The organism is Stenotrophomonas sp. GL_101 (genome assembly GCF_057835675.1).
Map to the genome: position 1 here is coordinate 3,293,698 of NZ_CM174432.1, position 57,671 is coordinate 3,351,368.

Annotated in this window: 47 protein-coding genes (2 of these 47 only partly in view); 14 read left to right on the forward strand and 33 right to left on the reverse strand. The window is 67.1% G+C overall.

Going from position 1 to position 57,671, the window contains the following annotated elements; all coding sequences use genetic code 11:
- Together AC3IR9_RS14625 and AC3IR9_RS14630 are read left to right on the forward strand one after the other, a co-directional pair.
- Positions 1–312, forward strand: partial view of a glycosyltransferase family 4 protein gene (locus AC3IR9_RS14625; protein ID WP_489291540.1) — the final stretch only. Its footprint begins 840 nt before the window's first position; 312 of the gene's 1,152 nt are visible here — the last part of the coding sequence; its start codon lies off the left edge, out of view; it ends in the stop codon at positions 310–312.
- Positions 299–1,153 carry a polysaccharide deacetylase family protein gene (locus AC3IR9_RS14630; protein ID WP_489291542.1) on the forward strand — a complete coding sequence of 285 codons (855 nt, stop codon included), beginning with the start codon at positions 299–301 and terminating at the stop codon, positions 1,151–1,153. The genes AC3IR9_RS14625 and AC3IR9_RS14630 overlap by 14 nt, the downstream gene beginning before the upstream one ends.
- Before the next feature lie 751 nt (positions 1,154–1,904).
- On the opposite strand, the gene glmM is transcribed toward AC3IR9_RS14630, so the two are convergent.
- The 5 genes from glmM to trpB form a co-directional block, all read right to left on the reverse strand.
- Positions 1,905–3,272, reverse strand: a complete 1,368-nt coding sequence (gene glmM, locus AC3IR9_RS14635; protein ID WP_489291544.1) for a phosphoglucosamine mutase — start codon at positions 3,270–3,272, stop codon at positions 1,905–1,907.
- Positions 3,272–4,156 (reverse strand): acetyl-CoA carboxylase, carboxyltransferase subunit beta, encoded by an 885-nt coding sequence (accD, locus tag AC3IR9_RS14640; RefSeq protein WP_489291546.1) that lies wholly within the window; start codon positions 4,154–4,156, stop codon positions 3,272–3,274. Before accD ends, glmM begins: the two co-directional genes overlap by 1 nt.
- 285 nt (positions 4,157–4,441) lie before the next feature.
- Positions 4,442–5,257, reverse strand: a complete 816-nt coding sequence (gene trpA, locus AC3IR9_RS14645; RefSeq protein ID WP_489291548.1) for a tryptophan synthase subunit alpha — start codon at positions 5,255–5,257, stop codon at positions 4,442–4,444.
- Position 5,258: 1 nt separating this feature from the next.
- Positions 5,259–5,951, reverse strand: coding sequence for a hypothetical protein (locus AC3IR9_RS14650; RefSeq protein WP_489291550.1), 693 nt, complete (start codon positions 5,949–5,951; stop codon positions 5,259–5,261).
- Positions 5,948–7,174 (reverse strand): tryptophan synthase subunit beta, encoded by a 1,227-nt coding sequence (gene trpB / locus AC3IR9_RS14655; protein WP_489291552.1) that lies wholly within the window; start codon positions 7,172–7,174, stop codon positions 5,948–5,950. The genes AC3IR9_RS14650 and trpB overlap by 4 nt, the downstream gene beginning before the upstream one ends.
- Positions 7,175–7,269: 95 nt before the next feature.
- Here trpB and AC3IR9_RS14660 point away from each other — a divergent pair, with 95 nt between their 5' ends.
- Positions 7,270–8,160 carry a LysR family transcriptional regulator gene (locus tag AC3IR9_RS14660; protein ID WP_489291554.1) on the forward strand — a complete coding sequence of 297 codons (891 nt, stop codon included), beginning with the start codon at positions 7,270–7,272 and terminating at the stop codon, positions 8,158–8,160.
- Positions 8,161–8,171: 11 nt separating this feature from the next.
- Here the strand turns inward: AC3IR9_RS14660 and AC3IR9_RS14665 are convergent, their stop codons facing one another.
- The 14 genes from AC3IR9_RS14665 to prmB all read right to left on the reverse strand — a co-directional run bounded on the left by AC3IR9_RS14665 (position 8,172) and on the right by prmB (position 26,821).
- Entirely contained in the window at positions 8,172–9,278 is a 1,107-nt protein-coding gene (locus tag AC3IR9_RS14665; RefSeq protein ID WP_489291556.1) for a toxic anion resistance protein, read from the reverse strand.
- A 56-nt stretch (positions 9,279–9,334) separates the two neighbouring features.
- On the reverse strand, positions 9,335–10,069 hold the full coding sequence (locus AC3IR9_RS14670; protein ID WP_489291558.1) for a hypothetical protein: 735 nt from the start codon (positions 10,067–10,069) through the stop codon (positions 9,335–9,337).
- Positions 10,066–15,417: a DNA repair ATPase gene (locus AC3IR9_RS14675; RefSeq protein WP_489291560.1), complete on the reverse strand. Its 5,352-nt coding sequence runs from the start codon at positions 15,415–15,417 to the stop codon at positions 10,066–10,068. The genes AC3IR9_RS14670 and AC3IR9_RS14675 overlap by 4 nt, the downstream gene beginning before the upstream one ends.
- A gap of 118 nt (positions 15,418–15,535) precedes the next feature.
- A complete protein-coding gene (locus AC3IR9_RS14680; RefSeq protein WP_489291561.1) occupies positions 15,536–17,554 on the reverse strand; it encodes a hypothetical protein in 2,019 nt (672 codons plus the stop codon).
- Entirely contained in the window at positions 17,551–18,231 is a 681-nt protein-coding gene (locus AC3IR9_RS14685) for a hypothetical protein (RefSeq protein WP_489291563.1), read from the reverse strand. The genes AC3IR9_RS14680 and AC3IR9_RS14685 overlap by 4 nt, the downstream gene beginning before the upstream one ends.
- A 218-nt stretch (positions 18,232–18,449) precedes the next feature.
- Complete coding sequence (locus tag AC3IR9_RS14690) at positions 18,450–19,106, reverse strand: phosphoribosylanthranilate isomerase (RefSeq protein ID WP_489291565.1); 657 nt, start codon at positions 19,104–19,106, stop codon at positions 18,450–18,452.
- Positions 19,103–19,876, reverse strand: a complete 774-nt coding sequence (gene truA, locus AC3IR9_RS14695; RefSeq protein ID WP_489291567.1) for a tRNA pseudouridine(38-40) synthase TruA — start codon at positions 19,874–19,876, stop codon at positions 19,103–19,105. Before truA ends, AC3IR9_RS14690 begins: the two co-directional genes overlap by 4 nt.
- Positions 19,877–19,924: 48 nt before the next feature.
- Positions 19,925–20,302, reverse strand: coding sequence for a VOC family protein (locus AC3IR9_RS14700; protein ID WP_489291569.1), 378 nt, complete (start codon positions 20,300–20,302; stop codon positions 19,925–19,927).
- Positions 20,299–22,317, reverse strand: a complete 2,019-nt coding sequence (locus AC3IR9_RS14705; RefSeq protein WP_489291570.1) for a motility hub landmark protein FimV — start codon at positions 22,315–22,317, stop codon at positions 20,299–20,301. The genes AC3IR9_RS14700 and AC3IR9_RS14705 overlap by 4 nt, the downstream gene beginning before the upstream one ends.
- A 43-nt stretch (positions 22,318–22,360) precedes the next feature.
- Positions 22,361–23,386: an aspartate-semialdehyde dehydrogenase gene (locus AC3IR9_RS14710; RefSeq protein ID WP_489291571.1), complete on the reverse strand. Its 1,026-nt coding sequence runs from the start codon at positions 23,384–23,386 to the stop codon at positions 22,361–22,363.
- A 132-nt stretch (positions 23,387–23,518) separates the two neighbouring features.
- Positions 23,519–24,574, reverse strand: a complete 1,056-nt coding sequence (locus AC3IR9_RS14715) for a 2-hydroxyacid dehydrogenase (protein WP_489291573.1) — start codon at positions 24,572–24,574, stop codon at positions 23,519–23,521.
- Positions 24,567–25,670 (reverse strand): chorismate synthase, encoded by a 1,104-nt coding sequence (gene aroC, locus AC3IR9_RS14720; RefSeq protein WP_489291574.1) that lies wholly within the window; start codon positions 25,668–25,670, stop codon positions 24,567–24,569. Before aroC ends, AC3IR9_RS14715 begins: the two co-directional genes overlap by 8 nt.
- Positions 25,660–25,905, reverse strand: coding sequence for a hypothetical protein (locus AC3IR9_RS14725; protein ID WP_489291576.1), 246 nt, complete (start codon positions 25,903–25,905; stop codon positions 25,660–25,662). Before AC3IR9_RS14725 ends, aroC begins: the two co-directional genes overlap by 11 nt.
- On the reverse strand, positions 25,895–26,821 hold the full coding sequence (prmB, locus tag AC3IR9_RS14730) for a 50S ribosomal protein L3 N(5)-glutamine methyltransferase (protein ID WP_489291577.1): 927 nt from the start codon (positions 26,819–26,821) through the stop codon (positions 25,895–25,897). The genes AC3IR9_RS14725 and prmB overlap by 11 nt, the downstream gene beginning before the upstream one ends.
- A gap of 707 nt (positions 26,822–27,528) precedes the next feature.
- Here prmB and AC3IR9_RS14735 point away from each other — a divergent pair.
- Positions 27,529–28,179 (forward strand): SCO family protein, encoded by a 651-nt coding sequence (locus tag AC3IR9_RS14735; RefSeq protein WP_489291578.1) that lies wholly within the window; start codon positions 27,529–27,531, stop codon positions 28,177–28,179.
- Positions 28,176–29,018, forward strand: coding sequence for an archaetidylserine decarboxylase (asd, locus tag AC3IR9_RS14740; protein WP_489291579.1), 843 nt, complete (start codon positions 28,176–28,178; stop codon positions 29,016–29,018). The genes AC3IR9_RS14735 and asd overlap by 4 nt, the downstream gene beginning before the upstream one ends.
- A gap of 98 nt (positions 29,019–29,116) precedes the next feature.
- Here asd and AC3IR9_RS14745 read toward each other — a convergent pair whose 3' ends face one another.
- Both AC3IR9_RS14745 and AC3IR9_RS14750 read right to left on the reverse strand, forming a co-directional pair.
- Positions 29,117–29,458: a ribonuclease E inhibitor RraB gene (locus AC3IR9_RS14745; RefSeq protein ID WP_489291580.1), complete on the reverse strand. Its 342-nt coding sequence runs from the start codon at positions 29,456–29,458 to the stop codon at positions 29,117–29,119.
- Positions 29,459–29,579: 121 nt separating this feature from the next.
- Positions 29,580–31,190, reverse strand: coding sequence for a transglycosylase SLT domain-containing protein (locus AC3IR9_RS14750; RefSeq protein WP_489291581.1), 1,611 nt, complete (start codon positions 31,188–31,190; stop codon positions 29,580–29,582).
- 134 nt (positions 31,191–31,324) lie between these two features.
- On the opposite strand from AC3IR9_RS14750, the gene AC3IR9_RS14755 reads away from it, so the two are divergent.
- Together AC3IR9_RS14755 and greB are read left to right on the forward strand one after the other, a co-directional pair.
- The gene (locus AC3IR9_RS14755; RefSeq protein WP_489291582.1) at positions 31,325–32,830 is read left to right on the forward strand and encodes a helicase HerA-like domain-containing protein; all 1,506 of its coding nucleotides are present in this window, start codon (positions 31,325–31,327) and stop codon (positions 32,828–32,830) included.
- Between the two features lie 9 nt (positions 32,831–32,839).
- The gene (gene greB / locus AC3IR9_RS14760) at positions 32,840–33,340 is read left to right on the forward strand and encodes a transcription elongation factor GreB (RefSeq protein ID WP_489291584.1); all 501 of its coding nucleotides are present in this window, start codon (positions 32,840–32,842) and stop codon (positions 33,338–33,340) included.
- A gap of 62 nt (positions 33,341–33,402) precedes the next feature.
- Here greB and AC3IR9_RS14765 read toward each other — a convergent pair whose 3' ends face one another.
- Both AC3IR9_RS14765 and rimO read right to left on the reverse strand, forming a co-directional pair.
- A complete protein-coding gene (locus tag AC3IR9_RS14765) occupies positions 33,403–34,227 on the reverse strand; it encodes a DUF3025 domain-containing protein (RefSeq protein WP_489291585.1) in 825 nt (274 codons plus the stop codon).
- Positions 34,224–35,588, reverse strand: coding sequence for a 30S ribosomal protein S12 methylthiotransferase RimO (rimO, locus tag AC3IR9_RS14770; protein WP_489291586.1), 1,365 nt, complete (start codon positions 35,586–35,588; stop codon positions 34,224–34,226). The genes AC3IR9_RS14765 and rimO overlap by 4 nt, the downstream gene beginning before the upstream one ends.
- A 200-nt stretch (positions 35,589–35,788) precedes the next feature.
- Here rimO and AC3IR9_RS14775 point away from each other — a divergent pair, with 200 nt between their 5' ends.
- The 3 genes from AC3IR9_RS14775 to AC3IR9_RS14785 are packed head-to-tail and all read left to right on the forward strand — an operon-like array spanning position 35,789 to position 37,061.
- Positions 35,789–36,463 (forward strand): dienelactone hydrolase family protein, encoded by a 675-nt coding sequence (locus tag AC3IR9_RS14775; RefSeq protein WP_489291587.1) that lies wholly within the window; start codon positions 35,789–35,791, stop codon positions 36,461–36,463.
- On the forward strand, positions 36,460–36,882 hold the full coding sequence (locus AC3IR9_RS14780; protein WP_489291588.1) for an HIT domain-containing protein: 423 nt from the start codon (positions 36,460–36,462) through the stop codon (positions 36,880–36,882). The genes AC3IR9_RS14775 and AC3IR9_RS14780 overlap by 4 nt, the downstream gene beginning before the upstream one ends.
- 14 nt (positions 36,883–36,896) lie before the next feature.
- Complete coding sequence (locus AC3IR9_RS14785) at positions 36,897–37,061, forward strand: LiaI-LiaF-like domain-containing protein (protein ID WP_489291589.1); 165 nt, start codon at positions 36,897–36,899, stop codon at positions 37,059–37,061.
- A 75-nt stretch (positions 37,062–37,136) separates the two neighbouring features.
- Here the strand turns inward: AC3IR9_RS14785 and dcd are convergent, their stop codons facing one another.
- The gene (dcd, locus tag AC3IR9_RS14790) at positions 37,137–37,709 is read right to left on the reverse strand and encodes a dCTP deaminase (RefSeq protein ID WP_489291590.1); all 573 of its coding nucleotides are present in this window, start codon (positions 37,707–37,709) and stop codon (positions 37,137–37,139) included.
- 158 nt (positions 37,710–37,867) lie between these two features.
- Positions 37,868–38,725, reverse strand: a complete 858-nt coding sequence (apbC, locus tag AC3IR9_RS14795) for an iron-sulfur cluster carrier protein ApbC (RefSeq protein ID WP_489291591.1) — start codon at positions 38,723–38,725, stop codon at positions 37,868–37,870.
- 275 nt (positions 38,726–39,000) lie between these two features.
- Between apbC and AC3IR9_RS14800 the strand changes: the two genes are divergently transcribed.
- Complete coding sequence (locus AC3IR9_RS14800) at positions 39,001–40,962, forward strand: alpha/beta hydrolase family protein (protein WP_489291592.1); 1,962 nt, start codon at positions 39,001–39,003, stop codon at positions 40,960–40,962.
- Between the two features lie 193 nt (positions 40,963–41,155).
- A complete protein-coding gene (locus tag AC3IR9_RS14805) occupies positions 41,156–44,026 on the forward strand; it encodes a TonB-dependent receptor plug domain-containing protein (protein WP_489291593.1) in 2,871 nt (956 codons plus the stop codon).
- 102 nt (positions 44,027–44,128) lie between these two features.
- Here the strand turns inward: AC3IR9_RS14805 and AC3IR9_RS14810 are convergent, their stop codons facing one another.
- Positions 44,129–45,727, reverse strand: a complete 1,599-nt coding sequence (locus AC3IR9_RS14810) for a phytoene desaturase family protein (RefSeq protein WP_489291594.1) — start codon at positions 45,725–45,727, stop codon at positions 44,129–44,131.
- Positions 45,728–45,957: 230 nt separating this feature from the next.
- Here AC3IR9_RS14810 and AC3IR9_RS14815 point away from each other — a divergent pair, with 230 nt between their 5' ends.
- A complete protein-coding gene (locus AC3IR9_RS14815; protein WP_489295843.1) occupies positions 45,958–48,072 on the forward strand; it encodes a M13 family metallopeptidase in 2,115 nt (704 codons plus the stop codon).
- Positions 48,073–48,621: 549 nt separating this feature from the next.
- Complete coding sequence (locus AC3IR9_RS14820; RefSeq protein ID WP_489291595.1) at positions 48,622–50,631, forward strand: M13 family metallopeptidase; 2,010 nt, start codon at positions 48,622–48,624, stop codon at positions 50,629–50,631.
- 99 nt (positions 50,632–50,730) lie between these two features.
- Here AC3IR9_RS14820 and AC3IR9_RS14825 read toward each other — a convergent pair whose 3' ends face one another.
- From AC3IR9_RS14825 to AC3IR9_RS14855, 7 genes are all read right to left on the reverse strand, one after another.
- Positions 50,731–52,404 (reverse strand): saccharopine dehydrogenase family protein, encoded by a 1,674-nt coding sequence (locus AC3IR9_RS14825; protein WP_489291596.1) that lies wholly within the window; start codon positions 52,402–52,404, stop codon positions 50,731–50,733.
- A gap of 92 nt (positions 52,405–52,496) precedes the next feature.
- On the reverse strand, positions 52,497–53,165 hold the full coding sequence (locus tag AC3IR9_RS14830; protein ID WP_489291598.1) for a rhomboid family intramembrane serine protease: 669 nt from the start codon (positions 53,163–53,165) through the stop codon (positions 52,497–52,499).
- Positions 53,166–53,253: 88 nt separating this feature from the next.
- Positions 53,254–53,709 carry an MGMT family protein gene (locus tag AC3IR9_RS14835; RefSeq protein WP_489291600.1) on the reverse strand — a complete coding sequence of 152 codons (456 nt, stop codon included), beginning with the start codon at positions 53,707–53,709 and terminating at the stop codon, positions 53,254–53,256.
- Positions 53,616–54,536 carry a DMT family transporter gene (locus tag AC3IR9_RS14840; protein ID WP_489295845.1) on the reverse strand — a complete coding sequence of 307 codons (921 nt, stop codon included), beginning with the start codon at positions 54,534–54,536 and terminating at the stop codon, positions 53,616–53,618. The genes AC3IR9_RS14835 and AC3IR9_RS14840 overlap by 94 nt, the downstream gene beginning before the upstream one ends.
- Before the next feature lie 44 nt (positions 54,537–54,580).
- Positions 54,581–55,936, reverse strand: coding sequence for a glutathione-disulfide reductase (gene gorA, locus AC3IR9_RS14845; RefSeq protein ID WP_489291601.1), 1,356 nt, complete (start codon positions 55,934–55,936; stop codon positions 54,581–54,583).
- Between the two features lie 117 nt (positions 55,937–56,053).
- Positions 56,054–57,316 (reverse strand): DUF418 domain-containing protein, encoded by a 1,263-nt coding sequence (locus tag AC3IR9_RS14850; protein ID WP_489291602.1) that lies wholly within the window; start codon positions 57,314–57,316, stop codon positions 56,054–56,056.
- A 98-nt stretch (positions 57,317–57,414) separates the two neighbouring features.
- On the reverse strand, positions 57,415–57,671 hold the 3' portion of the coding sequence (locus tag AC3IR9_RS14855) for an FKBP-type peptidyl-prolyl cis-trans isomerase (RefSeq protein ID WP_489291603.1). The gene runs 223 nt beyond the window's last position; only the last 257 of its 480 coding nucleotides appear in the window; the start codon falls outside the window, past its right edge — the gene reads right to left on this strand; its stop codon occupies positions 57,415–57,417.

Sequence of the window (57,671 nt, forward strand, 5' to 3'; positions counted from 1 at the left end):
AAAGAAGCGGCCGGCACGGTGTTCCTGGAAGCGGCGCACGTGGGCGTGCCGATCGTGGCCACGCGCGTGGGCGGGGTGCCGGAGATGCTCATCGAAGGCAGCAATGCCCTGCTCGCGCCGCTGGGCGACCGGGCCGCCCTCACCGGGGCACTGCAACGCCTGGTGGAAGATCCGCTGCGACGACGGCAGATGGGGCGCGCCGGCTGGGAATGGATGCGCAGCGCGCAACGTTTCAGCCCGAGCGGCCACACCGAAGCCACCGAACACTATTACCACCAGTGGTTGAAGGAGCTGGGCCATGGCCAACGCTAGATCCGTCCCGGTGCTGATGCACCACCATGTGTCGCCTTCGCCGGGGATGATCACGGTGTCGCCGGAGAATTTCGAGAGCCAGATCGCGTGGCTGGCCGGCAACGGCTGGACCTCGCTGCGGCTGGACCAGTACGCCGATTTCCTGGCCGGCAAGCCGGTGCCGCGCAAATCGATCGTGATCACGTTCGATGACGGCTACCTGGACAACTGGGTGTATGCGCATCCCATCCTGCAGAAGTACGGCATGCACGCGGTGGTGTTCGTGGTGACCGGGTGGATGGGCGAAGGCCCGGTGCGTCCGCACGCCGGGCAGGCCGATATGGCACTGCCGGCGACGCCGGACCACCGTGGCTGCGAGGCGGCGATCCTGCGCGACAACCGCACCGACGCGGTGATGATGCGCTGGAGCGAGGCGCGCGCGATGATCGCCGCCGGCACGTTCGAGGTGCATTGCCACACCCATACGCACACGCGCTGGATGAAGCAGGCGATCAGCGGCGAGCAGAAGCGCGAAGGCATCCGCGGCGACCTGGCGATGGCGCGCAGCGTGCTGCAGCAGCAGTTGGGCGAGGTATCCGATACGTTGTGCTGGCCTTACGGCGACTTCGACGAGGACTACCTGCCGATCGCACGCGAGCAGGGCTTCCGGTACCTGCACACCACGCACCCGTTCGGGCGCAACGTGGTGGGGGGCGATCCGGAGCACATTTACCGCTTCGCGATCCGCAACCGCCCGGCCAGCTGGCTGCGCAAGCGCATCGCGTGGAGTTACCACCCGCTGATCGCGCCGCTGTTCAACCGCTTCAAGGCGAAGCAGAAGAAGATGGTGCCGGGGCCGTAAGCGCCTCGCATGTCGCCTGCAGCCAGTCAAGGCAAGGCTTGCGCGTTTCCGGGCCGGGCGGGGATAGATGGCCGGTAGCCATCAAGAAGCCGTCGACCGCCGAGCGCCACACTTGCCGGCGCGCTTTCGTTGCGCGCCGGCACATTGCCAAAGGGCCGGCACGCGCTCGCGACAGTTGATCTGGCGTTGTGCTTCGATGCAGGTTTACTGGGGAGAAACGCAAAAAAATGGTTCTTCTCCCATCTGAGGGGAGCGTCTTGTTGCAGGCGCCGTCGCAGAGTGAGCACGACGCGACGCCACAGGCCAGGTGTGCAGGCGCCATTGGATTGACTGGCGTCTCCGATCGGGCCGGTCGCCAGCGTGAGGGCCCCGTAGCAGCCGGTAAGCCCCTGGCGCAAATGTCCCCCGGCCGCGGGCGGCCTCCTCCTTGATTTTGCCCAGGGGCCTACCGGCTGCTACGGGGCTCGGCTTGCGATGGACAAGTGGACGCCACGCTTTTTTGACGGTGGTCGTTGGGTCGGGCGCTGGGCCCCCATGCCCTTGGAGGCGAAATAAAGGGGGAGGGGGCGGCCGCAGGCCGACGCCGGAGGACATTCGCCGGAAAGGGCATGGGGGCCCAGCGCCCGACCCAACGACGGCTGCGCCTGGTAAGCGTCAAGGCACGTTTCTGTTTGCCCCGCAGATGGGCGAAGAACCAAAAAAATGCCCCGGAAAACCGGGGCGCTCTTGCTCCTGCCTTGGCTGCCGCACCTCAGGCCGCGGCGGCGGCCTTCACCGCACTGGACAGGCTGTCCAGCGTGGCCTGCATCAGGTCGGCGGTATCGGCTTCCACCGTCACCCGCACCACCGGCTCGGTGCCGGACGGACGCAGGAACGCGCGACCACGGCCCTGTACCGCCTGTTGCGCGGCGGCCAGCGCGGCCTGCACGCCGGCGGCCTGTACGATCGCCTTGGCCGAGACATCGCCCAGGCGCACGTTGACGGTCTTCTGCGGCACCCGCTGCAGGCCCTGCAGTGCATCGCGCAGTGAGCGGCCTTCGTGGCGCAGGACTTCCAGTACCTGCAGCGCACTGACGATGGCATCACCAGTGGTGGCGCGATCCAGGCACAGCAGGTGGCCGGACGCTTCGCCACCCAGCACCCCGCCCCCTTCCACCAGTGCCTGGTGCACGTAGCGGTCGCCGACATTGCTGCGCACGAACGGCAGGCCGATACGCTCCAGCGCCTGCTCCAGGCCGAAGTTGGTCATCAACGTACCGACCACCGGGCCGCGCAGGCGGCCGCTGCGCTGCCAGGACGTGGCCAGCACGAACAGCAGGTCGTCGCCATCCACCGGGTTGCCCTGGTCATCGGCCATCAACACGCGATCGCCGTCACCGTCGAAGGCGATGCCAAGAGCGGCGCCGGTTTCACGCACTTTGGCGGCGAGGTTGTCGATGTGCATCGAACCGACGCCATCGTTGATGTTGACCCCGTTGGGTTCGGCGCCGATGGCGACCACCTCCGCCCCCAGCTCGCGGAACAGCAGCGGGGCGATGTGGTAGGTGGCGCCATGCGCGCAGTCGAGCACGACCTTCAGCCCGCGCAGATCGAAGCTGCGTGGCACGCTGGCCTTGCAGAACTCGATGTAGCGGCCTACCGCATCGCGCGCGCGCATCGCTTTGCCCAGTCGGTCGGACTCGGCCGTGGTGAACTCGCTGTCCAGCGCCGCTTCCAGCGCCAGTTCGGTGGCGTCGTCGAGCTTCTCGCCGTCGGCGGAGAAGAACTTGATGCCATTGTCGTAGTGCGGGTTGTGCGAGGCACTGATCACGATGCCCGCATCCGCACCCAGGGTGCGGGTGAGGAAGGCGACCGCCGGGGTCGGCATCGGGCCGAGCAGCTGCACGTCGGCACCGGCCGCCACCAGCCCCGCTTCCAGCGCCGCTTCAAACATATAGCCGGAAATGCGCGTGTCCTTGCCGATCACCACCACCGGGCGATGCCCAGGGCGGTGCGCGTTGCGTTCGGTCAGCACGCGCCCCATGGCGTTGCCCAGGCGCAGCACGAAGTCGGCCGAGATCACGCCCTGGCCGACACGACCGCGGATACCGTCCGTGCCGAAATACCTGCGCGCCCCCATCAGGCCGCCTCGTCCGCGACCGGTGCGGGCTGGCGGCCGAGCATGGCCAGCAGGTCGGACAGGCGCTGGCGCATTTCACGACGGTCGCAGATCTGGTCGATCGCGCCGTGCTCCAGCAGGAATTCGGACCGCTGGAAGCCTTCCGGCAGCTTCTCGCGCACGGTCTGCTCGATCACGCGCGGGCCGGCAAAGCCGATCAGGGCCTGCGGTTCGGCGATGTTGATGTCGCCGAGCATCGCAAACGACGCCGACACGCCCCCGGTGGTGGGGTGGGTCAACACCGAAATGTAAGGCAGCCCAGCCGCGCGCAGCTTGCCCAGCGCGGCGGAGGTCTTGGCCATCTGCATGAGCGAGAACAGGCCTTCCTGCATGCGTGCACCGCCGCTGGCGGAGAAGCACACGTAGGGCGCGCCGAGTTCGACGGCTTTTTCCGCCGCCAACGCGAAGCGCTCACCGACCACCGAGCCCATCGACCCGCCCATGAAGGCGAAGTCGAACGCCGAGGCGACCAGCGGCCGGCCCTTCATCAGGCCCTGCATGGCAATCAGCGCGTCGTACTCGCCGGTGTTTTTCTGCGAGGCCTTGATGCGCTCGCTGTACTTCTTCTGGTCCTTGAACTTGAGCAGGTCGGTCGGTCCCAGGCGCGCGCCGATTTCGCTGGTGCTGTCCGCATCGAACAGGGCGGCCAGGCGGGCGCGGGCGCGGATGGCCATGTGATGGCCACACTTGGGGCAGACTTCCAGGTTCTCTTCCAGCTCAGGACCGTACAGCGCGCTGCCGCAATTGCTGCACTTCTCCCACAGGCCCTCCGGGACGCTGCGCTTCTTGCTGGGGACGTTGTCGGTGCGGATGCCCGACGGCATCAACTTGCTGAGCCAACTCATGCGGGATGCTACTTCCGTTCAGGGCGGCCCGAAGGCCGCAAAGGCGGACAGTCTAGCTCACCATCCGGCAGCCGGGATCCCTACGGAGGCGTGTGGAGGGGCCGTGAAAACCGGTCCATCGCCAGCTCCCGGAGGCCTGCCGCACGACCAACGGTCGTGCGCTACCGCGGCGGGCCAGGCCGGTCGTGCGCTACCGCGGAGGTCAGGCCGGTCGTGCGTCGCTACCGCGGCGGGTCAGTGGCGCAGATCCGGTAGCGCACGACCGTTGGTCGTGCGTCGCGCCGATCAGGCCACCTCGTCCAGCGCCTCCCGCAAGGGCGCCAGGAACGCGCTGGCCACCTCGGCGGCGGCATCGGGGCTGGCAGCTTCGCCCAGTGCGGCGACCAGCGCGCTGCCCACCACCACGCCGTCGGCCTCGACCGCCATGGCCGCCGCACTGGCGGCGTCCTTGATGCCGAACCCGGCCACCACCGGCACCTTGCAGCGACCGCGCAGGTCGCGCAGGCGCGCGCTGGCTGCGCTGCTGTCCAGGCGCTCGGACGCACCGGTGACCCCGGCGAAGCTGACGTAGTACAGGTAACCGCGTGCCATCGCCGACAGGGTGTCCAGGCGCGCATCGGCCGTGGTCGGCGCCGCGAGCAGGATCAGCGCCAGGCCGGCCGCGTTGAAGATCTGCCGGGTTTCGGCGGCCTCTTCGGGCGGCAGGTCGACCAGCAGCACGCCGTCCACGCCGGCGGCGATGGCCGCGTCGGCGAAGCGGGCGGTACCGTGGATCTCGACCGGGTTCAGGTAACCCATCAAGACCACCGGGGTGGTCGCATCGTCGCGACGGAACGCGGCCACGGTTTCCAGTACGTAGCGCAACCCTGCCCCGCGCGCCAGCGCGCGCTCGGAGCTGCGCTGGATGGTGGGACCGTCGGCCATCGGGTCGGAGAACGGCACGCCCAGTTCAATGACGTCGGCACCGGCGGCGGCCAGCGCGTGCATGACCGGGACGGTGGCGTCCAGGCCCGGATCACCGGCGGTGATGAAGGGAATCAACGCTTTGCGCTTGGCGGCACGCAGGCGGGCGAAACAGGCATCGATACGGTCCACGGACATTTCAGGCACATCCTTCAATCAGTTCAACGGCGCCGCTGGCGCCCCAATACATCGTCGATATCACCCCGTCGAAGATCTCCAGCCGGATCGCAAGGTCCGAACCGGGGTCCTGCCAGGTGAGGTACTCACCGTGCTGCGCGTCATGGGCGTGCGGTTGCGTCGTGGCCCCCTGCGGCAGGCGCTTGAGCGCGTCGGCGCGCGACATGCCCAGGCGCAGCCCATACGGGCCAGGCTGGGTGATCGTCTCGTCGGACCCGTCGAGCACGGTCAGGTCGAAGCGCAGCACGTGCTCGTCCTCGACCATCATCGACACGCCCTCCGGCAGGCTGCCGCGCTCGTAGTACTCGCAGCGGCCCTGCTGCCCGCCCTCGCTCAAGCCGGCCGAATGCCACTGGTCGTCGACATCGGCCAGCGGGAAGCGCTGCCCGACCACGATGTCGCCGGCATGGTCCAGCGCCACCGACACCACGGCCGGGGCCGGTTCCTCGCTGGCCGAGGGGGCCGGCGCAGGCGTCGGTTCGTCCTCGATCGGGCGGTTGGAAAGGTCGTCATCGTTGCTTGCCGGTCCCTGCGCCGGCGCGATTGCCGCCGGGCCGGCCGGGGCGGCCGGCAACAGCGGGGGGTCCGGCGGGGTACAGGCGGTCAAACCGACCACGATCAGCAGCGCACTTCCCTGGCGCAGCAGTGGATTCACAGCACCAGACCCTCGCGCGCGGCGATGGTGTGCACGTCCTTGTCGCCGCGGCCGGACAGGTTGCACAGCACCAGCTTGTCGCGGGGTAGCTCACGCGCGATCTTGATGGCCTGGGCGACGGCGTGGCTGGATTCGAGCGCGGCGAGAATGCCTTCGCTGTGCGCGAGCTGGTGGAACGCGGCCAGGGCTTCGTCATCGGTGATGCCGACATACTCGGCGCGGCCGGCATCGGCCAGGAACGCGTGCTCGGGGCCGACGCCGGGGTAGTCCAGGCCGGCCGAGACCGAATGGGTCTCGATGATCTGGCCATCGTCATCGCAGATCACATAGGTGCGGTTGCCGTGCAGGACGCCGGGGCGGCCCGCGGCGATGGAGGCGGCGTGGCGGCCGGTTTCGATGCCCTCGCCGGCCGCTTCGGCACCGACGATGCGGACGCTGCGGTCATTGAGGAACGCATGGAACAGGCCGATGGCATTGCTGCCGCCGCCGACACAGGCGGTGATCGCATCGGGCAGGCGGCCGTAATCGGTGAACATCTGCGCGCGCGCCTCGCGGCCGACGATGGCGTTGAAGTCACGCACCATGCGCGGGTACGGGTCCGGGCCGGCCACCGTGCCGATGATGTAGAAGGTGTCGCGCACGTTGGTGACCCAGTCGCGCATGGCTTCGTTGAGCGCATCCTTGAGCGTGGCCGAGCCGGAGGTCACCGGCACCACGGTCGCGCCAAGCAGCTTCATGCGGTAGACGTTGATCTTCTGCCGCTCGATGTCGGTGGCGCCCATGTACACCACGCATTCCAGGCCCAGCCGTGCGGCGACGGTAGCGCTGGCCACGCCGTGCTGGCCGGCGCCGGTCTCGGCGATGATGCGGGTCTTGCCCATCCGCGCGGCCAGCAGGGCCTGGCCGATGGTGTTGTTGATCTTGTGCGCGCCAGTGTGGTTGAGGTCTTCGCGCTTGAGCAGGATCTGCGCGCCGCCGACCTGCTTGCTGAGGCGCTCGGCGTGGTAGATCGGGCTGGGCCGGCCCACGTAATGGGTGAGGTCCTTGTCATAGGCGGCGACGAATGACGGATCGGCGCGCGCCTGGTCGTAGGCCGCGGCCAGCTCCTGCAACGGCCCGATCAGGGTTTCGGCAACGAAACTGCCGCCGTAGCGACCGAAATGGCCGTTGGCATCGGGGTAGGCGTGGAAATCGACGATGGGGGAGTCAGGGGATGCGGACATGACGCGACAGCCGGTGGAGACAGGCTGACAATTTAACGCACCTGTCATGACAGTAATATCGATAATATCTGCGACAACCCGTCAGGAAAACTCACATGAACGTGCCGCACCTGCCCCCGCTGAACGCCCTGCGCAGTTTCGAGGCCACCGCCCGCCTGGGCGGGGTTGGGCGGGCGGCCGAAGCGCTGCACGTCACCCATGGCGCGATCAGCCGCCAGCTGCGCCTGCTGGAAGAGCACCTGGGCATGGCGCTGTTTGAACGGGACGGGCGCGGGTTGCGCCTCACCGCCGCCGGTGAAACCCTGCAGCCGGCCTGCGCCGGGGCCTTCGACCAGATCCGCGCGGCCGTGGCGACGATGCAGCGCCGGCAGCGCCCGGAGGCACTGGTGCTGGGCTGCAGCGGCAGCCTGCTGGCGCGCTGGATGATCCCGCGATTGCAGGCATTGCAGGCCGACCTGCCGCAACTGGCGCTGCACTGGTCGGCGCAGGATGGCAGCTTCACCGAGGCACAGCGCGCCCTCGATGCGGTGCTGCTGCTGGCCCAACCGCCGTGGCCGCGCGGCTGGCAGATCCACCCGCTGGCCCCGGAGCGGGTCGGCGTGGTGGTCAGCCCGCAGCATCCAGCGGCGCTGCGGCTGCAGCGGCAACCGCCGTCGGCGTTGCTGCGCGAACCCTTGCTGCACACCACCTCGCGCGCGCAGGCCTGGCCGGACTGGGCGCGCGCGCACGGGCTGGAGCCGGCCCAGCTGCAACTGGGCACCGGCTTTGAACACCTGTACTACCTGCTGGAGGCGGCGGTGGCCGGGCTGGGCGTGGCGATCGCGCCGGAGCCGCTGGTGGCCGACGAACTGGCCGCCGGGCGGCTGCTGGCGCCATGGGGGTTTGGCGCCACCGGTGGATTCTGGGTACTGGCCACGCCGGACGGTGCGGCCGATCCACGGGTGGACGTGCTGGCCGGGTGGCTGCAGGCGCAGCTCGCCGGTTGACCGCGCGTCGGTCAGACGGTGGTGGGGGCGGCCAAACGCTGCTGCACATCGTCGCGCAAACGCGCCAGTTCCACCTCGGCCTGCTGGCGCTGCTGCATGCCTTCGCGATGGATGCTGCGGACTTCTTCCACGGTCGCGATCAACTGCTCGTGCACGTGGCGCAGGGTGGCCACGTCGATCACCGCGCGCTGGTTGGCCTTGGCCGTTTCCACCGTGGTCTGGCGCAGCAGGTCGGCATTGCGGCGCATCATCTCGTTGGTGGCATCGTCGATGGCGTTGGACAGTTCGACCGCATTCTTCTGCTCGCTCAGCGACAGCTGGATCGCGAACTGGCGCTTCCACGACGGAATGGTGATGTCGCGGACGGTGTTGAACTTCTCGATCAGCAGGATCGCGTTGGCCTGGATCAGGCGGATCATCGGCAGCGACTGGTCGGCCGCATGCTGCATCACCACCAGGTCACCGACGCGCTTATCGAGCAGGCGGATGGCGTTGTCCACCTCGCCCTGGCGGATGCGCTGCTGCGGATCGTCCAGGCCCACGCCACGCTGCTGTTCGCCGCGCAGTTCGAGCAGGCGGCGCTTGCCGGCGGCAATGTGCAGGCCCAGCGCATGACGCTCGTCGCGGACGATGTCGTGCATGCGGTCGAACTCGCCGACACGCTGGCCCATCAGCGCCTGCTGGCTGCCAACGTCGCCCATCAGCTGCTCGATCTGGCGGTTGGTGTCGCTGAACTTCTGCACCAGTTCGCCCTTGGAGGAGCGCAGCTTGTCGATCAGCCCACCGATCACCGGCACCTTGGAGCGCTGCGCCAGCCCATCGAGTTTGAGCGTACGCGCGATGCGCACGACCTCGCCCAGTTTGTCGCCGCTGGCATCCAGGTCGCGGTTGCGCACCTGGTCGAGCAGCTGGCTGGAGAAGGCCGCCGTCTTGGCCGCTGCGTCGCGACCGAACACCTGCAGGTTGCCGGGCCGGATGTCTTCGAGCCCGCGCCCGATCTCCGCGATCTTCGGCAGGTCCTCGCGGGCCAGGCCCAGGGCCTGCAGCGCGGTATCGTCGAGCGCGTCCACACTGGAAACCACGGCAAGCGACGCGTTGGGCTGGGAGTCCTGGGTCATGGGTGAATCTCCATTCTGAAGGGCGGCCGGCCTGGGCGGCGGCGCGGGCAGTGTAGTTAGCGGAGTCTAGCCTGCGCCGAGGCGACTTCGTCACCGATCTGCGCCAGCAGCTGCGCGGCGTGGGCCTGCTGGCGCGCCTGGGCGCGAACGTTGCCCACCGCGATGGCCTGCCGCCAGGCGGGCAGCAGCGTGCCGGTGATCCGTTGCAGATGGTCCAGCAGTGCCGCGTCCTGGGCCTGCACCAGCGCCGACTCGGCCGCCGCCACACGATTCATCGTGGCCAGCAGGCGCAGGTGTGCAACGCGCTGCTGCAGGGCGTGCTGCAGTGGCCCGTCCGCACCACCGGGCAGCGTGGCAAGCAGCGCGCCCCCTGCGTCGGCCCAGTGGTCCAGTGCCTGCACGCCGTGCAGAGCGACGCTGGCGCCGTGCGTACTGGCGGCAATGAGCGCGCGCAACCGCTGGGCGTGCTCCTGTGCGTTGAACAGCAGCACGCCCAGTTGCGCCTGCAACGCATCGGCGTCGACCTGCCGCTCCACGTCACGCCCCAACAGCCGCCCCCACCAACTGGTCTGGCGGCGCAGCCGTGCCGGGTTGCCCGCCTGCAGCGCCACTGCCACGCGCGACAGTGCGTCGACCAGGCCGGCCCGCGGGTCGACGGGAATGGCGCCCGCACCGGCCTCGCGCGGCGTCATGGCCTGCAGCAGCGCGTCGCCGTAGCGCGATACCACCGCCACGTCTGCGGCGAGGGCCACCGGCGGGGCCGGCAGCAGCGGCAACGACGGCGCGCTCATGCCGGGGGATCGTCGCTTCGGCGTTCCCAGCGCGGTGGCAGCGACGGTTCGCCGTAGAAATGGCGCATCAGCGCCTCGTCCAGGGCACGCTCTTCCGGGGTGGCCGCACGCTTGGGACGCGCGCCGGCGCGCTGCGCCGGTGCGTTCTCCATCTGCTGGCGCACCCAGCCGGCCAACAGCGCCAGGGTTTCACCGGTACGTACCTGTTGCTGGTGCGAATCGCCGAGCAGCTGCAGCAACGGCGCCAACCCGGCCTGCAGGCCATCGGCGAGCGGTTCGGCCAACGGCGGTGCGGCGGCGGCAGGTGCGACCACCGCATCGGCACGTGCTGCAGACAGCTGCTCCAATGCAGCCAGCAGTGCCGGCCACGGCGCGGGCGCGGCCGGGACGACCGGCGCGGGTGCCGGCAGCTGCAGCGCGCTGGCGATGTCGGCCAGCTGTGCCACCATGCGGCCGCCCACGTCGGCATCGTCGGCGCCCATTGCCTTGTTGCGCAGGAAGTCGCGCTTGATCTGCTGCCAGCGTTCGAGTTCGGCACCGGCCAGCAGCCCGCGCAGTTCGGCCAGCTTGAGCAGGTTCTCCTCGGCCCCGGTGGTGAGCAGCTGCGCCTCGCCCTGGTAGTGGTCCGACACCAGCTGCTGCAGCTCGGCGTCGTTCATCACCGGGGAGATCTTCTCCGACAGTTTGTTCATGTTGCGGTAGCTGCCCTGCAACCGGAACGGCGGCTCGGTGCGGTAGCGGTCATCCTGCGCGGCGCTGGCGATGTACTGCTGGTTGACCCGGTACACCACATCGCGCACGCGCAGCATGCGCTGCAAGGTGGCGACGATTTCGTTGATTTCCGCACCGCTGTAGGCATGGCTGAGCGCGTTGGTGGACACCTCCTTGCCCATCGCCCGTTCCACCAGCAGGTACAGGTCGGCCATGTCGCGGGTGGCCAGCGGCGCCAGCACCGGATTGGAGGTCAGGCTGTTTTCGATATAGCTCAGGGTGAAGGCAGCTTCCATGCCGCCGAGCACGTCGCCGAGATTGTAGATGTCGGCGCGGTTGGCCAGCATGTCCGGAATCTTGAACACCTCGCCGGACTCGGTATATGGGTTGCCGGCCATCACCACGCAGAACTTCTTGCCACGCATGTCGTAGGTGCGGGTGCGGCCGCGCCACACGCCTTCGATGCGGCGGGTGCCATCGCACAGCGAGATGAATTTCTGCAGGAACTCAGGATGGGTGTGCTGGATGTCATCCACGTACAGCATGGTGTTGTTGCCCATCTCCAGGGCCAGGTTGAGCTTCTCCAGCTCCTGCCGCGAGGTGGCATCGGGCGCGTTGGCCGGATCCAGCGAACGCACCTCGTGGCCGAGCGCCGGGCCGTTGATCTTCATGAAGACCAGGCCCAGCCGGTGCGCGACGTATTCCATCAACGTGGTTTTGCCGTAGCCCGGTGGCGAGATCATCAGTAGCAGCCCCATCAGGTCGCTGCGTTTGTTCTCGCCGACCGTCCCCATCTGCTTGGCCAGGTTGTCGCCGATCACGCCGAGGTAGACGTCGTTGATCAGCTTGTTGCGCACGAACGAGGACAGCGGGCGCGCCTTGAACTCGGACAGGCGCAGGGTGTCGCGTTCGCGCGTGGCAATGCGCTGGCGCACCGCCTGGTAGGCATGGAAGGCCGGCACGAACACGGTGCTGTGCTGCTGCAGCCGCGCCAGGAAATCATCCAGCGACAACGCCAGTTTTCCCTGCACGATGCGCGGGTGCTCACCGAGCAGCCCCTCCACGCTGACCAGCAGCGCGACGTCACTGGCGCGGGTACGCAGCGCACGCTGCACCAGCAACAAGGCCGCCGCTTCGTCGGCATAGCCGGCATGATCGATGAAGCCCGGGGTGCGGCACAGCGCACGCAGCCACTGCCCGGCCAGTGCCCAGCGCGTGGCCAGGCCATCCTGTTCGCGCTGCAGCGCACGTTCGACGCTGTCGCGCTGGCCGGCAGCCTGCAGCTGCTGGCCCAGTGCGTCCAGCAGCGCCAGCGCGTAGCGGCTGCTGGCGAACACCGGCTCGCCACTGGCCAGTTCCGCGCCCAGGTAAGCGGCGGCGGCGGCAAGGTCGGCGGCATGGAACGGCAGCGCGTGCTGCTCAGTGAACGCCAGCAGTGCCGAGCTCATCTCCACGCGCAGGGCCTGCTGGCCCTCGTCGGAACCGAACAGGCGGGCGATCGCATCGGCGCCGGCCTGCCGCGCCGGCCATTGGGCGATGTCTTCGCGGCGCTGGTGCGCCGCCCAGAACAGCATCGCCAGGGCACGTGCGCGCGGTGCATGCAGCAACGTACCGGCGGCCTGCCGCAGCGGCAGCAGGGCGCGTAGGATCGCGGCGGCATCGTGGTCGTGGATGCCGCGCTCGTAACCTTCGCGGTAACGCGGCGCGGCGAAGTCGCGCACGCTGCGGTCCAGCACGTCCGGTTCGGCGGCGCTGTGCTGCAGGGTGGCCAGGTCCAGGCCCTCGCGCCCTTCCATCGCCGCGCTCAGTACGCTGCCCGCCAGGTACTCGCCGCGATACATCGCCTCGGATTCGGAATCCAGGCTGAGCTGCCAGTAAGGCTTGAGCTCGGCCAGTTCGGGATCGTGCAGCGCCTCGAGGAAATCGGTGCCGGTGAGGTGGATGGCCAGCTCGTCGCCACGCGGCAGGATGGTCAGGTCCAGCGCCTGGGTGTTGACGCTGAAGCGGTGCCGCGGCCCCAGCCGCACGATGTTGCCACCGGCCTCGAACAGGTCGCTGCGATCGCGCAGCGCACGCACGGCCTGGTCGCGCACGCCCTTCAGGCGCGACTCGATGTCGTCGGCCTTGACGCTATCGCGCAACCCGCGCAACCGTTCGGCCAGTTCGCGCAGCTTGAGGATCAGCGGGTCGCCGGCGAAGAACGCATTGAGTTCATCGGCGCTGGCAAAACGCTCGGTGCGCTTGGCCAGGCCGTCCAGGATGCGGTTGGCCGCGTCCAGCACCGAGCGCGCCTTGCGCTGGCGCTCGTCCAGCAAGGCCTGCTTGTGCGCCTCGAAGGCGTCGATCAGTTCTTCGCGCTTGGACAGGATGTCGCCGAGGAACTGTTCGTGCTCGCCGAACTGGCTTTCCAGTTCTTCCAGCTGCACCAGCAGGCGCGACATCTGCTCGTCGGCACGTTCGGGATCGGTGGCCATTGCCAGCGCACTGGTGATGGCCTGGGAGAACAGCGCGAACTGCGCGGCGAACTGCGCCACCGCCTCGGCCGAGCCCAGCGTGCGGCGGCGCTGCTCGGCACGCGCACGGGTCTGGTTGAGGCGCGCGTAGAGCGCGGAGATCGATTCGACCACGCGGGTGCGCGCGGTGGCATCGTCGACCTTCAGGCCGGCCATCAGCTCGGAGAGCATGTCCAGGTCGGCCGACATCGCGCGCAGGCCCGCCAGCTGCTCGTCCAGCACGCGTGCACTTTCGGCCTGCTGGGCCGCCGCATCCAGCCCCTGCAGGCGTTCACCCAGCGGCGCCAGGGCGGCGTCGCCGGCGAGGAACTCACCGGTAGCCGCGCCGATGGTGTCATGCGCCTGCTGCAGCGCGGTGGTCATCGCATCGGTCAGGTCGGTGTCGATGTAGCGGTAATCGCGGACGGTCAGCAGGTGGCCGCGCTGGGTCGAAATCGCGTTGAGCGCTTCGACGAAGGCGGCCACCTCGGTCCAGTTTTCCGGCTGCAGGCGCGACAGCAACGCCTTCTGTGAAAGCTGCGCCTGGGCCATGGCCTGGGCGGACTGCGCGCGGATGGACTGGACCTTCTCGTACTCGTCCAGCACCGACTCACCGGTGCTGCTGATGTCGCGCAACAGGCCCACCGCGCCACCGCACTGTTCGTCGCCCAGCCAGTGATGGGCATCGAACAGGCGCCGGGTGTCCTGCACCAGGCGTTGGTAGCGCTGCACCGAGACGTCGTCGCCTTCGATGGTGCGGGCCAGGTCGAACAGGTTGGAGATGCCGCGGACCAGTTCGGCATTGCCGATGCGGCCCATGAAGGTATTGCCGGGCGGGCGGCTGGCGGCGAACTCCTCGCTGCTGAAGGGAGTCTGCCAGACCTGCATCGGGTGGATGCGGGTCGGCTCGGTGCCTTCGGCATGGAACAGCACCATGCGCCCGTCGTGTAGGAAGGCGTAGCCATGGCCGAACACCGGGTTCTGCAGTACGCGCTGGATGGTGTTGTAGACGAACAACGCCGAACGCCCGCCTTCGCGCTCGTAGAAGATGTACAGCACGTCTTCGCCGTTGGGCGAGCGGATCGCACGCTTGAACTGCATGCCGTCCATGCCCGCGTCGAAGGCCTTGTGCTCGCCACTCTGCAGGTAATAGCCGCCGGGGAAGATGATGCCGTGGTCTTCGGGCAGCTGCACGCAGGCCTGCACGATCGCATCGTTGCGGGTGATGCTGCCGGTAAGCGTGTTGTAGATCAGCCCGCGCCAGATGGTTTCGCGATACGGCAACACCTTGAGCAGGATCAGCGAACCGACCCTGGCGAAGTCGAACTGCGCGTCATCCAGCGATTGGGTGCTGTCCTCGACCGGTTCGCTGTAGATGCCCTGCCCGCTCTCGGTGTTGTTCTCGACCTTGATGGTGAGATCGCCACCGGTGGTTTCCACGAACAAGGTGTCAAGGATGTTCAGGTGCGAATGGCGGCCACTGACGGCCATGTCGCGGGTGGCGCGGGTCCACTCGAAATCGAACGGTGGCGGCAGCGCGATGTCGCGCTCGCCGCGGGCGTCCAGGTAGGTGAGGCCGCCGTCAGCCGCCACTGCCCAGCGGAACACGCGCACGTCGCTGCTGCGCTCGCCGATCTGGAACGAGGCCAGCAGCTTGTCGCCGATCACGATCAGCTGCAGCAGCCGGGCATGCTTGTAATAGGCGTAAAGCTCGCCGAAATCGTGCACGAAGGCCGGTTGGGCGAGGAAACTGCCCTTGGCATCGACCGGGACCACGTCGTAGCCCTCGCTGGCCTGCACCAGCCGGTACAGCCCGAACACGTCTTCGACCCGGGTCTGCACCTTCAACCCGATGAATACGTTGTAGCCGAACAGCAGCAGGTCCGGCCCGACCTGGACCACGTCGCGGCCGACGCAGTTGTTTTCGCTACGGATGCGGAAGCGCCCGGCGACCTCCAGCCGGCTGTCGCCGAATTCGGCCAGGCGCTGCCGGTTCAGTCCTTCGGCGACGCTGCGCAGGCGGGTGCCCTGCTCGTCCAGGCGGCGACGCAGCACTTCATAGGCACCGCCCTGGGCGACGGCCTGGTCGACGCTGGCAGCGGCTTCCGGCACGGACGGCTCGGGACGATTGGCGGTATCGGACATCGGCTTCCTTCCGGCTCACGGACAACCGGCCGGGCGAGCCGGCCGGTGGGGGTACGGCGATGCCGATCGGCACCGCCTGTTCCCGGCGCCTTCCCTGCGGAAAGCGCCGAGGGGTGGATCAGCGTGTTTCGAACACCGGGGTGGCCACGGCGGGGACCACGTCCAGCGGCGCGTCGCTGATCTGACGCGGGGCCGGTTCACGCGGGCCGACACCGAGGTAACGCTGCATCAGCTCCTGCACGACCGGGCTCTTGTCGACCAGGCCTTCAATCGACTTGCCCAGCGAGACGGCCTTGATCAGGTTCTCGAACATGCCACCGTCACCGCCCACCAGATCGATGTCGGCATTGCGCAGCGCGCTGGCGATGACGCCGGCGTTCTCGCGCGAGACTTCCTTGCCGGCGTCGATCGAGGCCAAGGCCTGCTTGAGGCTGTTGTCGAGCATCATGCGGAACTCTTCGTGGCCGCGCGCGGTATCGCTGAGCGAACCGATCGCCTCGAACTTGCGGACCAGGCCCTCGGCCTCGGCCAACAGCTTCTTCTGCACCACGCCGGCCTCGGCGCCACCGACCGACTCGGTGGCGGTGGCACGGGCACGGCCCATCTGCTCTTCGCCCTGGGCCTGCGCCTGCAGGTTCTCGGCGAGTACGCGGGCCTGGTTGGTGCCCTCCTTGAGGTGGGCTTCGGCCATCGCTTCAATCACCCGCGCCTCGGCGATGCCGACCTTTTCGATGGCCAGTGCGGAGGCCTCGCGCACCTGCGCTTCGGCCAGGCCCGGCGCGGCCTGTTCGGCACGGGTACCGTCGGCGAGCAGGCGCTTGGCTTCGGCCTGCTTGCCGGCCGCTTCGTGCTGGGCCTGGGCCAGCGTGGTGATTTCCACGGCACGATGCTTGGCGGCGGTTTCGGCGGCCTGCGCCTCCTTGACCTGGCGCACCAGCAGTTCCTGTGCCTTGCCTTCGGCCTCCAGGATCAATACCTGCTTGTGGCGGTCCGCCTCGGAGACTTCCCGCACTTCCTTGATGCGCTCTTCTTCCTGCGCCACGGTCTTGTCGATGGCGATGCGTTCACGGGTGATGTTGGCCACGTCCATCTTGCCGGACTCGACCACCTTGTCGCGTTCCACGCCCTGCAGCTGCACCTCGCGTTGGGTGGTGACCTGTTCCAGCTGGCGGGCGCGCTCGACCCGTTCGGATTCGATGGCCACCGCGCGCTGGCGGTTCTGTTCGGCCACTTCGACTTCACGCATGCGGTTCTGCTCGCGGATGTCGATCACTTCCTGGGCTTCGATGCGCGCCTGTTCGGACAGCTGGCGCTGTTCTTCCCGGACCTTGGCGGTTTCGGCTTCTTCGCGTGCGCGGATGGTATCGATCTCGCGCTTCTGCCGGGCTTCGGCCTCGGCCTGCTGGCGTTCGAGTGCCAGCAGCGCTTCGCGCGCTTCGACGTTCTTTTTGGTGATGGCCAGTTTTTCGTTCTGTTCCAGCTCGTTGGTCACCACGTTGTGGGTGGCGGTGAGCTCGGTGATCTTGCGGATGCCCTGGGCATCGAGGATGTTGTTCTGGTCCAGTAGCGACTTCGGGGTCTGTTCCAGGTAATCGATGGCCACGTCTTCCAGCGCATAGCCGTTCAGATCGTTGCCGATCACCGCGATGATCTCGTCGCGGAACTCCTGGCGCTTTTCGAACAGTTCGGTGAACTCGAACTTCTTGCCGACCGTCTTCAACGCTTCGGAGAACTTGGCGTTGAACAGTTCATCCACCGCGTGCTTGTCCGAGGCGCGATCAGCGCCGATGGCCTTGGCCACGCGCAGCACGTCGGCCTGGGTTTCGTTGACACGCAGGTAGAAGGCCACGGCGATGTCGGCGCGCATGTTGTCGCGGCAGATCAGGCCTTCCTTGCCGCGGCGGTCGATCTGCATGGTGATCAGGCTGATCCGCATCAGCTCGGCGCGGTACAGCACCGGGATGATCAGCGCACCGGTGAAATGCACTTTGGGCTGGGCGCTCATGTCATTGACGATCAGGGCCACGCCCTGATCGACCTTGCGGTAGAACGCCTTGAACAGGCCGGCCAGGCCAAGCAGGAGGACCAGCAGGATGCCGACCCCGATCACGAACGGGGCCAAGGTCGCAAAACTCATCGATGGATCTCCTTATCGCCCGGGATCAGGCTGTCTTGGATGGAAAGCGCAGGATGGGCGTGTTCACGCGCCACCCGGTAATGATTGTGTTCGGGCAGGTAATCCAGCAGCACCACGCGCTCGCCGCGCAGCAGGATGCTGTCGTCGGCGGTGCGCACCTGCAGGATCAGCCCGGCGCCGCCGTCATCGACGTTGGCATGGCCGGTGGTCGCGGTGACCTGCGGTGAAGCGACCACGCCGATCCGGCCCAGCACGGACACCTGGGGCACCGGGCGCAGGCGCAGCAGCAGCTGTCGGATCGGACGCAGCACGATCACGCTCAGCGGCACCGCCGGGACCAGCGCGAGCAGCGCGGTGGCACTGCCAGCGAGCCAGCGCATCGGCGCCGGCAGCGGTTGCAGCAGGAACAGATGGACGAAATACGTGCAGGTCCAGCCGAAGAAGGCCAGCAGCGCGATCACCAGCATCACCGGCGCACCGCCCAGCCCGAGCCGGGAGAACATGCCGGAAATGCCGTGCAGGCCGTCATCGCCCAGGTGCAGGTCCATGCTGTCGAGCCCGATGCCGTCATCGACCACGCCCAGGGCCGCCAGCAGCCAGTACACCACGGCAAATGCCAGCACGATGCTGTAGGGCAGCGTGGGGAACGTGAGCGCGACAGTGAGGAACTCGTTCATTCCGGTGTCTTCCCTGCAATGGCGGCCGCCGTTGTTGCAGCCGTCTCCTGTGGGAAGCACTCCGGCTTCCCGCGACTGCGCGCCGTATCGGCCGCGCCATGTGCTGTCGATGCTACGTGAAATCGACCGTGACGCCCATAGCAGGGCTGCCGGGCGTTGCGCGGCGGCGCGGTGGCGATGTCGGCAACGGCTGGCCGGCTCGGCCGGGTCCGATTGTCTCAGTCGGCTTCGTGGCAGTCGGCGCGGCGGATCTCTTCAACGAACTTGCGCATCTTGTAGCCATCCTTGATGCCCGGTTCGGATTCGATTCCGCTGGAAACGTCCACGCCCCATGGCAGGGTGGCCACGATCGCGTCGAAGACGTTGTCCGGGGTGATGCCACCGGCCAGCAGGAACGGACGGTGCAGGCCGGTGGGCAGGCGGGTCCAGTCGAAGGCGACGCCGGTACCGCCGCCGCCGCCGGGTGCGTGGCTGTCGAACAGGAATCCGGCCGCGCTGGGGTAGCGCAGCTGCAACTGGCGCGCGTTGACCTCCTCGCGGCCGCCCATCGCCACCGCCTTGAGATAGGGCATGTTGAAGCTGCGGCAGAATGATTCGTCTTCCTCGCCATGGAACTGCAGCAGGGTAGGACGGACGGTGCGCAGCACTTCGCGCACCTCTTCCTTGCTGTTGTCACGGAACAGGGCGACCACATCGACCATCGGCGCGATGGCCTGGCGCATGGCACGGGCCTCGGCGGGCGCGACCCGGCGCTTGCTTTCGCGGGCGAAGATGAATCCCACCGCATCCACGCCCAGCTCGCCGGCCAGACGGACGTCGCCGGCGCGGGTCATGCCGCAGAACTTGATACGGGTGCGATAGAAAGAGCGGCTCATAGGGTTACCTCGGCGGGCAGTTGCCAGTTGTCGGGGTACAGGGGTCCAACGAACACCAGACCCTGCGGCGGCGCGGTGGGACCGGCCACGGTGCGGTTCTGGCCGGCAAGCAGCTCGGCCATCCACGACACCGGCTTGTCCCCGCAGCCGACCAGGATCAATGACCCGACGATATTGCGCACCATGTGATGAAGGAATGCATTGGCCTGAACGCAGACCTCCACCACCTCGTCCTGGCGGCTGACGCTGATGCTTTGCAGGTCGCGGCGGGCATGCCGGGCCTCGCACTGGGTGCTGCGAAAGGCACTGAAGTCGTTTTCGCCCAACAGCGCCTGCGCGGCGGCATGCATCTGCCCGGCGTCCAGCGGGCGCCGCTCCCAGCTCAGGGTCTGCCGGGACAGCGCCGGGCGGATCTGGCGGTTGAGCAGGCGGTAGCGGTAGCGCCGCGCACGCGCGGAGAACCGCGCATGGAAATCCTCGGCGACCGGCACGCACCAGCGCACCGCGATCGAGCGCGGCAGCCGGGTGGTGGTCCCCAGGGCCCAGCCGCGCGGGTCGCGCAGCGCGTCGGTATCGAAATGCACCACCTGGCATTGGCCGTGCACACCGGTATCGGTGCGGCCGGCGCAGGTGACCTTGATCGGGGCGTCGGCCACCGAGGACAGCGCCTCCTGCAGGCTGGCCTGCACGCTGGGGCAGCCGCTGTCGCCCAGCTCCTGCCATCCCTTGTACTCGCTGCCGTCGTATTCCACGCCCAGTGCGTAACGCATGTTCAACCTCATTTGCATCGGGAGACCGGCAGGCAGCCGGTCGTGGGCTCAGGCCGGATCGCGTTCGGACCAGACCGCCAGTTCATTGCCGCCAGGCTCGATGAACTGGAAACGGCTGCCGCCGGGGAACGCGAACACCGGTTTGACCACGCGCCCGCCTTGGGCAACCACGCGCTCGACCATCGGCGCCAGGTCGTCGGCGTAGATCACCAGCAACGCGCCGCCGGCACTGGCGGTGGCCGGCGTGCCACGGAAGAACCCGCCCTGCAGCCGGCCATCATCAAAGGCGGTGTAATCCGGGCCGTAGTCCTGGAACGACCAGCCGAACACCCCGGCGAAGAAACGGCGGCTGGCGGCCGGATCGGTGGAGGCCCATTCGACGTAGTCCAGCCGACGTTCGCGGTCGGCGCGTGACGCGGTGTTCATCGCAGCCGCGCCAGCAGTTCGCGCGCCTGTGCCTGGCTGTGCGGATCGGCCGCAGTGGCCACTTCCTGCAGCAGGGTACGTGCGGTTTCGGCATCGCCCAGATCCAGGTAGGCAATGGCCAGCTCCAGACGGTCGCGACCTGCGCTGGGCACTGCCGGGCTGCTGTCGATATCGTTTTTGTGGATGTCCGCACTGTGGATGTCCGCGGCATCCGTTTCGGCCAGCGGACCGTCGCCCATGCTCTCATCGGCACCCGTCGACGGATCGACGGCGGTCTCAGGGAACTCGAACACGCCCCGGTACGAGGGCTGCGCCGCAGCTTCCCGTGCATGGGCAGGCACCACGTCGACAGGTTCGACGCGCGCATCGGCAGGGGCGTCGGGGGGCGGTACATCGACGTGCGGACGGCCCTGGTCGACAGCGGCGCCTGCCTCATCGTGCTCTGCAGCAGGCACGATGCCGCCGCGGCCGGGCTCCGGTTCGAGGTTGAACACCGGTTCGCGGCGCTGGGTGAGGTACTCCGGTGGGCTGCTGAAGTCCGGCACCGCGTCGTCAACCGGTATGTCGGCGGGGTCTTCCTGCTGGGCGGCCAGTTCATCGACGTAATCAGTGGCGGGTGCGGCCGCAGCCAGGCCGGTCGCATCCAGGCCATCACGGCGCAGCGGCGGCAAGGGCGAAGGTTTGCGACGACGGGCCATGGCCCAGCCGGCCACCATCACCAGCAGCACCGCCAACCCCAGCCAGTACCAGCCTCCCCCGCCCGCCTCGCGTGCGGCCGGTGCCTGCCCCAGCCGCTGCTGTGCGGCGGCCAGGTCGCTGTCCTTCATCGCAATCAGGGACTGTTGCTGCGTCTGCAGCTTTTCCAGTTCGGCCACGCGGCCGCGCAGTTCGGTGATTTCGGCATCGCGGGTGGCCACATCTTCCTTGGCCTGGCGCAGTTGTTCGTTACCCAGCATGTCACCCTCGCTGCCGGCAGCAGTGCCGGTAGTTGTGCCTGCGTTGTTGTCGGTGGCAGCGACCGCCGGGGCGATCTCCAGCCGTGCGCCGCGGGCGGCGGCTGGCGCGGCGGCCGGCACGGTGGCCGGGCCGGGGCTGGCGGCGATTCCGCTGCTGGCCGGCTGCGGAATCGCCGCGCGCGACTGGCGCCACTGCGCGGCATGCTCGCGCACGATCGCGGCGGCCTCGCTGGCATCGATCGGTGCGGCAGCATCGTCGGTGGGACTGCGCAGCACCGCGCCCTGCTTGAGCAGGTTCACGTTGCCACGGATGAAGGCATCGGGATTGGCACGCAGCAACGCGATCATCGCCTGGTTGCGGTTGATGCCCTGCTCGCGGGCCAGGCCGCCGGCAATCTGCGACAAGGTCTGCCCGCGTTGCACGGTCACGCTGCCATCGGCGGCCATGCTGGGCACGGCAGCGCGCGCTGCGGCCGGTGCCGTGCGGGATGCGGCGGCGGCAGGACGCGCGGGTTTGGCCGCTGCGGCAGGGGCCGATGCGGGGGCGGCCGGCGCAACCACCGGGTCGGGGTCGCGCACGATGGCATTGGACATCGCCCCGGCCGGGGCGACGATTTCCGGTTCGGCCACGGCCAGCGCGCTGTTGGGCGCGTCGACCAAGGCGGAATATTCACGGACCAGGCGCCCTTGGCCCCAGTCGGCTTCAATCAGGAAGTTCAGCGACGGGGTGGTGACGGGGGCCTGGGTACTCACCCGCACCACCGCCCTGCCCTGCGCATTGCGGGCGAGCTCGAACTGCAGTTCACCGACCAGCCCGGCCGGACGCTCCAGCCCGACCCGGGCGAAGGTGTCCGGTGAGGCCAGCGCCACGCGCAGGTTCTGCAGTTCGGCCGGGTCGGCCGAAATCACCGGGATTTCAGCCAGCAACGGCTGGCCGGGCTTGGACAGCACCCGGATATCGCCCAGGCCCAGGGCCAGGGCGGAGCTGCTGGCCAGGGCCAGCAGCAGCGTCGACACATACTTGAGCGGGCGCAAGGCGCCCGGAGCCCGGTTGTTCATGGCGGCCAATATAGCGGCTCCCCCCGTGATCGGCGATGCACAATCAGCCTTCGGCAGCGACCAGCTCGGCCAACTGCACGGCGTTGAGGGCGGCGCCCTTGCGGATGTTGTCCGACACGATCCACAGGTTCAGGCCGCGCGGATGCGAAAGATCCTCGCGGATGCGGCCGACAAACACCGCGTCATTGCCGGAGGCATGGGTGACCGGGGTCGGGTAACCACCGGCCTCATGGCTATCGACCACCTCCACGCCCGGCGAGCGCGACAGCAGTTCGCGCGCGGCGTCCACGGTGACCTTGTCGCGGGTTTCGATGGTGACCGCCTCGGAGTGGCCATAGAACACCGGCACGCGCACGGCGGTGGGGTTCACCAGGATGCTGGCGTCGCCGAGGATCTTCTGGGTTTCCCAGACCAGCTTCATTTCTTCCTTGGTGAAGCCGTTGTCCAGGAAGTCGTCGATGTGCGGGATCAGGTTGAAGGCGATCTGCACCGGGAAGCGCTGCGGGTCGATTTCCTGGAAGCTGAGCAGCTGGCCGGTCTGCTTGCCCAGTTCTTCCAGCGCCGAACGACCGCCACCGGAGACCGACTGGTAGGTGGCCACGTTGATGCGCACGATGCCGTACTGGCGGTGCAGCGGTGCCAGCGCGACCAGCATCTGCATGGTCGAGCAGTTCGGGTTGGCGATGATGCCGCGCGGACGGTGCTTGAGCGCGTCCGGGTTCACTTCGGACACCACCAGCGGCACGTCATCGTCGTAGCGGAAGGCCGAGGAGTTGTCGATCACCACCGCGCCGGCCGCAGCAAAGATCGGGCCGTACTCCTTGGACACGCTGCCACCGGCGGAGAACAGCGCGATGTCCACGCCGGCCGGGTTGAACTCGGCCAGGTCCTGGATCTTGATCTTCTGGCCGCGGTAGTCGACTTCGCCACCGGCCGAGCGCGAGGACGCGAGCAGGCTCAGCGTGGCGATCGGGAAGTCGCGTTCGGCCAGGATGGACAGCATGGCTTCACCGACGGCACCGGTGGCACCGACGACGGCGACGTGGAAACGACGATCTGCATTGCTCATGGGAACCTCTGTATGGGTGTACCGACCGACGGTCGATACCGGATGTAAGGGATGAAATATGCGCCAACCAACAGTTGCCGCCTGCCACGCATTGGGTTCGGGGAACCTCGCCGTGAGAAACGCGGCGGTTCCCTATCGTTTTGCGTCGTCGATTTTTTTCGCGCCCGCTCCGGCACCGCTGCGCAGCACGGCAGCGACAGCCTCGGCGTTGAGCGCACTCGGCGGGTGGCCGGCATCCGGGCCATGGCCCAGCGCGGCGGTCAGGTTGTCCACCGCCAGCTGCACCATGGCCCGGCGCGTGGCCTGGCTGGCACTGCCGATATGCGGGGTCAGCACGATGTTGCGCAGCGCGAGCAGTTCCGGGCGTACCGCAGGCTCACCTTCAAACACGTCCAGGCCAGCGGCGGCAAGGCGGCCATTGGCCAGTGCATCGGCCAGCGCCAGCTCATCGACGATGCCACCGCGGGCGATGTTGACCAGCGTTGCGGTCGGCTTCATTTTCGCCAGCGCAGCGGCATCGATGATGTGGTGCGAGGACGCGTTGTAGGGCAGCACCAGCACCAGGTGGTCGGCCTGGGCCAGCAGCGTATCGAGATCGACGTACTGCGCGCCGACCTCCGCCTCGGTGGCATCGGGCAGGCGTGAACGGTTGTGGTAAAGCACCCGCATGCCAAAGCCGAGCGCACCGCGCCGGGCGATGCCCTGCCCGATCCGACCCATGCCGAGGATGCCCAGCGTGCTGCCGTGGATGTCGGCGCCGAGCATGGTCTGGAATGACCACTGACCCCAGTGGCCATCGCGCAGCCAGCGCTCGGACTCGGTGATGCGGCGGGCGGCGGCCATCAACAGCGCGAAGCCGAGATCGGCGGTGGTGTCGGTCAATACGTCAGGCGTGTTGCTGGCCAGGATGCCGGCAGCGCTGAGCGCGTCGATGTCCAGGTTGTTGTAGCCGACCCCGACGTTGGCGATCGCGCGCAGCCGCGGGGCATGTGCGATTTCGGCCGCGCCGATACGCTCGTTGAGGGTGATCAGCGCCCCGTCGACCTCGGCCAGGCGTTCGGCCAGCATCTGCGGGGTGTAGTGGGTGACGTCGGCGGTCACCTGCAGCTCGACATGCTGCCCGAGCTGTTCGATGACGGCATCGAACAGCGGCTGGCTGACCCAGACCTTGGGCCGCCGATCAGCCATCGATCGATCCAGGGATGCGCGGGGTGATGTCGCCGACGTCGCCACACTGCGCGCGATGCCGCAGCGCCTGGTCCATCAGCACCAACGCCATCATCGCTTCGGCGATCGGCGTGGCGCGGATGCCGACGCAGGGGTCGTGGCGGCCGGTGGTGATGACGTCCACCGCGTTGCCGTCGGCGTCCACCGTCGCCCCGGGCAGGCGCAGGCTGGAGGTCGGCTTGAGCACGATCGAGGCGGTGACCTGCTGGCCGGTGGATATGCCGCCGAGGATGCCCCCGGCATGGTTGCTGGCAAAGCCCTGCGGGGTGATCAGGTCGCGGTGGCCGGTGCCGAGCTGGGCCGCGCTGGCAAAGCCGTCACCGATCTCCACGCCCTTGACCGCATTGATGCTCATCAGTGCGGCGGCCAGGTCACCATCGAGCTTGCCGTAGATCGGTTCGCCCCACCCCGGCGGTACGCCGTCGGCCACCACGTTGACGCGCGCGCCGACCGAATCGCCGGACTTGCGCAGGGCATCCATGTAGTTCTCCAGCGCGGGCACCTGCTCGGCGACCGGCCAGAAGAACGGGTTGTCTTCCACCGCCGACCAGTCATGCCCGGTCGGGGTGATCTCGCCGAGCTGGGAGAGGTAGCCGCGCACGGTCACGCCATGACGCTGCAGCAGCCACTTCTTGGCGATGACGCCGGCGGCGACGCGCATGGTGGTTTCGCGCGCGGAGGAGCGGCCGCCACCGCGCGGGTCGCGGATGCCGTACTTCTGCCAATAGCTGTAGTCGGCATGGCCCGGACGGAACTGCTGGGCAATGGCGCTGTAATCCTTGCTGCGCTGGTCGGTGTTGCGGATCAGCAGCGCGATCGGCGTGCCGGTGCTACGGCCCTCATAGACGCCGGACAGGATCTCGACCGCGTCGGTTTCGCGCCGCGCCGAGGTATGCCGGCTCTTGCCGGTGGCACGCCGCTGCAGGTCGTGGGTGAAGTCGTCGGCGCTGATCTCCAGGCCCGGGGGGCAGCCATCGATCACGCAGCCGATCGCCGGACCGTGCGATTCGCCGAAGGTGGTGACCGAGAGCAGCTTGCCGAAGGTATTACTGGACATGGGATACCGCATGACGGGGGAAGGCGGCGCGCAGCATGCGCGGCAGGTGACGCACGGCGACGATGGCCGGCAACAGGGTGAAACTGAGCACGAACACCGGGCGCCCCCACCCGCCGCACCTTTGCACGGCCAGCAGGGTGATGACCAGTGCGAACGGCAACAGCAGCGCCATCGGCATCAGCATGGCCAGTTCGGCCCAGCGGATGCGTGGCGCCGGGGCCGGTCTATCGGGCATTGGCCAACTCGGTGATGCGCGCGCTGTGGGCGATCAGTTCGCGGCATTCGACTGCGAAAATGCCCATCTGGCCGACCTTGAATTCAACCCAGGCAAGGTCGAGTTCGGGCAGCAGCTTGATCAGATGCTGTTCGGACTCGCCTACTTCGCAGATCAGCAGGCCATCTTCGCTGAGGTGCAGGGGGGCGTCGCGCAGGATCTTGAGGACCAGGTCGAGGCCGTCGTCGCCGGCACGCAGGCCCATGTCCGGCTCATAGGAATATTCCTGCGGCAGGGCATCGGTTTCGTCGTTGGTGACGTAGGGCGGGTTGGTGACGATCAGGTCGTAATGCCGGCCGGTGAGGCCGTTGAACAGGTCGGACTTGAGCAGGGTGACGTTGTGGGCCTGCAGGCGTTCCTTGTTCTCATGGGCCAGGGCCAGGGCATCATCGCTGAGGTCCACGCCGTCTACTTCCCAGTTGGGGTAATAGTGGCCGATGGCGATGGCGATGCAGCCCGAGCCGGTGCACAGGTCGAGGGCGCGATGCACGTCGCGGCCGGCCAGCCAGGGCTCGAAACCGGTTTCGATCAGTTCGGCGATGGGCGAGCGCGGCACCAGGGCGCGGCTGTCGCTCTTGAAGCTGAGGCCGGCAAACCAGGCTTCACCGGTGAGGTAGGCGGCGGGCAGGCGTTCGTTGATGCGACGCTCGAACAGGGCCAGGACTGCGGCCTTTTCAGGCGTGGTGACACGGGCGGCGCCGTAGGCGGGGCCAAGGTCGTGTGGCAGGTGCAGGCTGTGCAGGACCAGCTGGGTGGCTTCGTCCAGGGCATTGTCGTAGCTGTGCCCGAAGGTGAGCCCGGCAGCGTTGAAACGGCTGGTGCCGTAGCGGATCAGGTCGATGATCGTATGAAGTTCGGCGGCCGTTTCGGCGGTCATGGCAAGGCAACAGACAATGTGGCCCCCGATTATAGGCGACCCCATGCCCCCCGGCATCGGTTGCAGTCGAAAGTGGTTGTGGGCGGGGTTGGAGGCCTTTCAGGTCAACGTCTACGTCAACCTCAACGTCAAGAGCGGCGCTGCTGGCTTCGGGGCTGGGTCGGTGGGGGTGGGTTGGCAGGGCACGCTGCAAGTACGTCCATATAAGCTCCGGCGCCGCATCCATGCGGCTCAGGGCCCTGCCAACCCACCCCCACCGACCCTCGACACAACGTCGGCACCGCATTCAGAGCAGATCAAATTCCAGTGCCAGGGCAGCCTCCTGCGCCCGGCGGAGGTGGGGGAGGTAGTGCCGAGCTCGCTCGGCACCTCCCTACCCTCCCAGCGGCCTGAACCACTTCCCGCGCCACTGAACCCCGCCGCCAGAGCACTTGATTTCACTGGCAAACCAGCTACCTCTGGTGGCGCAGGTACGGTTGAGTTTGCGGGGCCCTGAGGCGCATGGATGCGCCGACGGAGCTTACATGGACGTACTTGCAGCGTGCCCCGCGAACTCAATCGTGCCTGCGCCCTCCCAGTTGCCTGCAGACCAGCGCCTTTGACGTTGACGTTGCCTTCAATGAACCGAAAGCAGAAAAACCCCAAAACACCCAACAGCGCCGCCCCCACCCCCTATCATGGTGGCCCCTTCCGGGAACGGGCTTTCCATGTTCAATCGCAACGCAGGCATCATCCTGATCATCGCCCTGGCCGCCGGCCTGGGCCTGGTCGCCGCGCAGAAAGTGTTCGCGCCCACGCCGGCCAGCGGCCGCCCGGCCACCGAATCGATCACCTTCTATCCCCAGCCCCGCCCCCTGCCCGATTTCAACCTCAGCCAGTCCGACGGCACCCGCCTGATCCCCGGCGAGCTCAAAGGCCACTGGACCCTGGTGTTCCTCGGCTTCACCTTCTGCCCCGACGTCTGCCCGACCACCCTGGCCGACCTCGCCCAGGCCCAGAAACAGTGGGAAGCCCAGCCGGAAAGCCTGCGCCCGCGCCTGGTGTTCATCTCCGTGGATCCCGAACGCGATACCCCGGCCCGCCTCGGCGAGTACGTGCACGCCTTCCACAAGGACACCCTTGCCGCCACCGGTGACGTGCCCTCGCTGGAGCGCTTCGCCACCTCGCTGGGTTTCGTGTTCCAGAAGGTCCCCGGCAAGCACTTCGATGAGAATCCCGAGGATTACACCCTCGAACACTCGGCCAGCCTGGCCGTGCTGGACCCGGAAGGCCGGCTGGCCGGCCTGATCCGCCCCCCCTTCACTGCGCCGGCCATTGCCCGCGACCTGCAGATGCTGACCGAGAAAACCGCACCATGAGCCTGACCACCACGCTGAGCTACGCCCTTCCGCACCGCCTGCTGTCCTCGATGGCGCGCCGGCTGGCGTATTCCAGCAACCCGCGGATTTCGCGTTGGCTGATCGACACCGTCACCGAGAAGTTCGGCGTCAACCTCGCCGAGGCCGCCAACCCCGACCCGCGCAGCTACGCTACCTTCAACCAGTTCTTCACCCGCGCCCTCAAGCCCGGCGCCCGCGTCGCCGATGCCAACCCGCGCAACCTGGTGATGCCCGCCGATGGCCGCATCAGCCAGCTTGGCGCGATCGAGGATGGCCGCATCTTCCAGGCCAAGGGCCAGTCGTTCACCGCCGCCGAACTGCTTGGCGACGCCGCCGATGCCGAGGTGTTCCACCACGGCCTGTACGCCACCGTGTACCTCTCGCCCAAGGATTACCACCGCGTGCACATGCCGTGGACGGGCACCCTGCGCGAAACCGTGCACGTGCCCGGCCGGCTGTTCAGCGTCGGCCCCGCCGCGGTCAACACCGTGCCCGGCCTGTTTGCCCGCAACGAACGCCTGGTCTGCCACTTCGATACCGATTTCGGACCGATGGTGTCGGTGATGGTCGGCGCGCTGCTGGTGTCGGGCGTGGAAACGGTGTGGGGCGGTGAAGAGATTCCCGCCTACGGCGACACGATCACCCGCAAGGACTACCGCGGCAAGGGCATCACCTTGCAGCGGTTTGAAGAGATGGCGCGCTTCAACTACGGCTCCACGGTCATCATCCTGCTGCCGCCGGGCGTGGCCGAGTTCGCCCCGCACCTGGACGCCGAACATGCCGTGCAGCTGGGCCAGGCGCTGGCCACGTTGCGGTAAGGCAGCCACGTAGGGCGTGGCAACCGCACACAAGCACGGCACACACAAGAACGCCCCGGTTTCCCGGGGCGTTTTTTGTTGTGCTCGATGTGCCGCGATCAGATTTCGACCGGGCCAACGTCCATGCCGTCGTAGTCTTCCACCCCGTTCTGCTCGGCCAGGGCCTGCAGTTCGAGGTTGCGGGCGTCCAGCGATGCCTCGGTATGTACCTCGGCGCGCTCCACGTGCAGCACGTGATACGGCGCTTCGCCCTCTTCCAGGTCCGGCTCGAACACTTCGACCAGGTGGTAGCCCATGCCGACCAGCTTCTCACCCAGCCCGTGCAGCGGCTCGGGAGTGGTGTTGACGAAGAAGTAGCCCCACAGCATCGGGCCGTTGAGGTCCCAGTCGGTGTTTTCGCGGATGTTGGCGAACATCTCGTTGATCGCGGTGATATCCATCGTTGTTTCCCGTGTGCCTGTACATGTGGGCCCAGGCATGTGCCTGGGCCGGTAGTGGATGCCCGCTGCGCCGGCGTGGCTGCAGCGAGGATGCGCGCAGCCTACTCCTTTCCGGTTGTGCTTACTTGTCGCAGCCCTGCAGCTTGAGCACCTGGCCCTGCCGGAGTGCGTAGGCCGGTGCCTTGAGGCCGTTGGCACGCGCCAGCACACTCACATCGCACTGGAACTTCGCCGCGATCACGCCCAGGGTCTGGCCCTTGCCTACCTTGTGGCTGCGCACCGGCTTGGCCTTGGCCTTCGGCCTGGTCGACGGCGTGGCAACCGGCGCCACCGGCGTGGCGGCAACCACGCTGCCCTGCACCTCCGCCACCGGCACCACGCTGCCCACGGCCACGTTGCCGGTGTAGCTGGCCGCGCTGGGGCGCACGATGGCCGCATTGAGATCGGCGGTGATCAGGGTGCGCGCCAGATCTGCGCGCGGGCCGTTGACGCAGTAACGGTTGTACAGCCCGGCGATACGCGTGGTGGCGTTGAGGGTGGCACCGGCCGGGATCCAGCCATCGGCCTCGTAGCGCGGGTTGAGGTTGCGCAGCGCACGCATGTAGCCATCACGGGTCCCGGTGCTGCCCAGGCAGATGGTCAATTCGTAGATGGTGGTGGACTTGGCCAAGCGGATCGTGGCCGGCTGCGCGCTGATCTTCGGGAACTCCACCCCGTACTGCTGCGGGTGCAGGAATATCCACGCCGCGGCGATCACCATCGGCACGTAGTCCTTGGTTTCGCCGGGGAACTGGTTGTAGACGCTGTCGGTCCAGAAGCCCTGACCACCGCTCTGCCTGAACACGCGGATGGCGCGGCCTTCGCCGCCGTTGTAGCCGGCCAACGACAGCTCCACGCTGTTGTTGAGCTCGCGCATGCGCTCATTGAGGTAGGTGGCACTGGCCTCGGCCGCGCTGCGGGCATCAAAGCGCGTGTCGAACCCGGTGCCGTCCGGGCCCAGCCCGAAGCGGCGGCCGGTGGCCGGCATGAACTGCATCAGCCCGGCGGCGCCCGCACGCGAGGACGCATGCACGCGGCCATTGGATTCCTTGGCCATGATGCCGAACAGCAGGGCTTCGGGCAGGCCGCGCTTCTCCCACTCCGGCCACATCACCGCGCGCAGGTTCTGGTAATTCTCGTAGGTGGTCATCAACGCCGGGCGCATGTCGGTCAACCAGCGGCGGATGCCGGCCTGCACCGCCGGGTTGTACTCGACCATGTTATCGAAGGCATGGCGCTTGTCATTGAGCAGCGCCGCCGCCCGCGCGGCCTCGGGCACGTCGGCGGACAACGGGCCGATATGATCCGGGTCGGCCTCGAGCAGGCCACCGTCACTGGCCAGGGTGTCGTCCTCGCTGTCGCGGTTGTCGGCATTGTCTTTGAGCAGGCGCTTGTAGGCCGGCAGCATGTTGCTTACCTGGCAGCCCTTCTGGGCCACGCAGGCGCTGATCACGTCCTCCATGTCCTCCAGCGCGGCATCGCCCTCGTTCTTGCCCTTGGGATCGGCATTGGCCACCAGCACGAGCGCATCGCGATAGCGCTTCTCGGCCGCGGCCATGCGCTGGTCCAACGCCTCGATCTTGACCCGGTCGCGGGCCGACACCCGCTGGGCATGCGCCTCGGGCACGAACGATACCACTGCAGCCAGCACCAACAACGGCCAACCACGGACAAGCAAGACAGGAACGGGCATTTTTGGCACTGTGTGCGGGAGATGGGGCAGAGTAGCCGCGCCGCTTGCATCGGGGCAACCCGGAACGCGGCACGACCTGCGCCGACGTTTAGACTCCTGCCCATTCACATACCACCTCCACAAGCGAGTTGACCATGGATCCGATCCTGCTCGGCAAAGGCATCACCGACGATGTCGCCGTCACCCTGCAACCCCGGCTGGGCAACCGCCACGGCCTGGTGGCCGGTGCCACCGGGACCGGCAAGACGGTCACCCTGATGACCTTGGCCGAAGGCTTTTCGCGGATCGGCGTGCCGGTGTTCCTGGCCGATGTGAAGGGTGACGTATCCGGCCTGGCCGTGCCCGGCACGGGCACCGAGGCATTGCTGCAGCGCGCCGCGGAGATCGGCGTGGCCGACTACGCCCCCGCCGCCAGCCCGACGATCTTCTGGGACCTGTACGGCAAGTTCGGCCACCCGGTGCGCACCACCGTCAGCGAGATGGGCCCGACCCTGCTGGCGCGCATCCTGGAACTCAACGAGACCCAGTCCGGCGTGCTGGACATCGTGTTCAAGCTGGCCGACGACCGCGGCCTGCTGCTGCTCGACCTGGATGATCTGCGCGCCCTGCTCGGCCTGGTGGTCGACGAGCGCAAGGACATCTCCACCGAGTACGGCCTGGTCAGCGCGCAGACCGTGGCGGCGATCCAGCGCTCGCTGCTGCGGCTGTCGCAGGACGGCGGTGAAGCATTCTTCGGCGAGCCGGCGCTGGAACTGGCCGACATCATGCGCACCCACCACGATGGCCGCGGCGTGATCGGCATCCTCGCCGCCGACCAGCTGGTGCTCAAGCCCCGGCTGTACTCCACGTTCCTGCTGTGGCTGCTGTCGGAGCTGTTTGAGACGCTGCCCGAAGTGGGCGACCTGGACAAACCCAAACTGGTCTTCATCTTCGACGAGGCGCACCTGCTGTTCAACGATGCGCCGGCCGCGCTGGTCCAGCGCATCGAACAGGTCGTACGGCTGATCCGCTCCAAGGGCGTGGGCGTGTACTTCTGTTCGCAGTTCCCCGATGACGTGCCGGCCAACATCCTCGGCCAGCTCGGCAACCGCGTGCAGCACGCGCTGCGTGCGTTCACCCCGCGCGACCAGAAGGCGGTAAGGACCGCGGCGGAAACCTTCGTGCCCAACCCCAAGCTGGACGTGGCCGCGGTGCTGGCCAAGCTGGGCACCGGCGAGGCGTTGGTGTCCACCCTGCAGGACAAGGGCATTCCCTCGCCGGTGCAGCAGACCCAGATCGCACCGCCGCGTTGCCGGATGGGCGCCATCACCGAGGCCGAACGCGCGCAGGCGCGCGCCGGCAGCCCGGTGGGCAGCCGCTACGACACGGCGATCAACCGCGAGTCGGCGGCCGAACTGCTGGCTCAGCGTGCGCAGAAGGTGGTGGAGCAGGCGGACACGCCGAAGGCGCGCACCCGCGAGCAGGACGAGCAGCAGGAAGGCGGCTTCGGCCAGTCGATCAAGGACGCCATCTTCGGCACCAAGCGCCGCCAGGGCATGATCGAAACCATGGCCAAGCAGACCACCCGCACGGTCGGCAGCAAGCTGGGCAACCAGATCGTGCGCGGCATCCTGGGCGGGCTGTTCGGCGGCAAGCGCTGAGATCGATCGATGTCGCGTTGGCGTCCCCCTGCGGAAAAGAGTACGGCCCTGATCACCGCGCAGGGCCACGCACGACTGAAGGCCGAACTGGATGACCTGTGGCGGGTACGCCGGCCGGAGGTGGTCAGGGCGCTGTCGGCCGCCGCCGCCGAGGGTGACCGCTCGGAAAATGCGGAGTACATCTACCGCAAGAAACAGCTGGGCGAGATCGACCGGCGCGTGCGTTACCTGACCAAGCGGCTGGAAGCACTGCGCGTGGTGGACACCACGCCGACCGATCCACGGGCGGTGTTCTTCGGCGCATGGGTGGAGCTGGAAAACGTGGACAGCGGCGACACCAGCCGCTATCGCATCGTCGGCCCGGATGAGACCGACGCGGCCACCGGCTGGATCAGCATCGACTCGCCGTTGGCGCGCGCGCTGTTGAAGAAACGCGTGGATGACGAGTTTGAAGTGGAACTGCCGAGCGGCCGGCACGGTTTTGCGATCCTTACGGTGGAGTACCCGTAGCGCTTGCTGACGGGCAGAGCCCGGCACTACGGGGCTCGGGCATTTTTCGACCTGCGCCTGCGTTACCTCGGCGCCGGGTAGCGGCGCCTGTCGCGCAAGGGTCGGAAGTAGCCTGCCTGCCGGTAGAAGGGGTCATCCTGCCGCGCGTGCCAGCCGGGAATACCCGCCAACGGCAACGGCCGCAGCTCCAGTGGATCGGCCAGCAGCGCGCCAGCGGCAATGGCCTGCGCCACCCGCGCTACCGCACCGGCGTCATCTTCGCCCTGCACCACCACGCACTTGCCCACCAGCAGGCGCCCGGGCAGCAGCGCCTGCTCCATCAGGGCGTGGCCGATCACCGCCGCCACCGCGATGGCACCGTTGCGCCAGTGCCCTGCCCCGTCCACAAACAGCGCCGACCAGTCATGCCGGTCCCACGCCGACAGCAACGCCGTATCGCGCACCCGCACGATCACGCCGGTTTCGTCGAACTGGGTCAACGCGGCCTGCGCGCGATTGCGCGCATGCGGCCCGTTGCCGGTGATGTGCAGGCACTGGCGGGCATTGAGGGCGTGTTTGATCGCCGGGTGGCGGGCCCACACCAACGCATTGAACAGGTCGTGCCAATTGCGTTCGCGGGTGGCGATGCGGCCCAGCGCAATGCGTTGTTCGTAATGCAGGCCATCGGCCAGCACGGCATCGTCCTGCGCGATCAGATGCTTGCCCGGCAATGCCAGCTGCGCATCCAACGCGCTGACGGTCGGCCAGTCGGCCGCCGTCATCAGCCCTGCATAGCGGGAAACGCCGGCAAACAGGGGCTGCAGGAAACAGCCCGTGTCCACCTCCTCGCGCAGCGGTGCGATGAAGCGGCGACGCGCGCCACCGGCATCGGCCGCCGGCGCGGTCACAGCACCTGCAGGTCGAGCGCTTTGCGTGCCGGGGCGACGATGAGCGCATCGCCGTACAGATCGTGGTCGTCGCTTTCGGTGATCTCCACGTCGACGAACTGGCCCACCCGCAGGCGCGCTTCCTCGGCGTTCTGGATATGCACCAGCCCGTCGATTTCCGGCGCGTCGGCCTTGGAACGGGCCACGCCGATGCCATCTTCGATCGCATCCACCAGGCACTGCTGCACGGTGCCGATCCTGGCCTCCAGCCGATTGGCCGAAATCTCGGCCTGGCGTGCCATGAAGCGCGCCAGGCGCTCCTGCTTCACTTCTTCGGGCACCGCACCGGGCAGCGCATTGGCGGTGGCACCGGTCACCGGCGAGTAGGCGAACGCACCAACGCGATCCAGCTGCGCTTCGTCGAGGAACGCCAGCAGCTCCTCGAACTCGGCGTCGGTTTCACCCGGGAAGCCGACGATGAAGGTCGAACGCACGGTGATGTCCGGGCAGATCTGGCGCCAGCGCTGCACGCGCTCAAGGGTCTTGTCGACCGCACCCGGTCGCTTCATCAGCTTGAGGATGCGCGGGCTGGCGTGCTGGAACGGAATATCCAGGTAGGGCAGGATCCGGTTTTCGGCCATCAGCGGCACGATCTCGTCCACGTGCGGATACGGGTAGACGTAATGCATGCGGGTCCACGCATCGAGCTCGGACAGGCCTTCGCACAGCGCCTTCAAGCGGGTCTGGTAAGCCTTGTCGCGCCACATGCGCTCGGCATACTTGACGTCCACGCCATAGGCCGAAGTGTCCTGGGACACCACCAGCAGTTCCTTCACGCCACCGCGCACCAGCCGCTCGGCTTCGCGCAGCACCTCATCCACCGGGCGCGAGACCAGCTTGCCGCGCATCGAAGGAATGATGCAGAAGCTGCATGTGTGATTGCAGCCCTCGGAGATCTTCAGGTAGGCATAGTGGCGCGGGGTCAGCTTGATGCCGTAATCGGGCACCAGGTCCACGAACGGATCATGCTTGGGCGGCAGTGCCGCGTGCACCGCCTCCATCACGCTCTGGTAGTCCTGCGGGCCCGATACCGCCAGCACGTTCGGATAGGCCTCGCGGATCTGCTCGGGGCGCTTGCCCAGGCAGCCGGTGACGATCACCTTGCCGTTGGCACTCATTGCCTCGCCGATCGCATCCAGCGACTCGGTCACCGCCGAATCGATGAAGCCGCAGGTGTTGACCACCACCACGTCGGCCGAGTCATACGAGGGGACGATGTCGTAGCCCTCGGACCGCAGCTGGGTGAGGATGCGCTCGGAATCGACCAGGGCCTTCGGGCAACCAAGGCTGACGAAGCCGACTTTGGGGTTCAGCTGGGACATGGATCAGGACTCTGGGGGCCTGGGCCCATGCCGGAATGACGTGGGGACCTGGGGCCGGAAACGGCGGCAAGTATACCGGCGTTGCGCGCCGGGCCCTGAATCGCCCACCCAGGCGACCGCCAGATCCGGCACGGCCGCTGACACCCTGCTAACCCACCGGCGGTCGATAATGAACGCCTGAACCAAGGGAGTCTCGCATCATGGGTGAATGGGTCACGCTCGATACGCATCACGGTCCAGTCCGCGCCTGGCAGGTACTGCCCGAGGGCAAGCCCCGTGGCGGGCTGGTGGTCATCCAGGAGATCTTCGGGGCCAATCCGCACATCCGCGAGGTGGCCGATGGCTATGCCGCGCAGGGGTATGCGGTGCTGGCGCCGTCGTTCTTCGACCTGGCCGAGCAAGGCCCGGGCCCGCATCCGCTGCAACTGGCTTACGACGCCGACGGGGTGGCACAGGGCCTGGCGCTGGTCAACGCGCTGGGCGTGGAGAAGGCCCTGGAGATCGTCCGCGCCGCCGCCTCCAGGCTGGCCCCGGCCGGCAAGGTTGGCACGGTCGGCTACTGCTGGGGCGGCAGCATCGCGCTGCTCTCGGCACTGCGGCTGGGCCTGCCCTCGGCCAGCTACTACGGCGCGCGCAACGTGCAGTTCCTCGATGAGGTGCCCAAGGCGCCGGTGATGTTCCACTTCGGCGCACAGGACAAGAGCATCCCGCCGGAGGCGATCAAGGCCCATCGCGACAAGCTGCCGCAGATGGCCACGTTCGTGTATCCCTCCGATCATGCCTTCAACCGCAGCGTCGGACATGCGTATGATCCAGACAGCGCCGCCCTGGCGCTGGAACGCACCCTGGACTTCTTTGCGGAGCATCTTGGATGAGCGAGTTTGAACTGGATTCACGCCTGGCCACCGACAGCGTACTGGTAGCAGAAGGGCCGTTATCGCAAGTGCGGTTGATGAACGACGAACGTTACCCGTGGTTGATCCTGGTGCCGCGGCTGGCGGACATCACCGAATGGATCGACCTTGACGGCGATCAGCAGGACAAACTGCGCACCGAGTTGAACCGGGCCTGCAAGGCCCTCAAGGGCACCGATGGGGTCGAGAAGATCAACATCGGGGCACTGGGCAACATCGTGCGCCAACTGCATTTCCACGTGATCGGCCGCCATGTGGGCGATCCGGCATGGCCGGGGCCGGTCTGGGGCCAGGGCCAGGCGCACCGATACGACCCGGATGTACTGGCACAACGTGTCGCGCTGTGGAAGGAACGGCTAGGATATTCGCCCCAGCCCTAGTGGACCCTGCCCTGATGCGTTCCAACCTTGTCGCCGCCGTCGTCCTGATCCTCGTCGGCCTGTTCCTGCTGGCCAGCAACCTGGGCTGGACCAATATGAACCTGGGTCGGTTGATCCTTACCTGGTGGCCGGTGGTGCTGGTGGCGGTGGGCATCGGGTTGCTGTTCGGCCGCAAGTAGCGCCGGGCTCGGCCCGGCATGAAACAAAAAAAAGCGCGGAGCCCTCCGCGCTTTTTTCATGCCCGCTACCGGCGCTCAGGTGCGCGGCAGGGTGACCCCGGTCTGGCCCTGGTACTTGCCACCCCGGTCCTTGTAGGAGGTCTCGCAGACATCATCCTTGTCGGCCTGGAAGAACAGCATCTGCGCCACGCCTTCGTTGGCATAGATGCGCGCCGGCAACGGCGTGGTGTTGCTGAACTCCAGGGTCACATGGCCTTCCCACTCCGGCTCCAGCGGGGTGACGTTGACGATGATGCCGCAGCGCGCGTAGGTACTCTTGCCCAGGCACACCACCAGCGTGTCACGCGGGATGCGGAAGTACTCCACGGTGCGCGCCAGCGCGAAGCTGTTGGGCGGGATGATGCACTCATCGCCCACGATATCCACGAAGCTGCCCGGGTCGAAATGCTTGGGATCGACAATCGTGGAGTTGATGTTGGTGAACACCTTGAACTCGCGCGAGCAACGCACGTCGTAGCCGTAGCTGGAGGTGCCGTAGCTGACGATGCGCTGGCCATTGGCCTGCTTGACCTGGCCGGCTTCAAACGGCTCGATCATGGCGTGCTGCTCGGCCATCTGACGGATCCAGCGGTCACTCTTGATGCTCATGGGGAGTCCTGGGTGCGGGAAAGACAACGGCACCGCCAACGGCGCCCGGACGTCGATTCTAAACAGCCACCCCCGCGGCGGCCAGCAGTGGATGCCCAGCCCTGATGCGACAAGGCCCGGCAATGCCGGGCCAGGTGCGGGGGCAGTGGCCGGCCGGGTCAGATCAACGAGGACAGGATCGGGATGCTGGCGCGTGGGCGCTTGCCCATTTCCTCGACCAGGCGCTCGGCCGCATGCAGGTAGGCCTGCGCGGCCAACGACGCCGGGGCGGCGGCGGTGATCGGCGTGCCTGCGTCGCCCTGCTCGCGGATACCGATTTCCAGCGGCAGCGAGCCCAGCAGCGGCACGCCGTACTGCGCGGCCATGCGCTGGCCACCGCCTTCGCCGAACAGATGCTCCACCTGGCCGCAGTTGCCGCAGGTATGCACGGCCATGTTCTCGATGATGCCCAGCACCGGCACCTCGACCTTCTCGAACATCTTCAGCGCCTTCCTTGCATCCAGCGTGGCGATGTCCTGCGGCGTGGTGACGATCACCGCGCCAGCCAGGGGAATCTTCTGGGTCAGGGTCAGCTGGATGTCGCCGGTGCCCGGCGGCAGGTCGATCAGCAGGTAGTCCAGGTCGTCCCACAAGGTGTCATTGAAGAACTGGGTCATCGCCGAGGTCGCCATCGGGCCACGCCAGATCATCGGCGTCTCGTCCTCGATCAGATAGCCGATCGACATGGTTTCCACACCGAACGCGCGCATCGGCTCGATCGACTTGTTGTCCGGGCTTTCCGGGCGGCCACTCAGGCCGAGCATCGCCGGCACGCTCGGGCCGTAGATGTCGGCATCAAGCAGGCCCACGCGCGCGCCAAGGCTGACCAGCGCGACGGCCAGGTTCACCGCCGTGGTGGACTTGCCCACCCCTCCCTTGCCCGAGCCCACCGCGATCACGTTGCGGATGCGCGGATGCGGGGTCAATCCCTTCTGTACCTGGCTGGCATGGGGACGACGGGGTTGACTGGTACTCACGGCGGGAACTCCGGGGAAACGCTTCTAATTGACCGCCCACTATACAACCTCGCCCCTGAGCGACCGGGGGAGGCCCTGCCTGCAACGCGTTATTGACCTCGGCGGGAGGCAGCGCGCTGCACCGCCGACTGTTGACGCCGCCGCCGCCCTCGTTCATCTTCCCGTCATCTTTCGTTTCATTCCGAGTAAAGGACCTCATCCCAATGCACACCCGTCACCGGTTCGGACTCAGCACGATCGCCGTCGCCCTCGCCTCCCTCTGCTGCAGCCCACTGATGGCTGCCCCGCTGCCGGTCGACGACTTTGCCAAGATCCCGGCGATCCAGTCGGTGACGATGAGCGCGGACGGCAAGCAACTGGTCGCCATCATCGCCGCCCCCGGCAGCAACAATGGCGACACCGCGCTGGCCAACTGGAACCTGGACAATCTGGCCGCCGGTCCTGTTGCGATCACCCCTTCGGGCGACCGCATGAAGTTCATCGCCGCCAGCGCCCTGAAAGCAGGCCGGAACCTAGTCATCGGCCGCCAGGAACTCACCGCCCAGCTGGCCGGTTGCGGCGAGGGCAACAGCGTGGGCTCGACCAAGACCTTCCTGGCCAAGGCCTACCTGACCGACGCCAGCCAGCAGAAGTTCGACGAAGCCTTCGCCGACAACACCCGCAAGCTTGGCATCAGTGAACAGACCCAGCGCTGCCTGGAGATTGCCGGTACCGCCTCGCTGGTGCACTCGCTGCCACTGGACCCGGACAAGGTCATCATCTCCCAGCTCAACCAGAGCACGCTGTCGGCCAATTACTACCGATTCAATCTGAAGACCGGGCAGACCGAACTGCTGTTCCGCGGAGATGCGCGTTCATCGCCGGGCCTGTTCCACCCGCGCAACGGCGAACTACTGACCCGTACCCAGATCGAGCCAGCCGGTTCGAACGAGTACGAGCAGCAGATCCTGATCAAGAACAAGTCCAGCGGGCAGTTCGAGAAGCACGACACGCTGACCACCAAGCTGACCGACCGCTATGAGATGGACATCGTCGGCATCGACGACCAGAGCGGCAAGTTGTATGTGCTCACCGACAAGTTCTCCGAGCAGGTGCAGGCACGGCTGTACGATCCGGCCACCCGGACCTTCGACACCGAGCCGTTGGCCGCGCATCCGCAGTATCCGATCGGCGGCCTGATCCTCGGCACCCGCCCGAGCAACTTCAACCAGGTGCTGGGCTTCTATGTGGATGGCCCCCGGCGCGAGGCGGTCTACGTTGACCCGCAGATGAAGGCATTGCATGACGGGCTCAAACAGGCCTATCCGGGCCTGTATGTGTCCATCACCGGCTACAACGACGACCTCTCGCGCGTGCTGTTCACCACGAACAGTGCCGCCAGCCCGCCCTCTTACTATGTGTTGAGCAACCGTAAGAGCGTCACCCCCCTGGGCAGCGAGCGTCCATGGCTGGACGGCAAGCAGATCGGCGAGCAGCGCTGGGTTACCTACACCGCGCGCGACGGCCGCAAGATCCCGGCGATTCTCGACCTGCCGGCGGGGTGGAAGGACGGCGACGCCGCCCTGCCAGCGCTGGTCCATCCGCATGGCGGCCCGTGGGCACGTGATTACACCGGCTGGGATATGTCCGGCTGGGTACCGTTCTTCACCTCGCGTGGCTATGCGGTGATCCGCCCGCAATACCGCGGCTCCACCGGCTTTGGCCGCGATCACTGGATCGCCGGCGACAAGCAGTGGGGCCTGTCGATGCAGGACGACAATGATGATGCGGCCGCCTGGCTGGTCCAGCAGGGCATTGCCGCCAAGGACCGTCTTGCGATCTTCGGCTATTCCTACGGCGGCTTCGCGGCGGCGGCGGCCACGGTTCGCAGCCCGTCCCCGTTCCAGTGCGCCATCGCCGGCGCTCCGGTGACCGACCTGGCGCGGCTGGGGGTGTCCTGGAGCGAAAACCGCCTGCAGCGCATCCTGCAGGGCCAGACCGTCAAGGGCATGGACCCGATGCAGAACACCGCCAAGGCGAGCATCCCGGTGCTGTTGTACGTGGGCGACCGCGACGTGCGCACCCCCGCCACCCACGCCCGCAGCTTCTACAACGCGGTCCAGGGCAAGGTACCGGCCAAGTTCGAGCTGATTCCGAACATGCCGCACAGCATGCCGTGGTACCCGAGCCACTACCGGGCAACGCTGCCGTTGATGGCCGATTTCCTGGCCAAGGAATGCGGCGCCGGCGGAATCTGAATCCGGGCCAGCGCCTCTCAAGTCCCTTCAAGAACCCCCGTCGGCCCTGTGCCGGCGGGGGTTTTTGCGTTCTGGAAACGTGAATTCACGCCTAACAGAAAATCGTTAATTTTTTGCGATGTTCATGTTGCATTTACATTTTTACGGACATAGACTCCGTTAACCGAAGCATAACAAACGGGGATCCAACCGCATGCGCACCATGAACCGCCTCATCTCGCCAAGCCGTCTTCCGCTCGCCCTTGCAGTTCTCGCATGTCTGCAGGCAGCACCGGTCCTGGCCCAGGAATCCACCCAGCAGGAAGCGGCGGCGTCAAGTGACTCAAGCAGCAGCCGGAAGGCCACTGACCTTGACAAAGTCATTGTCACCGGATCGCTGATCCGCCGCGCCGATTACGAAACCGCTTCCCCGGTCTTCACCATCGACACCGAGCGCAACGCTGCGCAGGGTCAGGTGAACATCGGCGAATTCCTGCAGCGCTCCGCGATCGGCGCGTCCGAAACCCAGATCACCAATCAGTTCGGTGGCTTTGTGGTGGACGGCGGTACCGGCGTCCAGACCTTCTCGCTGCGCGGCCTGGGTGCCAACCGCACCCTGATCCTGCTCGACGGCCAGCGCCCCGGCCCGGCCGGTACCCGCGGTGCCGTTGGCGCCTTCGATCTGAACGTGCTGCCGACCGCCATCCTGCAACGCGCGGAAATCGTGAAGGACGGCTCGTCCTCCATCTACGGCTCCGACGCTGTTGCCGGTGTGGTCAACCTGATCACCAAGAAGAACTTCGAGCGCCCGGAACTGACCGTCACCGGCCGCGTCCCCACCGAGGGTGGTGGTGAAGTGTTCGCCGGCTCGCTGGCCAACGGCTGGAACTTCGAGCGCGGCAGCATCGTGGCCGCGGTCGAATGGTATCGCCAGAACGAACTGACCCGTGGCGATCGCGACTTCTTCAAGTGCAGCCAGGATTTGATCAAGGATGCCAACGGCAACCGTATTGATCGTCAGGATCGTTCGGTTCTCGCCGGGACCTCGCTGGCCGGCTGCACCAACATGCTCTACAACGTGATCGACGAGTACGACTCGCCGATCCGCTACGTGCCTTCGCCCGACGGCAGCACCGTGGGGCCGTTCCCGGGCTATCGTCCGCGCGCCAACCAGACCTATGCCAATGGCAATCCGGTTGCGTTCTACGAGGAGCCGCAGAATTTCGCGGCCTGGGGCAAGGGCCACATCATCAACCGCCAGGAGCGCAAGTCCGCATACCTGGGCACTGATTTCGGGTTCGACTCGTTCAACTGGAAAACCCAGTTGCTGTACAACAACCGCAAGACCGAGAACTTCCAGTGGCGCCAGTTCTTCCCGGTCGTGGAAGCACCAGGCACGACCAATGGCTATGCCCAGCCGGTGATGCCGTTCAAGTCCAGCTCCAGCGTCGAAGTCGATTACTTCTACTTTGCCAACAAGCTCGATGGCATGTTCAAGGGCACCGACTCGTGGGGCTGGGAAGTCAATGCGAACTACAGCCGCTCCAGCGGCAAGTACAGCAGCCTGGGCATCCGCAACTCGATCACCGGTGACCTGACACGTCCGGGTGCTGGCGATACGCCGGCAGCGAACTACTTCGACCCGGGCTACCTGGACGGTTCCAAGGTTGACGAGCTGGTGTCGATCCTGGGCATCACCGCCGCCGGCAAGACCACCTACGACCAGACGACGATCAATGCGATCTTCACCGGCGAGCTGTTCGACCTGCCGGCCGGCGCGTTGGGCACCGCGATCGGTTTTGAATACCGCAATTACAAGATCAACGATCAGCCGGGCGAGGCGTTCAAGGATCTGTGGGGCGCCTCCACCGCTGACGTCACCAAGGGCGACGACAAGGTCAAGGAAGCCTTCGTCGAACTGGATATTCCGTTGATCAAGGGCGTCACCGGGATCGAGTCGCTGAGCGCCAACGCGTCCGGTCGTATCTTCAAGTACGACTCGGTGGACGGCAGCGACAAGGTGTGGAAGTTCGGCCTGAACTGGCAGATCATCCCGTCGCTGCGCCTGCGCGGTACCTTGGGCACTTCTTACCGTGCCCCGGGCCTGTACGAGCTGTACCTGGGCAACCAGACCGGCTTCCAGGGCCAGACCGCGATCGATCCCTGCATCCGCTGGGGCGAGAGCGACAACACCAATCTGCGCGCCAACTGCGGTGCCGCCGGGATTCCAGACACCTACACCGGCGCAGGCTCCAGTGCCACGGTCTTCACCAGCGGTGGTGCAGGCCAGCTGAAGCCGGAAACCTCACGTGCCAAGAGCGCCGGTATCGTCTTCACGCCGGCCTTCGCGGACCTGAGCATCGCGATCGATTACTTCGACTACAAGATCATGGGTCAGATCACGGCACTGGGTGCGGATGACATCGTGAGTGGTTGCTACTCCTCCACCACCTATCCGAACCGCTACTGCGACCTGATGAAGCGCAACCCGACCACCGGTCCGGACGCGAACATGATCACCGAGGTCTACGCTCAGTACCTGAACATCAACCAGCAGCGCACGCGTGGTTGGGACATGACGGTGAACTGGGAGAAGGAATTCGGTTTCGGCAAGTTCGAACTCGATTCCCAGGTCACTTACACCGTCGAGGATGTCGCGCAGCTCTTCGACACCGCTGAAGCCAGCGGGTTGTCCGCGGCGGACCAGCTGGGCTTCATCGGTCGTCCGGACCTGGTTGCCAACCTCGGCCTGAGCCTGACCCGCGGCGACTGGACCTATAACTGGCTGGCCCAGTACATCGCCGAGACCAAGAACAAGGATCTGAACGAGAGGTTCACCTATCAGGGTCGTCCGGATTCCTACCGCGACATCACCGCCGAATCGCGTATCTACCACACCGCCTCGATCAGCTACGAGCAGGCGGACTGGGAAATTCTGGTGGGCGTGTCGAACGTGTTTGATGCGAAGCCGCCGCTGGTCTCCACCGGTGCCGTTTCGACCCGCTATGGCAACACCCACCCGTTCGCCACCCAGTACGACTACTACGGCCGCACCCCGTTCGTGCGCTTGAAGTACCGTTTCTGATCGCACCACACGCGTGAACAGACGAGGGGCGGCAGCGATGCCGCCCCTCTCTTTTTGTCTGGATGCCAGGAACCCCGACGCTACCGGCCCGCACCGGGTCGCTCAGTCGGCCAGGATCACCTGCGCGGCGTTATGCCCCGGCGCCCCGGTAACACCCCCGCCGGGATGGGTGCCGGCCCCACACAGATACAACCCGGGCAAGGCCCCGCGATACTGGGCCTGGCCCAGCATCGGTCGCGCACTGAACAGCTGGTTCAAACTCAGCGCGCCGTGGAAGATGTCGCCACCGATCAGGCCGAACGTGCGCTCCAGGTCGAGCGGACTGAGCACCTGCCGGCCCAGCACCGAGGCCGCAAATCCTGGCGCCTGCCGCTCCACCGTGGCGATCATCAGGTCGGCCACTTCGTCGCGATGATCGTCCCAGCTGCGCCCCTCCGGCAGTTGCGGTGCCACGTGCTGGCAGAACAGGCTGGCCACGTGCTGGCCGGGCGGCGCCAGGCTGTCATCCAGCGTGCTGGGAATGAGCATCTCCACGATCGGTTCGCGCGACCAGCCAAACTGGCGCGCATCGTTGTAGGCACGCTCCATGTAGTCCAGCGACGGCGCGATGATGATGCCGGCGGTCAGGTGATCGCCCGGGCCGGGCAGGCAGCGGAAATCCGGCAACCGCGACAGCGCCACGTTCATCCGGAACGTCCCCGAGCCGCACCGCCAGTTCGCCATCCGCTCCCGGGTCGCCAGCGGCACCTCGTCTGCCCCCAGCAACTGCTGGTAGAGCAGCTTGGGATTGACGTTGGCGACTACCGCGCGGGCGTGGATGTGCTCGCCGTGCAGCGTCTCCACGCCGACCGCCCTACCCTGCTGGACCAGGACCCGGCGCACGCCGGCATCGGTACGGATCTGCGCCCCGGCGGCCATCGCCGAGGCCGCCATGGCCTGGGTGATCGCCCCCATCCCGCCGATCGCATGGCCCCAGGCCCCCTTGACCCCATTGCTCTGCCCGAACGCGTGGTGCAGCAGCACGTAGGCCGTGCCTGCCGCATACGGACTGGCGTAGTTGCCGACGATGCCATCGAAGCCGAACAGCGCCTTGATCGGCGCGCTGTCGAACCAGCGCTCCAGATACTCGGCGGCCGATATCGTGAACAGGTCCAGCAGTTCCTGGCGCAAGGCCGGCGACAGCGCGTACAGCTGGCGGCCCAGTTTTCCGGCCCGCCACAGCTCGGGCAGCAGCTGCAGCCAGTGACCCTCGCCCACATTGGGCGGCGGCTGCAACGCCACGGCGCGCAGCACGTCGGCAAACAGCTCCAGCCGCCGCTCGTAGTGCGGCAGGCGCTCGGCATCCTGCGCCGAGAAGCGCGCCACTTCGGCCTGGGTGATGCCATTGCCCGCCAGCAGGTAGCCGCCCTCGGGCAATGGCAGGAAATTATTGATGCGACGCGGCACCACGCGCAGGCCGTGCGCGGCCAGGTCGAGGTCGGCGATCACCTTGGGCTGCAGCAGCGAGACCGTGTAGGAGGCCACCGAGTTGCGAAACCCGGGATGGAATTCCTCGGTGACCGCCGCGCCGCCGACCACGCCGCGCCGCTCCAGCACCAGCACGCGCTTGCCGGCGCGGGCCAGGTACGCAGCGCAGACCAGGCCGTTGTGGCCGGCGCCGATGATGAGGGCATCCCACGGCTGCGTAGAGGTCTTGGCCATGCCCCTTGTATACACCGGCCCGACGCGGGTTGTCGCGGCACCGCGCAGGTCTTTGCCGCAGCGGTCGGCCGGCCGTGCCGGATCCGGCGGACCCGGCTACGCAGGTCCGGCTTGCCATCGGCCATGACCTTCGACACCCTTGCAGTCCGGGCCAGCGGCGTATCGTCTGGCCCACGGCCCCGTTGGGGCCCGCCCATGCATGACCCATCGGCCTGGAGGCCATTCTAGTGATCGCTCGCACTCCCAAGATTGTTCTGCTGACCCTGGCCGTTTCGGCCGCGCTGGTCGGCTGCGGCAAGAACGAAACCCCGGCGACGGACAGCGCGGCCTCCACCGCCACGCCGGCCGCCGCCCCCGCTGCCGCCAACGAGTACAAGCTCGATGAAGGCAAGCTGCCGGCCTACAACGCCTTCCACCCGTCCGACCTGAACACCAGCATGGACGCCTGCGGTGCGTTCGGTGACTACGTCAACAGCAAGTGGCTGGCGGCCAATGAAATCCCCGCCGACCGCACCAGCTGGGGCGCCTTCACCATCCTCGACGAGCGCTCGGTCGCCGTGCAGCACCAGCTCGCCGAGCAGGTTGCAGCGGTCAAGAACCCGACCGGCATCGAGAAGATCGTCGGCGACTTCTGGGCCACCGGCATGGACGAAGCCAAGATCAACGCGCAGGGCATCGAGCCGCTGAAGGCCGAACTGGCGGCCATCGACGGCCTGCAGGACAAGAACGCCATTGCCGACTTCCTGCGCAGCAGCGCGGCCAAGGGTGAAAACCTGCTGTTCGGCTTTGGTCCGGAAGCGGACTTCAAGAACTCCAGCATGAACATGGCCTACGCCAGCCAGGGTGGCCTGGGCCTGCCGGACACCACCTATTACACCGACGCCAAGAACGCCGACAAGCTCAAGGCCTACCAGGCACACGTGGCCAAGGTGCTGGAACTGTCCGGCGTTGCCACCGCCGATGCGGCCAAGCAGGCGGCCGACGTGGTCAAGTTCGAAACCCGCCTGGCCAAGGCATCCAAGTCCAGCGAAGCGCTGTCGCGCGATGTCTCGCTGTACTACAACCCGGTCACCGTGGCCGACGCCGACAAGCTGACCCCGAACTTCAGCTGGTCGGAGTTCTTCAAGGCCCAGGGCATCGCCACACCGGAGAAGTTCTCGCTGGCCATTCCGTCCTTCCACCAGGAAGTGAGCAAGGCACTGGGCGACACCGATCCGTCGGTGTGGCGTGCCTACCTGCGCTTCCACAGCGTGGACAGCGCCTCGCCGTACCTGGCCGAAGCGTTCGTGCAGGAAAACTACAACTTCTACGGCAAGACCCTCAACGGCCAGAAGGAACAGAAGCCGCGTTGGAAGCGCGTGCTGGGCACCATCGAAAACGATGCCGGTGATGCGTTCGGCCAGCTGTACGTCAAGGTCGCCTTCTCCCCTGAAGCCAAGGCCAAGATGGAAGAACTGGTCAAGAACCTGGCCGCCGCGCTCAAGGAGCGCATCCAAGGCTTGACCTGGATGAGCGATGAGACCAAGGCCAAGGCGATCGCCAAGTGGGAAACCTTCACCCCGAAGATCGGCTACCCGGACAAGTGGCGTGACTGGAACGGCCTCACCACCGGCCGCGACAGCTACCTGGGCAATGTCCGCGCCGCCAACGAGTTCAACTACAAGTGGGCGCTGTCCAAGATCGGCCAGCCGGTGGACAAGACCGAGTGGGGCATGACCCCGCAGACCGTCAACGCCTACTACAACCCGTTGCAGAACGAGATCGTGTTCCCGGCCGCGATTCTGCAGCCGCCGTTCTTCGACCCGAAGGCGGACGACGCGCTCAACTACGGCGGCATCGGTGCGGTGATCGGCCATGAAATGACCCACGGTTACGACGACCAGGGCAGCCGCTTCGGCCCGACCGGCAACTTCGAGAACTGGTGGACCGAGGCGGACACCAAGAACTTCAGCGGCCTGACCGGCAAGCTGGTCAAGCAGTTCGATGGTTACAAGGTGGATGGCCAGGCCGTCAACGGCAAACTGACCCTGGGCGAGAACATCGCCGACCTGGGTGGCGTGGCGACTGCTTACGACGCCCTGCAGAAGGCCTCGGTCGGCAAGGAAGATCCGAAGATCGACGGTTTCACCCGCGATCAGCGCTTCTACTTCAACTGGGCCACCGTGTGGCGCACCAAGTACACCCCGGAAAACGCCAAGGTCCGCCTGGCCACCGACCCGCACGCACCGGCGCAGTTCCGCGCGATGGGCGCGCCGTCGAACCTGCCGACCTTCGCGGCCGCGTTCCAGTGCAAGGCTGGCTCGCCGATGGTGCGTGCCGGCGACCAGCAGGTCGTGATCTGGTAAGCCATCGCGTCAACGCGTGATCGGATGCAGGCAAAGGCCCGGGATTTCCCGGGCCTTTGCTTTGGTTCTTCTCCCAAGCTGCGAGCGGGTGTGTCTTCGCCTGCTTATGACGCGAACGTCCGGGGCCGCTTGGCGGCCGGCAGGCCCTTGTGCAAATGTCCCCCGGCCGACGCCTGCGGCGACGGCCTCCTCCTTTATTTTGCCAAGGGCCTGCCGGCCGCCAAGCGGCTCGGCTTGCGGAACACGCAAGGGCAACGGCCCAGACTGCGGATGCATGCGTAGGCTTTTCGCTCTGCCATGGCCACCCGCTCACTATCGAGGGCGGGGGTGTGTGGATTCACGGGACCCTCCACCGCATGGATGCGGTGGCGGAGCCTACACGGACGTACTTGCGGCGTGTCCCGTGAATCCACACACCCCCGCCCTGTCCGGTAGCAAGCGGCACTCGCTGCTTTGGCCTTCAGCTTTAGTCCGCAGCCCTCCCATCACGTTCCTTTCGCGTTGCTTGGTACACTCGCGCGATCCCAATCCACACTGGATTCGCTTTACATGTCCAACCTCCGTCCGCTCGCCATCGCTCTGGGCCTTGGCCTGGCCTCCCTGGTCATCGCACACGATGCGCACGCTGCGCCGAAGAAGAAAGCCGCGCGTGCACCGGCGGTCAGCGCACAGTGCAGCGACTTCTACGAAGCCACCAACGCGACCTGGTTCAAGGCCCATCCGGTGCCGCAGACCGGTGCCACCACCGCACTGGGTGAGCTGGCCGAGCGCGCACGCGTGCAGCAGCGCGAACTGCTGGACGCCTCGATGAAGACGCCGCAGGGCAACGTGCAGAAGCTGCTCGGCGATTTCTGGGCCAGCGGCCTGGACGAAGCGGCGGTGGAAGCGGATGGCTCCACCCCGATCGCCCCGCTGCTGACCCGCATCAACGCCATCAAGAAGGCCAAGGATGTACCGGCCTCGATCGCCGCCCTGCACCAGGTCGGGATCCCGGTCGCGTTCAACTTCGCCCCGGACGTGGACCTGAAGGCGCTCGACCGCCACATCGGCTACTTCATGCAGGGCGGCATGGGCCTGCCGGACCCGGCCTTCTATACCCGCACCGACGCCGACACCGTCGCGCTGATGGGCCGCTACCGCGCCTACGTCAAGCAGATCCTGGCCCTGACCGGTACCCCGGCAGCCAAGCTGGATGCCGAGTCGCAGGCGGTGATCGCGCTGGAAACCGAACTGGCGCGCAACGCGCAGTCGCTGGCGGGCATCAACAACCCGTTCAACAACTACGCGCCGATCTCCACCAAGGACCTCAACAGCCGCTTCCGCAACCTGCAGCTGGATGCGTTCCTCAAGGCCCAGGGCGTCAACGACGACCTGGTGTCGCTGTCCGATCCGGCGCTGTTCAAGCAGCTTGACGGCATGGTCACCCGGATCAAGCCGGACCAGTGGAAGGCCTACCTGCGCTGGCGCGTGGGCGATGCCATGGCCCCGTACCTGTCCAAGGCCTATCGCGACGCCGAATTTGAATTCCGCGGCCGCGTGATCCGCGGCGAAACCATCGCCCCGGCACGCTGGGAACAGGTCCTGGACGCGATCAACGTGGGCGCCGGCCCGATGCTCGGCCGCGAGTACGCCAGCAAGTACCTCTCGGCCGATGATCGCCGCCAGGCCGCCCTGATCGTCGACAAGGTCCGTGAAGTCCAGATCGATGCCGTCAAGCGCAGCACCTGGATGAGCGCCGAGGCCAAGACCGAGGCACAGGCCAAGCTGGCCGCACTGAAGATCGAGATCGGCACCCCGCTACGCGACCTGGACTACACCGTGCAGCCGATGGGCCGTGGCAGCTTCGGCGGCAACATGCTGATCGCCTCCACCTGGCGCCACCGCGAAGAAATGAAGCGGATCGGCAAGGGCAACGCGGACCGACGCTGGGACGTGCTGCCGCAGCAGCCGGCGCTGGCCTATGACATCGCGCAGAACCGCCTGATCGTTACCGCCGCCGTGCTGCAGGGCCCGGTGTTCAACGCCAAGGCCGATACCGCCGACAAGTTCGGCAGCTATGGCACGCTGGTCGCGCACGAGCTGACCCGCGCCATCGATGCCAAAGGCGCGCTGGTGGATGCCAAGGGCGAACTGCGCAGCTGGTGGACCCCGGCCGACAAGACCGCCTGGACCCTGTTCGGCAACCGCGTGGCCACCCAGTACAGCAGCTACGATTTCCCGGGGATCAAGGGCGCCAAGGTCAACGGCGAGCTGACCCGTGAAGAGAACCTGGCCGATCTGGCCGGGCTCGAGCTGGCGTGGGAGGCCTACAAGGCCGTCGAACCCAATGCCAAGCCGGCCGTGCAGCAGGGCTTCTTCCGTGCCTGGGCCACCCTCTGGGCGCAGCAGCTGTCGCCCAACGAGGCCGCCCAGCGGCTGACCTCCGACATCCTGGCCCCGGGCCGCTGGCGCACCAACGGCGCGCTGTCCAACCTGCCGGCCTTCGGGGCGACCTTCAGCTGCAAGCCGGGCCAGCCGATGCAGCGCGTGGACAACGAGCAGATCAAGGTCTGGCGCTGATTTCCCTGCGGTGATGGTCTGCAACGGGCGCCCCAAGGGCGCCCGTTGCGTTTGTGTCGCCCGCAGGCAGGTTCCGCGCCAGCCGCGCAGGGCGCGGCGCTAGCGGGCGTCCGGTTGCAGGGTGCCGCGATAGGCCGCGATCAGGCCGATCAACGGCGCGCCTATTTCCACGTCGAAGACAAACCGACCGTCGCGTTCGGTCTCGAACGTGCATCCCCCTGGCAGCAGCGCCTTGGGCAGCGGAATCCCCAGGCACGACCAGCGCCGCGGAACCAGCAGCAGGCGATCGTCCTGGACCACCAGGGCCAGGGCGACATCGACGATGCCAAAGCGCTCAACCAGCAGATACGCATTGCGCCCCTGACCGCGTCGCTGCCAGGAGGAGAACCTGCGCCCGGCAAAATCGCGGGTCCAGCGCTCACCGCCACACTCTGGCGAGAACGTCACGGTCACCGGCACCTGCGCGGCGGCAGGCGGGAAACCAATGACTGCGCCCACCAGGCGCGACAGCAGCCCCCGCCCCCGGCGGACCTCGGCCACACCGGTCCAGCGCCGTGCACTGTCAGTGCCATGCAATGCCTGCACCGCCGCTGGCAGCGCGGCGAATGCACTGCCCAGCAACTGGGGGTACAGACGCGCGGCGGGGTCTTCGCAGCGAAACCCGGTATGGATCGAACGCCCCGCGAACAATCGCTCGTAATCGCACAGTTCCAGCGCATGGGTAGCAGGGCGCGCACCGCTGGCAGGCGCTTCCCCGGCCACTACCTTGCGCACCACCGCCTCGATCGCCATCGATGGAATGTAGGGGCCATCGTCGCCTTCGGCGAGCAGGTGCCAGCTCTGCTCCAGTGCCTGGCCGTCGCCGTCGCCGGTGCCGGTGCCGGTGGCGCGCACGAACATGCCGCCGCGATGCTCACCGAACTTCATCCGGTTGAGCACGCTGTAGAACAGCGGCGACAGCGGCTCCAGCGAGGGCAGCAGCAACCGCGCCCGGGCCTTGGCCAGCAGGTTCAGCACCCGGTGCAGCACTTCCGGCACCGGGCCGGCGCCGATCCAGATATCGGTCAGGGTCGGGTGTTCGGGCGGAAGTACCTGCAGGTCGGGTACGTCCACCAGCGAGAAATGCAGGTTGCGCAGCGGCACCCTGCCCGGCACGGCCACCGTGAAACGCCGGCTCTCGGCCAGTCCCAGCCCGTGCCCCGGCATACCGTTGCGGCGCAGCTTCACCGGCGCGCCCGCATAGCCCACCACCGCACGCATCACATTGAGCCCGATCCCGGCATACGGCGACGGTGCGATACCGCCCTCCACGGTCACGATGTCCATGCGCGTGGCCATCGCGCGCAGCACCGCGGCGGTCAGTACCGGAAAGCTGCTGAGCCCGGACAGTACGTACACGCCGGCCGCCTTGGCCTGGGCGTCGAACTGCGCCACGCCGAACACGAAATCGGCCGCGTCGGCGAAGTCGAGATAGTCCACGCGGGCGGCGATGCAGGCCTCGATCACACCATAGGGATGCTCGCCGTACTCCTGGAACGGGCCGGAGGCATCCACCAGGAAATCCGGTTGTTCGCGCTGCAGCACGCTATCGATCCGCTGGCGCTCGACCCGCAGCGGCCGCACTGCCGGGGCGCCCAGGTAGCTGTCGCAGAAGGCCGTCGCCGAGGCCAGGTTGCGCCCGCCGATGAGCAGTTCGATACCGGCAAGGTCCGACAGCAGCCGGGCAAGCCGGCCACCGAACACGCCGTAGCCGCCGAGGAGGAGGAGTTTCACGAGGAAGACGTCCTTGCTTCAATCGATCATAGGGGTATGAACATGCAGAAGGGCACCCCTCGGTGCCCTTCTGCAGGATCGGCCTGCCGGTCTTACTTGACCCGTCGCAGGTGGTTGGGCCGCGGGCCGCCGGGCGGGCGCTTGTTGAACGGGGGTTGCCCGCGCCAGTAGCGGATCAGCAGCCAGCCAAACAGCATCCCGCCCAGATGCGCGAAGTGGGCCACGCCGGGCTGCCAACCGGTGGCGCCGAGCATCAGTTCCATCGCACCGAACACGATCACGAAGGTGCGTGCCTTCATCGGGATCGGCGGGAACAGCAGCATCACCCGCTGGTTCGGGAACAGCATGCCGTAGGCCAGCAGCAGCCCGAACACACCGCCGGAAGCACCCAGCACCACCGCCGGATCGGCCATCATCATGCCGACCAGCAACTGGCACAGGCCGGCACCGACGATGCAGACCAGGTAGTAGGTGAGGAAGCGCTTTTCACCCCAGGTCTGTTCCAGCGGCGCGCCGAACATGAAGAGCGCCAGCATGTTGAAGAACAGATGGCCGAAGCCGCCATGCAGGAACCCGTAGGTCAGCAGCTGCCAGGGTTGGAAGTTGCCGCCGGGCGAGAACGGATCGAAGCCGTCGCGCAACGGTTGCAGCATGAACGGCTCGAAGGTGCCGTTGCCGAGCAGGAACGGCTGCTGCAGCAGGAACAGCACGATGTTGGCGATCAACAGTGCCTTGGTGACGGTGGGCAGTCGCGGAAACATGGGGGCATCCTTTGGAACCGAGCCCATCATAGCCGCAGCGCCCGGCGATGGCGGCAGCGCCCGGCCATCGCGTTCACGCCGGTGGCGGTCAGCCGGGGCCCCACACCGCTTCGTCCAGCGTATCGGCAGGGCGCCGCGGCATCTGCTTGACCCGCCCATGTTCGATCGCCACGCCTTCGGCACGCAGGCGCTGGCTCTGTTCGCGCCAGCCGTGCGAGCCTTCCGGCATCGCGATGCGCCCATCCGAGCGCAGCACGCGATGCCAGGGCAGGTCCGGATCCTCGTTCATGCCAAGCACGCGCGCGGTCAGCCGTGCCCTGCCGGGCAATCCGGCCTTGGCCGCCACCTGTCCATAGCCCATCACCTGCCCGCGTGGAATGGCGCGGATCACCGCCAGAATGCGCTCGCGGGCCTGCGCGGCGGCATCGACGGGAGCATCCGTGGTTGCCTTCACGCGCGTACGCGGCTGACCAGCAGCACGCCGACCAGCACCAGTGCCGTCCCCAGGATCTGCCAGGGCCCCATGGGTTCGTCGAGCAGCCATAGACTCATCACGATGGTGGATACCGGACCGAGCATACCCACCTGCGCGGCCAGCGACGAGCCGATCCGCTTCACCGCCAGCATGATCGCCATCACCGGCAGTACCGTGCACACCGTGGCATTGACCAGCGACAGCGCGTACACCGGCACGGCCGCCTGGCCGAGTGCGGCCAGCGGATGCAGCAGCGCGAAGTGCAGCACGCACAGCACGCAGGCCACGCAGCTGGCATACGCGGTCAGCCGGATCGCGCCGATCCGCGCCACCACCTGGCCGCTGCCGAACAGATACAGCGCATAGCTCAAGGCACTGGCCAGCACCAGCGCACTGCCCAGCACGATGCGCCCGCCTTCCAGCTGCAGGTCATGTCCGAACGCCAACAGCACGCCCAGGTAGCTCAGGCCCAACGCCGCCAATTGCCCGCGACCGGGGCGCTTCTTCAACAGCACCAGGCTGATCAGCAGCACCAGGGTGGGGTTCAAATACAGGATCAGCCGCTCCAGGGTCACGCTGATGTACTGCAGGCCCTGGAAGTCCAGCAGGCTGGACAGGTAGTACCCGGTAAAGCCCAGCCACAGCACCCGGCCGCGATCGGCCCAGGACAACGCGGTGGCGCGGCGTGCCGACCATATCGCCAACAGCGCAAACAGCGGGAACGCCATCAGCATGCGCAATGCCAGCAACGTCGTCGCGTCCACGCCGTGCCGGTAGGCCAGCTTGACGATCACCGCCTTGCCGGATGCGGCGATGGCGCCGACTGCGGCCAGCGCGATGCCCCCCGCGGCAATGCGGGCGGACGAGGTGGGCAGCGACGAAGCAGTGGACGGCATCAGAACGGCGGCGGGCGGTACGGAAGGGGCGCGCATGCGCATTCCTACCGCATCAGCACGACTTCCTCCGAGGAGGTGGGATGGATCGCCACGGTGTCGTCGAGCTGCGCTTTGGTCACGCCCATCTTTACCGCCACGGCGAACCCCTGCAGGATCTCATCGGCGGCCTCGCCCAGCAGGTGCACGCCGACCACGCGTTCGTCCTCGCCCACGCATACCAGCTTGAACAGGCTGCGCTGGGTGCCATCGGACAATGCCTGCAGCATCGGCCGGAAGTTGCTGCGATACACCCGCACGTCAGCGTGCTTCTCGCGGGCCTGCTCTTCGCTCAGCCCGACCGCGCCAAGCGCCGGGTGCGAGAACACCACGCTGGCGACGTTTTCGTAATCCATCTTCGCCTCGGGCTTGTCGCCAAACAGACGGTCCATCAGTTTGCGCGCCGCCGCGATCGCCACCGGCGTCAATCCAACCTTGCCGGCGATGTCACCGACCGCGTGCACGCTGGGCACCGCGGTGGTCTGCCACGTATCCACTTCCACCTCTCCCTTGTCGCCCACCACGATGCCCATTGCCTCCAGCCCCAATCCAGCACTGTTGCCGCGGCGGCCGGTGGCGAAGAACAACTGGTCGAACACCGCCTCATGCGGGCCATCATGACCGTAGGCAACCACCGCCCCGCCCTCGCCGCGCAGCTCACGCAGGCGGTAGTTGAAGTGCACCCGCACGCCCTGGTGGCGCAGGTTGTCGGCCAGCTGCGCGGTCAGTTCCGCATCGAAGCGTTCCAGCAGGCGAGCGCCGCGGACCAGCAGGGTCACCTTGCTGCCCAGCGCCTGCAGAAGGCCGGCCAGTTCGACGGCGATGTAGCCACCGCCGACGATCGCCACCCGCTCCGGCGCACTGCACAGGTTGAAGAAGTCGTCCGACACCGCGCCCAGCGCCGCCCCCGGAATGTCCGGACGCTGCGGATGGGCACCGGTGGCGATCACGATGTGCGCGGCACTGATGCGCACCCCGTCGCTGCATTCCACCGTATGGGCATCCACCAGATGACCGCGGCGCGGCACCCGCACCACTTGGCTCTCATCCAGGCGCTTGAGGTAACTGGCATGGATGTTGGCGATGTAGGCCTGGCGATGCACGACCAGTTCCTTCCAGTCCAGGCGAGGCCGCACCGGTACATCGAAGCCCATGGTCGCTGCCATGCCGATACGCCCGGCCAGGTCTGCCGCCAGCCACATGGCCTTCTTCGGCACGCAGCCGACGTTGACGCAGGTGCCACCGAGTTCGCCCGGTTCCAGCATCGCCACGCGCTGGCCGTGCTGTGCGGCGCGGAACGCCGCGGCCAGGCCGCCGGAGCCACCGCCCAGCACGATCAGGTCATAGTCGTAGTGCTTGCTCATTGAATTTTCTCAACGTATTGAAAGACGACAGGCGGCGCCGCCATGCGGGCCCCGAGCATGCCATGCGGGGCCGCGAGCCAGACGTGAGGGAAGCGCACGGCACGGGCCATCGGCCGGTCAGCTGCGCGCGGCAGGCGCACGCCGCAATGCAGGCCATTGCAGGTAGGTCATCGCCCGCCACACCCATTCCAGCGGGCCGAAGCGGAAATGACGCAACCACCACTGGCTGGCCAGCACCTGCAGCGCGAACACGCCCAGCGCGAAGGGAATCTGCCCGGCCCGCGGCAGCTGTTCAAACATGCCCAGGCCGTAGCCATAAAACACCCAGGTGCACAGCAACGACTGCGCGATGTACTGGCTCAACGCCATCCGCCCCACCGGCGCGAGCCACTGCAGGCGTACACGCACGTGCACGATCCAGGCCAGGTAGCCCAGGCACATCAACAGCGAGGCCACCGATGACAGCGCGAAGGCCGCGCCACTGGACGCGGTGAACGTGCCGGGGGCGAGATAGGGCTGCCACACCGCGCTGGTCAACATCAAGGCCAACCCGAGCGGCAACGCCCCCCAGCGCAGCCGCCGGTACAGGCGTTCAAAGCGTTCGGGCGTGGCCAGCGCGCCACTGCGCGCGAACCAGCTGCCGATCAGGAACATGCCCAGCACTTCCGGGCCCACCACGATGATCGCACTGAGCTGCGCCCCGACATCGCGCAGCCGCTGCACCACCGCCTGCGCATAGCTGCCATGGCCGTAGGCCTGGCGCTGCAGCTCGATGGTCTGTTGGGCGTTGGAGACCGCATCACGCAGCGCAGGGTTGTCCGGCTGCACATGGGCGGCCAGGCCCATCAGCGCGCCCATGAGCAGCATCAACACACCGGCGCACAGGTAGCAGAACACGCCCATCACCGGCAGCCAGCGCGTGGGTGCTTCGCGGCAGGCCAGCAACGGCAGGGCCACCAGGGCGTACACCACCAGGATGTCGCCGGACCACACCAGCAGCGCATGGCACAGGCCGATCAACAGCAGGGCCGCGGTGCGCCGCAGGTAGAACGGGGCGAACGCGCGCTGCGCGGCATCGGCGCGCTGGGCCATGATCGCAAAGCCCGCCCCGAACAGCAGCGAGAAAAGGGTGAAGAACTTGCCCTGGACCAGTACGTAGATGGCCCCGTCGGCCCAGTAGTCCAGGCCCTGCCAATGCGGGTCGATACCGGTGAAGGCCAGGTCCATCGGTCCGGCGAAGGCTTCCATGTTCATCAACAGGATGCCCAGCAGCGCGAACCCGCGCAGGATGTCCAGCACCGCGATGCGGTCGCCGGTGGCCACCGGCTGCAGGGAAAGGGAAGCGGCGTTCACAGGCACTCCGTGGACCATGGCGGCCATTATGCGGTCGCGCCGCGCGTTGCGGCCGACGTTGCAGTGTTGCGCAAATGCAACGGCCCGCCGAAGCGGGCCGTTGCGTCATGCCGGGTGGCCAGCACTCAGTGCTGGTGGCCGCCATCGCCGTGCACGTGGCCGTGCTCAAGCTCTTCTGCGGCCGCTTCGCGCACGTCGATGATCTCCACCGAGAAGTGCAGGTCCTTGCCGGCCATCGGATGGTTCAGGTCGACATCGACCACGCTCATGCCGACCTTCTGCACGGTGACCGCGCGCGCACCGAAGTTGGTCTGCAGCACGACCTGCTGGCCCGGGACCAGCTTGGTGGTGCCGAAATGCTTCTTCGGCACGCGCTGGGTGA

Coding starts and splice junctions, on each gene's coding strand:
- AC3IR9_RS14690 (WP_489291565.1), bottom strand. CDS start 19,106: ATGAGCCGCTCTTTCTATCGCACCCGTATCAAGTTCTGCGGCATGACC.
- AC3IR9_RS14805 (WP_489291593.1), top strand. CDS start 41,156: ATGCGCACCATGAACCGCCTCATCTCGCCAAGCCGTCTTCCGCTCGCC.
- AC3IR9_RS14630 (WP_489291542.1), top strand. CDS start 299: ATGGCCAACGCTAGATCCGTCCCGGTGCTGATGCACCACCATGTGTCG.
- AC3IR9_RS14810 (WP_489291594.1), bottom strand. CDS start 45,727: ATGGCCAAGACCTCTACGCAGCCGTGGGATGCCCTCATCATCGGCGCC.
- AC3IR9_RS14840 (WP_489295845.1), bottom strand. CDS start 54,536: ATGCCGTCCACTGCTTCGTCGCTGCCCACCTCGTCCGCCCGCATTGCC.
- AC3IR9_RS14725 (WP_489291576.1), bottom strand. CDS start 25,905: ATGCCCGATAGACCGGCCCCGGCGCCACGCATCCGCTGGGCCGAACTG.
- AC3IR9_RS14735 (WP_489291578.1), top strand. CDS start 27,529: ATGTTCAATCGCAACGCAGGCATCATCCTGATCATCGCCCTGGCCGCC.
- AC3IR9_RS14780 (WP_489291588.1), top strand. CDS start 36,460: ATGAGCGAGTTTGAACTGGATTCACGCCTGGCCACCGACAGCGTACTG.
- AC3IR9_RS14675 (WP_489291560.1), bottom strand. CDS start 15,417: ATGTCCGATACCGCCAATCGTCCCGAGCCGTCCGTGCCGGAAGCCGCT.
- AC3IR9_RS14835 (WP_489291600.1), bottom strand. CDS start 53,709: ATGGCTGCTCGACGAACCCATGGGGCCCTGGCAGATCCTGGGGACGGC.
- AC3IR9_RS14685 (WP_489291563.1), bottom strand. CDS start 18,231: ATGAACGAGTTCCTCACTGTCGCGCTCACGTTCCCCACGCTGCCCTAC.
- AC3IR9_RS14670 (WP_489291558.1), bottom strand. CDS start 10,069: ATGAGCGCGCCGTCGTTGCCGCTGCTGCCGGCCCCGCCGGTGGCCCTC.
- prmB (WP_489291577.1), bottom strand. CDS start 26,821: ATGACCGCCGAAACGGCCGCCGAACTTCATACGATCATCGACCTGATC.
- AC3IR9_RS14680 (WP_489291561.1), bottom strand. CDS start 17,554: ATGAGTTTTGCGACCTTGGCCCCGTTCGTGATCGGGGTCGGCATCCTG.
- glmM (WP_489291544.1), bottom strand. CDS start 3,272: ATGGGGGCGCGCAGGTATTTCGGCACGGACGGTATCCGCGGTCGTGTC.
- AC3IR9_RS14660 (WP_489291554.1), top strand. CDS start 7,270: ATGAACGTGCCGCACCTGCCCCCGCTGAACGCCCTGCGCAGTTTCGAG.
- AC3IR9_RS14755 (WP_489291582.1), top strand. CDS start 31,325: ATGGATCCGATCCTGCTCGGCAAAGGCATCACCGACGATGTCGCCGTC.
- AC3IR9_RS14820 (WP_489291595.1), top strand. CDS start 48,622: ATGTCCAACCTCCGTCCGCTCGCCATCGCTCTGGGCCTTGGCCTGGCC.
- AC3IR9_RS14705 (WP_489291570.1), bottom strand. CDS start 22,317: ATGAACAACCGGGCTCCGGGCGCCTTGCGCCCGCTCAAGTATGTGTCG.
- AC3IR9_RS14745 (WP_489291580.1), bottom strand. CDS start 29,458: ATGGATATCACCGCGATCAACGAGATGTTCGCCAACATCCGCGAAAAC.
- AC3IR9_RS14830 (WP_489291598.1), bottom strand. CDS start 53,165: ATGTTTCCGCGACTGCCCACCGTCACCAAGGCACTGTTGATCGCCAAC.
- aroC (WP_489291574.1), bottom strand. CDS start 25,670: ATGTCCAGTAATACCTTCGGCAAGCTGCTCTCGGTCACCACCTTCGGC.
- AC3IR9_RS14700 (WP_489291569.1), bottom strand. CDS start 20,302: ATGAACACCGCGTCACGCGCCGACCGCGAACGTCGGCTGGACTACGTC.
- rimO (WP_489291586.1), bottom strand. CDS start 35,588: ATGTCCCAGCTGAACCCCAAAGTCGGCTTCGTCAGCCTTGGTTGCCCG.
- AC3IR9_RS14775 (WP_489291587.1), top strand. CDS start 35,789: ATGGGTGAATGGGTCACGCTCGATACGCATCACGGTCCAGTCCGCGCC.
- AC3IR9_RS14710 (WP_489291571.1), bottom strand. CDS start 23,386: ATGAGCAATGCAGATCGTCGTTTCCACGTCGCCGTCGTCGGTGCCACC.
- trpB (WP_489291552.1), bottom strand. CDS start 7,174: ATGTCCGCATCCCCTGACTCCCCCATCGTCGATTTCCACGCCTACCCC.
- AC3IR9_RS14850 (WP_489291602.1), bottom strand. CDS start 57,316: ATGGCCGCCATGGTCCACGGAGTGCCTGTGAACGCCGCTTCCCTTTCC.
- gorA (WP_489291601.1), bottom strand. CDS start 55,936: ATGAGCAAGCACTACGACTATGACCTGATCGTGCTGGGCGGTGGCTCC.
- greB (WP_489291584.1), top strand. CDS start 32,840: ATGTCGCGTTGGCGTCCCCCTGCGGAAAAGAGTACGGCCCTGATCACC.
- trpA (WP_489291548.1), bottom strand. CDS start 5,257: ATGTCCGTGGACCGTATCGATGCCTGTTTCGCCCGCCTGCGTGCCGCC.
- dcd (WP_489291590.1), bottom strand. CDS start 37,709: ATGAGCATCAAGAGTGACCGCTGGATCCGTCAGATGGCCGAGCAGCAC.
- truA (WP_489291567.1), bottom strand. CDS start 19,876: ATGCGTTACGCACTGGGCGTGGAATACGACGGCAGCGAGTACAAGGGA.
- AC3IR9_RS14750 (WP_489291581.1), bottom strand. CDS start 31,190: ATGCCCGTTCCTGTCTTGCTTGTCCGTGGTTGGCCGTTGTTGGTGCTG.
- AC3IR9_RS14800 (WP_489291592.1), top strand. CDS start 39,001: ATGGCTGCCCCGCTGCCGGTCGACGACTTTGCCAAGATCCCGGCGATC.
- asd (WP_489291579.1), top strand. CDS start 28,176: ATGAGCCTGACCACCACGCTGAGCTACGCCCTTCCGCACCGCCTGCTG.
- AC3IR9_RS14715 (WP_489291573.1), bottom strand. CDS start 24,574: ATGGCTGATCGGCGGCCCAAGGTCTGGGTCAGCCAGCCGCTGTTCGAT.
- accD (WP_489291546.1), bottom strand. CDS start 4,156: ATGAGTTGGCTCAGCAAGTTGATGCCGTCGGGCATCCGCACCGACAAC.
- AC3IR9_RS14785 (WP_489291589.1), top strand. CDS start 36,897: ATGCGTTCCAACCTTGTCGCCGCCGTCGTCCTGATCCTCGTCGGCCTG.
- AC3IR9_RS14665 (WP_489291556.1), bottom strand. CDS start 9,278: ATGACCCAGGACTCCCAGCCCAACGCGTCGCTTGCCGTGGTTTCCAGT.